Below are 45,111 nucleotides of genomic sequence, written 5' to 3'. Positions count from 1 at the left end.
ACATAATAACAGGTCTTTTTATCAACAGGACCACTTGTACAGAATCTTCTCATTATTTCACCTCCGGTGTTACACGCTTACGGCGGGTTTTGGGATTAAAAATTGGATTTAATTAAAAAAACTTTTGAGCTATTGCTCTCCTACGGGGGGTTATAGGATAAAAATTTAATATTTTAAAATAAAAACTTTTTAATATTTTCAAAGAAAATATTCATACCTCCGGTAGGGTATTGGATTAAAAACTTTAGATTTGAATTAAAACAAAAAAATTCTGAGCTGTCGCTCTCCTTCGGTAAATATTAGGATAAAATCATTTTATTTTAAAAAATAAATTCTTAAAATATTTGCAAAGCAAATATCTTCGCCTACGGCGGGTTTTTGGATTAAAAAATTGGATTTTAATATTAAAAAAACACTTGAATATTTGCTTCGCAAATATTCACGCCTACGGCTGGTATCGGTTTAATTTTTTTTGATTTTTATACACTTGAATTATATCACATTTTAGTAATTTCATTTTAAAATAATCACACAACTATTGCACTCTCTTTTTTGTCCCAGCAATATATGAAAAAGACTATGATATAACAAATTTAAGAAATAATATTTCAGAAGGTGAATTATATAGGAATATACGATTAATTATTCTTTGAATAAATTTAAATATTCTGATATTCAATGTTCTATTAATAAAATAAGCGGGGAAATTCCCCGCTTTATTTATATTAACCTATAAATTCTATTAACCCTAAACTTCCATCTTTCCTTTTATAAACAACATTAACTTCTTCTGAATCTGAGTTTCTAAATACAAAAAATTCATGACCCAATAATTCCAGTTGCAATACAGCTTCTTCCAATGAATACATATTTAAATCAAAACGCTTTTTTTTACTAATTTTTGTCCATATTTCCTCTTCTTCTTCAATAATCTCACTGTTCATTTCTTTAAATGGGTTAGGTGCATCGTGATTCTGCAATTTTGATTTGAACTTTTTTAATTTTCTTTCAAAAGCATCCGAAACTCTATCAATTACTTCATAAAGATCCGTACCCCTCTCCTCAACCTTTAAAATGCTACCTTTAAATTTTAAATGTGATGTAACTTCAACCTTATAGATTTCCCTTTCTTTTTCAACTCTGATATCTGTGCTCATAAGTAAATCGTCATGTTTTTTAAAAACCCTATCAATTTTTTCCATTCTTTTTTCTAGATAATTTTCTAATGCAGCTGTTAACTCGATGTTTTTAGTAAATAGTTTGTAATCCATAAGAACACCTCCTTTGGAAGATCCCTAATATAATCATATCACTTTTTTTTAAAAAAGTCAAATTTTCTTAACATAAACAAAATAAAAATATAGTTATAAAGTATATAAAAAAGATGATTCCATTGGAATCATCTTTTTTATATTAATGACCTAATGCTCTTGGATCCAGAGCGTCTCTTATTGCATCACCAAATAAATTGAATGCTAAAACAGTTATAAATATGAACAAACCAGGTAACAATAGCCATGGATAATTAGTTAAGGCTGTAATATTTTGAGCCTGAGATAACATTAATCCCCAACTTGCTGAAGGTTCCCTGATACCAAGGCCAAGGAAACTCAAACCAGCTTCACCAAGGATATATCCCGGTATTGATAATGTTGCTGAAACAATAACATACGTTGCAGTATTTGGCAATAAATGTTTCCAGATAATTCTTCTTGATGGATATCCAAGTGCAACTGCAGCTTGTATAAATTCTGTTTCTTTTAAACCAAGAGTCATACCTCTTATAACCCTTGTCATTCCAGGCCAACCAATAAATGAAAGAATTACAATAATTAAGATATATTTTATAGCTGGTGATAATTCAGATGGTAAAATTGCACTTAATGAAACAAGCAAATAAAAACTTGGAATTGACATTAATATTTCTGTAAATCTCATTAGAACTTCATCTATCCATCCGCCAAAATATCCTGCTGTACCTCCTAACATCAATCCTATTGTAAATGTTATCATAATACCCAATAACCCGATGGTTAACGATACTCTACTTCCAAATACCAGTCTACTTATCATATCTCTACCAAATTTATCTGCGCCCCATAAATATATTATTCCATCTTTTGAAGCATAATCTTCTGCTAAAAATGGCATTTTACTCTTTTCCACACCAAATAGATGAATATTTCCAGGAATTATTCCAAGCCATTTATATTCCCAACCTTTGGTGAAGAACTTTATATTAAATTTTTTGAAATTTACTCCTTCAAAATTTTCTGGGTAATATTCATAAAAATCATCTTCTGTTTCAACTTCTATTGCTTCAAGTGAAACGTACTTTTTAAATTCTTTAATATCTTCTGGTTTTAAATTATATCTTGAAAGTTTTGATTTAGTTTTGTAATTTTCTACAAAATAAAAAGTTGAAGCTATTCCTCTGTCTTCTACGCTCAATAAAACATCTTCACCGTTTAATAAAGGAATTTGATCAATATTCAAAAAACCATCTTCATTTTTACTTAATGTTTTATTTTTTATACCCAATTCATCAAATGTAATTAATGGTTCTGTTTTTGTTTCAGTTAAAATCTTGTATTTTTTTCCATCCTGGGTAATAGCATATGTATTATAATTTAAAACAAATTGATAATTTGTAATTGTAGATTCAAAATCAGGATTATATTCGCCTATTTTTATTATAGTTTCTTTTTCAGTATCAAAATTTAAATCATCATATACTTTGAAACTATCAAAATATGTAGCTTCTTTGAATATACTTTGAAAGGTTACAGGATCCTTTACTCTCTTATATAAATATACATGAGGCCCAACAAATTCACCAGATACATCCTTCCAGAATACTTTCATAGGAGGTGCATACTTATATTGAATATGTTGTACCCTATAATCCATTGGTGACAGGAAATCTGCAAATAATGCAATCATATATAAAATAAGCAAAATCCACATTGATATAAGACCAAACTTATGTCTTTTTAAAGCTCTCCATACCAATTGTGGCGTAGATAAAAATTGCTTCTCAAAAACATCCTGCTTTTCCTGTTTTATATCTTTATTTTTAGCCATTATATTCCCTCCATTATCCTAATCTTAAACGTACCCTTGGATCTACTGCAGCAAGTAATATGTCGGCAATTAAATTACCTATAACAAGCATCAAAGATACCAACATTAAATTAGCCATTATAACAAATATATCCTGTTGTAATAAAGCTTCAATAATCAATTGTCCCATTCCTGGCCATCCAAAAACATTTTCTGTTAAAACTGCTCCACCTAAAAGCCCTGAAATAGAAAAACCCAGAGCTGTTATTATTGGATTAATTGCATTTCTTAAAGCATGTTTATAAATTACTACATTCTCAGGCATTCCTTTAGCTCTTGCAAACTCAACATAATCTTGCTTTAATTCATCAAGTAATTGTCCTCTCATAATTCTCATTGTTCCTGCCAATCCAGAAGTTCCAAGTGTAATCATAGGTCCTAATACATGCCAGAATATATCAAGAGCCTTTTTCCATACTGGAAATGTATCATAATCCAACGAGATAAAACCTCCAACAGGGAATATTTTTCCACCTGTTCTTGCTGCAAAGAATAAAAATAGTAAAGCAAAGAAAAAGTTTGGTATAGATAAACCTATAAATCCTATAACACCTACGATTTGGTCACCAAGACTATATTGATGTAATGCAGCGTATATACCCAGCGGGATACCTATCCCCCAGGTAAAAATGAATGTTGTTATACTGAGTAATAAGGTTGCTCCAACTCTTCTCCAGATTAAGTCCCAAACAGGTATTTGATAGGTAAATGATTGTCCCCATTCACCCTGCAACATGTTTCTTAACCATAAAAAATACTGAACAACAGGTGATTTGTCCAGACCAAACTGTCTTTCTAAATTTTTAACCTGATCAGCATTTACAGCCGGGTTTAATCTATAGCTATCTAAAAAATCACCTGGTGCAAGAGAGATTATCATAAATGATACAACAGAAACACCAAGTAATACTGGAATAGCCAGTATAATCCTTCTGATGATATACTTAAGCATAAAAAAACCTCCTCACATTAATTTGAAAAAGGAGTGGAGAAAACTCCACATTCCCCCACTCCCAATAAATTAAAAATTAAAATATTATTGATCTTTCCAGATATTCCAAGCTTTCCACAATACTCCTGCTGCTGGGTTTGGCTCTGGATTAAAGATATGAACTGTATTTTTGTAAGCAATTAAGTAATTTTGTGCCACAGTGTATACCAATACCTGATGTTCTGCTACTAACATCTGGAATTCATCGAATAATTTTTGTAATTCATCTCTGTCAACTGCACTTACCTGTAATCTCATGATTTCATCTATTCTCTTTTCATATTCAGGAACTACATAATCTGCTTTTAATGCATCATCAAACATCTTTGGTTTAATTTCTGGTGAATAATTCCAGAAATGTAAACCACCATCTAATCTCCATACATTCCAACCTGATGCAGGATCTACACCGCCTGTTAACCCTATAATAACTGCTTCCCAATCACCTGTTGCTACCAATTTTCCAACTAATGCATTGAATTGCATTGGTGCAAAGTTAACATCGATTCCTAATTTTGATAGGTTTTCTTTAACGATATTACCTATTTCTTCCCTTACATTGTTACCAGCATTTGTTGTTAATTCGAATTTAACCTGATTTCCATCAGCATCATATAATTTTCCACCTTTTAATACAAATCCACCTTTTTTAAGCTCTCTTTTTGCTCTTGACAATGAATATCTGAATCCTAAGTTTTCAACTTCTGGATTATAATATCCTGATGATGGTGAAACAGGACCATATAATGCTGCTCCTAAACCGTTGTATAATACATCAATCAATGTTTGTTTATCTATAGCATAAGCAATTGCTCTTCTGAAATGATCATTTCTGAACCATTTTCTCTTTACAGGATCCTTTGCATTGAAGTTAAATGTAACAAACTGTGAACCTAAGTTTGGACCACCCTGTCTTACTACCCAACCTTTTTCATCAGCCATAGCTCTGATTTCAGGGAATTCTTCAGCTGTTGGTGAGTAAATGTCTGTTTCGCCTGCTTCAAACTTTAATCTTGCTGTATTTAAGTCTTTAACAATAATATAAACTATCTGATCTAAATAAGGTAATTGAACTCCATTTTTATCTTTTCTGTAATAATTTGGGTTCTTTTCTAAAACTACTCTAACGCCTTCTTTATATTGTTTTAAAACAAATGGACCAGATGATACGACTTTATCAATATCTGCTAATGACCATGCTTCTTTGAATTTACCTTCTTCATAATATGGTTCTAAAATATGTTTTGGTAAAATCTCTGTCCATCCTATTGATTCATGACCTCTTCTGAATTTCGAATTATAAACAAATTGAACTGTATAATCATCAACCTTTACTATTTGAGGCAATTCATCATTTGAATCCATGTATCCAGCATTACCATTTGCAGTCATATTTTCATCAAACCATATTTTTTCAAATGACCAGATAACATCATCAATTGTTAATGGCTGCCCATCAGACCATTTTAAACCTTTCCTTAAAACATATGTGTAAATAGTTTTTCCATCTTCTGTAACCTTAGCAGAAAAATCTTTTGCCAATCCTGGTAATTCTGCAAGACCTTTGTTTGAAGAATGTACCAATGTGTCCAATACCCATCCTATAATATCCGTTGAAGATGTTTCCTGTGCCCAGGCAGGATTCATAGTCTTTGGACCTGATGTTGTTGTTAAGAATAATGTTCCCCCGGGTTTTCCTGACACGTCTTCAATTGCCCAATCTACTTCTTCGGCAAACACAGCTAATGCTGCAGTTAAAACGAACAATAAAACTAAAAGTTTCTTCATGCTACTCCCTCCCTTGAAGTTAAGATTTTGATTCAAATTTATAACATCCTACATAATGATTATTTCCCACTTCATAATATGATGGATACTTTTTAGAACATGGTTCAAATGCATATTTACATCTTGGTGAAAAGAAACATCCCTTTGGCCTGTTAATTGGCGATGGAACCTGTCCTTTTATAATAAACTGTTTTCTATCTCTTCTTTTTCTCGGATCCGGAACTGGCGCTGCATTTAATAATGCTTCAGTATATGGATGCTTAAAATTATCAAATATATCTTCTGAATCACCATATTCAACCATTCTTCCGAGATACATTATGCCAACATAATTAGAAATAAATCTAACAACCCCTAAATCATGTGAAATAAACAAATATCCTGCATTCAATTCTGTTTGCAAATCCTTTAATAATTTAATAATTTGTGCCTGAACTGATACATCAAGCGCCGATGTTGGCTCATCTAAAATTATTAAATCCGGTTTTAAAATTGCTGCTCTTGCAACAGCAATCCTTTGCCTTTGTCCTCCAGAGAATTGATGAGGGTATCTATCAACGTGATATTTCTTTAAACCAACATTTACAAGTATTTCTTTAACTATATCAAAAGCTTCATTTTTAGTTTTTGCTATACCATGAAACAATAGTGGTTCAGATAAAATAGTTCCCACAGTCATTCTTGGATTTAATGATGATGTTGGATCCTGGAATACAATTTGAACCTTTCTTCTAAAATGCATTCTTTTTTCCTTTATGTCAGAAAGCATATATTCAATAAATTTGCTTTCTCCATTTTTTATTAAAAATTCGAAATACGGCTTTTTATAATCAGGTAAATCTTTTAAAAATTGTGACTGTGATTTCTTTTTTATTTCACTATGCAATACTTCTATATAATGCTTTTTTAAATAGTCTTTTGCCTCGCTTCTTTTCATAAAGAAATAACTTGTATCTTTATCATCTATAAATATTTCTCCATCTGTTTGATTGTATAATCTTAATATAGTTTTTCCAATTGTTGTTTTTCCACATCCTGATTCACCAACAAGGCCATATGTTTCTCCTTTATCAAGTGAAAAAGTAACGCCATCAACAGCTTTAACATAACCAACCGTTTTTTCAATTATAAACCCATGTTTTATGGGGAAATATTTTTTTAAATCATTTACTCTTAAAAGCATTATTTATCTCCCTCCGTTCTTGTGTCCAATATAGGATTCCAACATCTAACAAAGTGCCCTGGCTCGATTTCTTTGAATTCTGAAAGCTCTTTTTTACATCTATCTATTGCTTTTGGACATCTTGGTAAAAATGGACACAAATTAGGAGGATCAAGCATAATGGGAGGTTGTCCTGGTATTGGTTCCAGATCCTCTTTTTTAGCATCATGCCTTGGAATACAATTAAGAAGCATATTGGTATATGGATGAATTGGTTTTTCAAATATAGTATTTACATCAGCCATTTCCATTTGCATACCACCATACATAACCATAACCTTATCTGCTATTTCTGCTACAACTGATAAATCATGTGTTATATATATCATGGCAGTATTGAACTCTTTTTGTAAATCTTTCATTAATTCTAAAATTTGAGCCTGTATAGTAACATCGAGAGCTGTTGTGGGTTCATCTGCTATTAATAATTCAGGATTACATGAAAGTCCAATAGCAATAACTATTCTCTGCCTTTGACCTCCAGAAAATTGAAAAGGGTAATCGTCAATTCTTTTATCTGCATTGGGAATACCAACTTTTTTTAATAAATCGACTGCTCTTTTTCTGGCTTCTAATTCAGAAACATTCTGATGATACATTATTGTTTCTATCATTTGATCTGCAACAGTATACATAGGATTTAAAGAGGTCATTGGATCCTGAAAAATCATCGCTATGTGTCTTCCTCTAATTCTTGTAAATTGATGTAACGGTAATTTTGTTAAATCTATATACTCTTTTTTTCCATCTTTACTAAATTCATCTGTATGAAATAAAATTTTTCCTTCTGGAATGTATCCTGGTTTTTTTATAAGCCCCATAATAGTTTTCATTGTTACACTTTTTCCAGAACCGGTTTCCCCAACAACTCCAAGAGATTCATTTTTATCCAATGTAAAAGATACACCATTCACTGCTTTTACCGTTCCTTCGGCTATGTCAAAATAAGTTTTTAAGTTTTCTACTATAAGAACTGGCTCAGACAACTCTATCACCTCATAATTTATGATTAATTTATTTTACTGTAACTAAAAATTTTCGCTAAATATATTATAATTGTTTTAAGGTACTATGTCAAGTATTAAGAAAGGTTTTTAATTTACAATTATGAAAAAAATTTCATGGAGGTTTAATATGCGCCTTGATAAATTTTTAAAAACACATAGAATAATAAAAAGAAGAACTATTGCAAACGAATTAGCTAAATCTGGAAAAATACAAAAGAATGGTAAAAATCTAAAACCTTCTTATGAGGTTAAAATTGGTGATACAATAGACATTCTATTATACAATAAAAAAATTATTTTCAAAGTGTTAGAAGACTATAAAATTGAGTTATTACAGGAAATAAATGTGAATAAAAACACCTAATAGTTTTTAAACTCCTCCCATAACTTTTTTAATCTTTGTTTTATTTTGGTTTCAAAACCTATATTTTTTGGATTATAAAACTGGGTATTTCTTATATTTTCTGGTAAATATGTTTCTTTTATAAATCCTCCGAAATCATGAGGATATTTGTAGTTTTTTCCATACCCTTTATTTTTCATAAACTTAGTTACAGGATTTCTCAATTTCATTGGAATATCAAATTTTTTATCAATATACATTTTTGCCTTATTATATGTTTCAAGCGTTGAATTTGATTTTGGAACAGCCGATAAATATATTGTTGCTTCTGTTAGCGGATACAAACATTCAGGGTATCCTATTTCTTTTGTTGCATGAAAAGCCGAAACTGCTATATTTAAAGCCATGGGATCTGCAAGCCCTATATCTTCTGAAGCTAAAATTATCAGTCTTCTTGCTATGTATAAAGGATCTTCTCCATTTTCAAGCATATATGCAAGATAAAACACTGCAGCATCAGGATCACTTCCTCTTATACTTTTTATAAAAGCTGAAATTATGTCATACTTATCTTCTTTTGAATATCCAAAAACAGGCAGTATTTCTTTAAATGATTTCGCATTTATTTCATTTATTCCCATATCTATCAATGCTTCTATTGTATTTATAATCCTTCTAATGTCATAAGAAAAAAAATCTTTTAAAATTTTATTTAATTCTTTTGAAAAATGTATATGCGGATATATTCTTTTTATTTTATCCAGCAATATTTTTATTTCATATTCTGATAACGTTGAAATCTCAAAAATCAATATTCTCGAAAGCAAAGCTGGATTTATGGCAAAAGAAGGATTTTCTGTTGTTGAACCAATTAAAATCAAATCTCCCTTTTCGACATGAAGTAATAAAACATCCTGTTCTTTTTTATTCAATCGATGAATTTCATCTACAAACAGAATTGTTTGTTTATTAAAAAGCGTTGATTGAGAGCTCGATATAATTTTTTTTAATGTTTTCGAGCCTTCTAATGCTCCAGAAATCGTATAAACTTCATAAAAACTTTTATTTAATTCGTTTAAAAAAGCAGATATTAGTGTGGTTTTACCACATCCAGGCGGACCATAAATTACAAACGATTTGATTTTATTATTACTAATCCATGTATTCAACATATTCTTTAATTTTTCATTTCCTAAAACATTTTCTAATTTCTTTGGCCTTAATTTTTCATATAATGGAACATTATTCATGTTTTCTCCTCATTCTACTATTAATGCACCTATCCCAAACATATCTGGACCTGCATGTATTGTTAAAGTGCTCGAAAGTTTCCCTACAAAAACTTCTATTGAATGTTCTAAATGATTTATTTTTTCATAGAATTCACTTTGTAATTTTTCTACTTCTTTTGAAACTCCACTTATATAAACAGCAGCTAAATACTCATTTTCTTTAACAAACTTCAAGAATTCATCATACACTTTATTATATGCTTTTTTTAATCCCCTAACTTTCGATACTGTATAGTATATTCCATCATCACTATTTGAAATGATAGGTTTAATATTTAACATTTTACCTATTTTTGCCGAAACTCTTCCAATTCTACCGCCTTTTGCAAGATATTTCAAACTTGGTATTATAAAAAATATTTTCGATTTTTTAGCATTATTTTTTGCCCAATTAGCAACTTCTTCAAAAGTTTTTCCTTCTTCAAGCATTCGTATAGACTGATAAGCTACTAATCCTGCACCAATTGAAATATTTAAAGTATCGATGTTTTCTATTTGTAATTCTGGATACTTACTTTTTAATGACTCTGAAGTTAATTTAAATAGATTATATGTTCCACTCATACTACCAGAAATATTAAATGTCATTATTTTGTTTATTCCTTTTTCAATGAATTCTTCAACAGCTTTAATTATTGCTTCAGGTTTTGGTAATGATGTTTTCACATCACTATCCTCAAGTCTCTGTAATAAAAATTCTTCACTTATACTTCCCTCTTCATACTCTTTATCATTTATTATTATTCTTAAAGGAACTACCTTTATATTATATTTTTCAATAATATCTTCTGGCAAATCTGTTCCAGAATCCACTATAATACCAACATTTTCCATACAATCAACCTCCTATTCTTAATACTCCAATTCCTATTAAATCTGGACCAGTATGCACAGATAGCGTGCTTGACACCTTACTTTTAAAAATTTTTACAACATCTAATTTTTTCAGTCTTAATATTAAATCTTCTTGCATTCTTTTAACTTTTTCATTGTTTCCACTAATTACAACACCTGCTATAAATTTTTGATTATTTATAAATTTTAATACCTCTTTATATAACGCTTCTAAAGATTTACTCATTCCTCTAATTTTTGATACAGTATAATAAACTCCTTCTTCATTAACAGATATTATAGGTTTAACATTCATAATTTGACCTAACATAGCAGATACCTTTCCTATTCTGCCACCACGAGCCAAATATTTTAATGTTGGAACGATATAAAATACAGTTGCGTTTTTTATATCATTATTTATTAAATCTATAATTTCTTTAAATCCTTTTTGTTCTTTTATATATTCCAATGCTTTAATAACTATTAAAGCGGAACCAATGGAAATATTTAGCGTATCAATATTTTCAATTTCAATATCTTTATTATCCTTTTTTATACCATCTGAAATCATTTTAAATAAATTAAATGTTCCGCTCAACTTTTTTGAAATATTCAACGTTATTATTTTATTATACCCTTTTTCAATCATATTTTCTATAGCTGATTTAATATTTTCTGGTTTAGGTAAAGATGTTGTGATTTTTTCTTCCAGATGATCAAATAGAAAACTTTCCTCAAAAGAACCTTCGTCATATTCTTTACCGTTTATAATTGTTCTTAATGGAACAACACTTATATTATTATATTCATTTAAAATGTTCTCTGGCACATCACAACCGGAATCCACAATAACGCATATTCTCTCCATATTACCACCTCATAATATTTAAATTTCGTGTTATTCCAATTATAGCACAAAATTTATTATTTTTGGTGTATAATATAATTAAAAGAATAAAGGAGGATATTTATGTATGTGAAATTGTGGATGAAAAATAAATTTGAAACTTTACAAAGTACAAATACAGTAGATGATGCTATTAAAAAATTTTTTGAAAAAGATGACGAAATTGTACTTATTCTTCGAAAAAATGGAACCCTTCTTTCATCCATTTATCGTGGTGATATGGCTATTTTACAGGAGTATAACAGCGATGATTTTCTTATTGATATATTTGACCCAATAGAAGACTTCCTGTATGAAGATGATTTAGTTGAAGATGTATTACTAACAATGCTTGAAACGAATTATAAAGTATTGCCTGTTGTAGATTATGATATGAAACCTGTTGGTTTGTTTGGATTTCAAGAACTCATCAGAGCTATGGTAAATATTACAGCCCTTAATGAAATCGGTACAAAAGTCATACTTACCCTAGATGACAAACCAGGTGAATTGCAGAAGATTGTTGAAGTATTCAGCAATAATAATTTAAATATTTTATCCATGACAACATGCAAAATAAATAGTCAAAGACGAATGTTATCCATAAAATTATCCTTAAAAGATGTTAATACAGTATCTACTATACTGGATAAAAACAATATCGAATATGATGGAATTTACGAAGAAGCTTAAGGAGGGAAATAGATGAATTTTAAAATCATTTTAGACGGTGGGTTATTAACAATAACAGGAAGAGTTCATGGCACATTTTCATCTGTATTTTTACTAGAAGACGATAAAAGAAAGGTTTTAATAGATCCAGGTCATATTCATACAATTCAAGATATTGAAAATAACTTAAATATCTCACCAGAAGAAATAACCGATATAGTATTAACTCATGTTCATCTTGACCATGCATACAATTCAATTTTCTTTCCAAAAGCTACAATAAGAATTCATGAAAATTATAAAGGAAAAGATTATAAAAAATTCGGTCCTTTAATCGGTCAGGCATATCAGCAAATGATCGATTCATGGAATGGTAGGGTTGAAACATTTAAAGGAAATGAAACTCTATTTGAAACAATAAAAATAATTTATACCCCATATCACTCAAAAGAACATGTTTCTCTTTTTATAAAAACAGAAAATATGGGAAATTTATTTTTACCGGGTGATATATGTATGACAAAAATAGATTTTTATGATATTATGAGAAATTTGAGAACAGATAAGGTAGCAGAAATTGTAAAAAAATGGGCTGAAGAATCTGATTATATTATCTTCACCCATGACACACCATATAAAATGAAGAAATAATTTTCAAATAGATTTTTTAATAAAGGTGGTGATATGGATGAATGTTTCGCTGGTATCATATGAGGTTGATCCATTTGCAAAGGTTGGTGGATTAGCCGATGTCGTTGGAACATTGCCAAAGTTTTTGAAAAATAAAGTCGATAAAATAAATGTAATCATGCCTTTTCATAAAATAGTTGAAAAGAATATAAAAAAATACAATTTAACCCTCGAAAAGATAGCGGGAGAATTATACCCTATCAGTCATTCTTTTAAGTATCCATTTTCTGTTTATAAATCATATCTTCCAGAAACTGATGTTCCAATATATTTCATAAAAAATAACAATCTTTTTTCCACAGAAGAAATTTATGAATATCCCAATAAAGATCATCAAACTTCATATTTTTCAGATAGTGTTCTTGCTTTTATAAAAAATTATCTACCTGATACTGATATTTTACATATTAATGATTGGCAAACTGCTTTAATTCCTGTATATCTAAAAAACAATTACAGAGATGATAATATACTCTCAAAAATTTCTACTATATTAACAATACACAATCTGGGATATCAGGGAATTTTTTCTCCAGAAATATTGAGTATTGCCGGACTACCTGGTTATCTTTATAATATAGACGTTCTAGAATTTTTTGGACAGATTAATTTTTTAAAAGGTGGAATTCTTTTCAGCGATATAATAAATACTGTGAGCAAAACATATGCTGAAGAGATTCAAACTGAAGAATATGGATACAAATTAGATGGTGTTTTAAAGGTAAGAAATGATGATTTATATGGAATTTTAAATGGCATTGACTATAACCTCTTCAATCCAGAAACAGATCCTTTAATACCTTATAATTATAGTAAAAACAATTTAAAAAATAAAGTGAAAAACAAAACATATCTTCAGAACAAATTAAATCTTCCCATAGATGAGGATATACCTGTAGTAAGTTTTATAGGTCGAGTTGTTGAGCAAAAAGGTATAGATTTAATAACAGAAATTTTAGATTATCTGACGCTGTTTAATATACAGATAATTATTCTTGGAACAGGGGAAAAACGTTATGAGGATTTACTAAACAGTTTTCAAAATAAATATAGTGAAAATTTATCAATTAATTTAAAATTCGATAAAGAATTAGCTCAATTAATATATGCTGGAAGCGATATGTTTATTATGCCTTCCAAATATGAACCCTGCGGATTGGGTCAGATGTATGCAATGAGATATGGGACAATTCCAATAGTAAGATATACTGGTGGATTAGCAGATACAGTAAAAGAATTCTCATGCGAAAGACTTTCAGGTACAGGATTTGGTTTTTATGATTATTCATCATCCGATTTGCTTGTAAAAATATTGAAAGCCATTCATACATATAAAAGAAACAAGGAATGCTGGAATAAACTCATATTCAATACCATGAATGAGAATTTTTCATGGGAAAAATCGGCAGATGAATATTTACGTTTATATAATAGAGCATTAGCTAAAAAAAGATATTAGGAGGCTATTATGCCTGAATATAGAAAAGATCCTATAATAAACAGATGGGTTATCATATCAGAAGAAAGATCCAATCGACCCATAGATAAGTCATTTATAAAAGAAACTCAGTCTAATTTCTGTCCATTTGATAAAGGAAAAGAATCTTTAACTCCACCGGAAATACTGGCATTCAAGCAAAAAAATTCAAAACCAAATGATGAAAATTGGTGGTTGCGCGTTGTGCCTAATAAATTCCCAGCTGTAACACAAGAAAAAATACCTGTTTTAAAAAAAAATGGATTATATTATTCTGTAGAAGGCTATGGATATCATGAAGTTATAATAGAAACACCTATTCACAACACCACTATAGCATATATGGAATATTATGAGGTTGAAGAAATAATATGGGCTTATTTGAAAAGATTTAATTCAATAAAAAAAGATAAGAAGATAAAGTATGTCCAGATATTTAAAAATTATGGAACTACTGCAGGTGCTTCATTACAACATCCTCATTCTCAATTAATCGCAACACCAATAATTCCTATTTTCATAGAAGAAGAAATAAAAGGTGCTAAAAATTATTTTAACATAAAAAACAACTGTATATTTTGTTCAATTATTCAACAGGAAAAAGAAGAAAATATAAGGATTATAGAAGAAAACGATGATTTTATTTCTTTTGAACCTTTTGCACCACGTTTTCCATATGAAACATGGATAATACAAAAAAAACACAACTCAAATTTTGGAAATCTTGTTGTTTCTGAAGTCAAAAATTTTGCTGAAATACTTAAAAATACATTATTAAGATTAAATATTCTATTGGGAAATATACCTTATAATTATATGATACACACATCACCATTTGAAAATATTAATAATTCTTATTATCACTGGCATTTAGAAATTATACCGAGATTAACCAATGCAGCCGGTTTTGAATGGGGTTCCGGTTTCTTTATAAATCCTGTTTCACCAGAAAATGCTGCTCAAAATTTAAAATCCATAGAGGAGGGATTAATATGAAAAAAGTATTTGTATTTACTATTGTGCTGCTATTAGTTATTTCAACTTTCGCTTCATTTTATGTAAGACCTTATTTCAACACTGTAACTGTAAATAATCAGGATTATTTGACTTACTCTATTACAGGCGTTTTTGAAACACAAAATTTCGGCATAGGTCTTGGATTAAATGCATATCAAACAGAAATAGGCGGAAACCTATATTATGGAAAACCCGGAACAGAAGAAAAAACGGATGTATTAAGTGGTTTAACTATTAATCTATTAAAATTAAGAATGGGACCTTTGTATTTTAAATATGGATTTTCATTTCCTAAAACCGTTGGATTGGGAATGCTAATGTACAATTATACAAATAATTATCAAAATTCTCTTGATCTTGGATTAATTACCCAAACTTCAGAAGCTATTATTCATATTCCATATTCACTTGATTCAATTATGCCATTTGAATATAGCCAGAGTGGTTATTTATACTACGGTATATTAAAAACAAAATTAGGTTTTATAAATATAGAAACTTTTGCCGGAAAAACTATGTCAAAAAACAAAGTAGAACCATTAAGAGATGATTTATTAGGTAGTGTTTCGGCATATTTAGGTGGTGGAATCCTAAAATTTGGTGGTGAAGTTGGCTATATAAAATCAACATTTGATTCAACAACGGTTGAAGGATATGGTGCTGGTGCTGGTGGAATATTAAATCTTGGATTTATCACATTAAAAGCCTTGCCAGTTGTATTACAAATGCCATATTATAAACTTGGTTTTGTAAATGAAAACTATGAAAATTATCTTGAAGATAATACAAAATATAATGAATTATTATCCTATTCTGATACGAGATTAGGTGGAATTGGAGAATTACAGCTAAATCTTGGCTCATTATTAAAAGCTTCTGCAAGATTAAATTATGACTTATCTACAAAATTTGAAATATTAAATCCTGAATTAAATGGTTCTTTATATGCCAAAATACCTTCAGAACAATTGCCTTTGATAATTGTTGGAAAATATTATAAACCTATGAAAAACTTAGAAGAATTAAATGATTTATTGGGAGAGAATACAACAGCAGAAATGTCGATAGGTTATCCTATATCAAATGGTTTATTCATGTTATATACAAAATATTATGATAGTACAGAAGATACATTTAAAGATAAAATAGAATTTAGTGTAATTGGTGATTTTTGATAATTAAATATTATTAATATTAATTATTTTGCTTTTTCTTTGATTTAATTTGTTTTTCATTCATATACTTTCCACATGTGGATTTCAATTTTTTTAAAAAAACTGTTATAATTGAAATGAATTTGTTTATTTTAATTAATGAAAACGGTTGCGTAAAGAAAGGGAGGGTGTGAGCATGAAAAAGATTCTGGTATTATCTCTTGTTATTTTAATGACAGTTATTGGTATGAGTGTAAAAATCACCATGGCAGCTGGTGCAGTGGGTAAAGAGTTAGAGGTATTAATGAACCAAATTAAAGCATTTAACAAAATTTACCCGGACATAGAAGTTCAACTATTACCTATGCCAAATAGTTCTACAGCAAGACATGATTTATACGTTACATATCTTGGTGCTATGACATCAGATCCTGATATTTTAATGATTGATGTTATATGGCCAGCAGAATTTGCACCATTTGTTTTAGATTTAACAAAGGATTATGATTACTTTGAATTAGATAAATTTTTACCAGGAACAGTTAAATCAGGTACTGTTCAAGGGAAAATAGTTGCAATCCCATGGTTTACAGATGCAGGATTATTATATTACAGAAAAGATTTATTGAAAAAGTACGGTTATGATGTTCCACAAACATGGGAAGAATTAAAAACAGTTGCTGCTGACATTGCTTCAAAAGAGAACATAAATGGTATGTTATTCCAGTTAAACAGATATGAAGGTTTGGTTTGTGATGTTGCAGAATTTGTACACTCTTATGGCGCTGATTTTTTAGATGCAAATGGAAAGGTAATTATTGGCGATAAAGATAATCATGAAAGATTGGTAAAAGCTTTAACCATGTTAAAGAGCTTTATTGATGACGGCGTTGCTCCAAAAGGAGTTTTAACATATATGGAAGAAGAAACAAGAAGGCCTTTCCAGAATGGCGAATCTGTATTTTTAAGAAACTGGCCATACGTATGGTCATTGGCAAACGATCCTAAACAATCAAAAATCGCTGGTAAAATAGGAGTTGCTCCATTACCAAAAGGAGATATAGAAGGAGGAAGACATTCTGCAACATTAGGTGGATGGATGCTTGCAATTAACGCATATTCATCTCCAGCAGAGCAGGAAGCAGCTAAAAAATTCATTAAATTCTTAACATCTTATGATCAACAATTATATAAAGCAATAAATGCCGGCCAAAATCCTACAAGAAAAGCTGTTTATTCTGATCCAAAATTAAAAGAAGCTGCTCCATTTATGGTTGAATTATACAATGTCTTCATCAATGCAGAACCAAGACCTATTACTCCTGTATACACTGAAGTTTCAGATGCAATCCAGAGACATATACATGATTTCTTACTTGGAAAAAAGAGCGTAGAAAAAGCTTTAAACGATTTAGAATCTGAATTAAAAATGATAATTGGACAATAACTTTTGATTTTTTAACCGGGGGAAAAATCCTCCGGTTAAAATTTTAATGTGGTTTTAATAGGAGGGATATACTTGAGTGCAAAAATTAAAGTACGATATAAAAAGAAAGAACTATGGTTGGGATTCTGGTTAATTACTCCAGCAATGATGGCTATTTTCATTACAGCTTTTTTCCCCTTATTAAAAACTTTCTGGGATAGTTTCTTTTCTTTTGGCTTAAGACCAGGTATTCCAAAAAGATTTATAGGATTTGATAATTATATTAAATTGCTAAATGATACAAGGTTTATGACGAGTTTAATAAATACTTTAATATTTACGGCAATTTCTGTTTCATTGGAGTTTCTTCTTGGATTGATAACAGCTTTAATTTTAAATGCCGATTTTGCTTTAAGAGGATTGGTAAGGGCTGCTATATTAATACCCTGGGCTGTTCCAACCTCAGTATCTTCACAAATGTGGAAATGGATGTATAATGATCAATATGGCATTATATCACAAATATTATATAAATTAGGTTTTTTAGCTCCTGGAACTCCAATTTTAAGCGATAAATGGTCTTCTATGTTTGCTATTTTAGCTGTTGATGTATGGAAGACAGCACCATTTATGGCTTTATTATTGTTAGCTGGCTTACAGACAATTCCATCCGAATTATATGAAGCAGCAAGAATAGATGGTGCTTCAGGATGGAAGCAATTTACCAAAATAACTTTACCAATATTAAAACCTACAATCGCCGTAGCCCTTATTTTCAGAACATTAGATGCTTTAAGAGTTTTTGATATTTTCTATATTATGAACAAAGCCGTTGAAACTCTTGCAGTCTATAACAGACATATTTTAATGGATAGAGCATTTACTGGTGCATGGTTCGGGTATGGTTCATCGATATCTGTTGTAATATTTTTATTAATAAGCATTTTTGCTATAGTTTATATTAAATCATTAAATTTACGCTTTGATTAATCCCTGGATTGATCTAAAGGAGGACTTGTATATGATAAAATCTTATAAGACCAAAAAAAGGATAAGTGCTTTTATTTTATATATTTTAGTAATCATTATGCTTATTTTTTATATTTTCCCATTTTATTATGCTATTTCATCATCCATTACACCAAATTCCGAATTATTCTCCAGAAGCATTAAATTATTCCCAAAGAATCCTACTTTTAAAAATTATATATTGGTATTTACTGAAAGACCTTTTTACCAGAATATATTAAACTCTGTAATAGTTGCAGGAGCTACAACAATTCTTTCTTTAATATTTGGTGCATTTGCCGGATATGCTGTAGCAAGATTAAAAATACCTGGAAAAGTAGTTATAATGTCTATGATACTTGCTGTAAGTATGTTTCCTCAAGTTTCAATATTGGGAGCATTATTCCAAATATTAAGAAGCATGAAATTAATAAATACATATCCTGGACTGATTTTACCATATATTGCCTTAAACCTGCCATTAACAACATGGATATTACATAATTTCTTTAAAGAAATTCCTATTTCAATTGAAGAGTCTGCTGCAATTGATGGGTGCTCAAAATTTATGACTTTGTGGAGAATCATAATTCCACTATCTGCACCAGGTCTTGTTACAACAGGACTTTTAACATTCATAGCTGCATGGAATGAATTTTTATTTGCATTAACTTTTATGCAATTGCCAGAAAAATATACTGTTCCAGTTGCAATTGCTATGTTTTCAGGAAAAACATTTTATGAACTTCCATGGGGTCAATTAATGGCCGCTGCAGTTATTGTTACCTTACCACTGGTAATATTGGTATTGATTTTCCAGAAGAAAATCGTTGCCGGTTTAACTGCTGGTGCAGTAAAAGGATAAAAATAAAATCCCCCAATGGGGGATTTTATTATAATTCTGAAATTCCACCTATGGTTCTAATGGATGATTGCCTTCTGAAAATTATTCTATATATCGCCGATTGTAATCTTTCTGGTAATTCGAAAAATTTCGCCTCATATTCATTATAATATAACATCTTTTTCTTTGATATTAAAGTTGCAGGTATGAATAACTTTTCTCCGAATTCTTCAATATATATCATTATAACATCACCTTGTTTAAAAATATCGTCTTCCTGATTTATTGTAAAAATTATTCCTTCTGCAGCGAAAACCTTACATCTTGCAGATTTCATTTTTGATTTCAAAACATTCCACATAACAGGCGTTAATTTTTCCCGTAAAATTGGCGTAACTTCATTTTTATGTCCTAATAGTAAGTTGAAAGTCCAGAATACCTTTAATTTTGATTTTTTAGTTTCCCTTTTTTCTATTATTTTAATTACATATCCATACGGATTTTTTAATATAACCTGAGCTTTTGCTATTAATGGAAAATCCTTTGTTGTTATTTTTACTTTTAAAACTGAACCTATATTAATATTTTCTATTGTTCTTGTATTTACATAAAGAGTATCTCCTATAACTTTTTCTATTATTCCTGTCAATTCAATTAATTCTTCACCTAATCCTTCATATCTCAGATTAATTGTTTTTGATTGAAGTGTAAGATTAAAAAAACTATCGCTGCCAAATTCTGTATAATATATTTTAAGAGCTTCTATTCCTGCGTTTACAACATTAATATCATATAATTTACCTGCGGATTTTTCCAACACCTTTATAATATTACCTATTTCTTGATTTCCAGATAACACTATTTTTTCATCTATATAATTGGCTACTATTAGTATATTATCCTCCACGTCTAAATTTTTCTTTTTAAAATATCCTGTTCCTAACATATTTTCATGATGATTCAACGCTAATTTAACATATGGGTTCATCAATACATTCCCAAAAAACATTTCTTCAAGCCTTTGTAAATGAATACTAATTAATGGGTCTTTCTCCCTTTCATCTACATATTCTAACATTTCAGCAAGAGCTTTTTCAGAAAACCACATATATCCCAGGTCATGAATAAAGGAAGCTATTTGCAATTTATATAGACTTTCCTCATCCATTCCCAATAAAGTTCCTATAATCCCTGTTAAATCTGCAACTCTTAAAGAATGTTCATACAAAACTTCAGAATGATTTTGCAATAAATTCAAATAATTTTTTACAAAAGCCTTTATTGAATATTTATAATATTTATTAAAATATATTGCATCTATATTTTTTTCAAATATTGATAAAAAACGCGAAAAAACTTCCTTATTTTTTTTAAATAACAGCAACTCTTCTGAAATTAAGTAAAAAAAACCATAATTCTTTTCCTTTTCTGGTAATAGGATTGTTTTTATAACAAAATTATCAAATTTATTATTGATTAAAAAAGATATTTCATTGGAATATGAAATTTTAAAATTAGATTCTCTCTTTTCTTCAAAAACGTCATACATTTTTTCTGGTATTTTAAATGCAACATCCTCAGAATATTTTAAATATTCTTTATTTAAATTATCAAAAGTAAATACATTTAAAAAATTGTTTTTTTCGAGCTTTATAGCCAATCCCACAAATATATTTTTATTTTGAAACAATGTTCTTGAATATATATTTATGGCTCTTTTGATAACTTCTAAATTAAATATTTCAATCCCCCCGTTTTTATTCGGATTTGGCTGGTATTTCTATTATAAATATAATTTTTTTATTATTCTCACAATAATATTTTAAATTAATATGATAATTACTAAGCATATTTTTTGAAATATTTATGTTTTTCTCAAATTCAGAGGAAATTTTACATGTAATTGTATTACAACTGATCTTTAGTATATATAATATATCATTTTTAGTTAAATCTACATAAAATATTATATTTCTATCCAACTCAACATATTTTAAAATAGAGATCTGTATATTTAATATTGCATTTAATAAGATATTTTTTGAACCATATATATGCGCATCATCAGTATATGAACGTATATTAAACTTTATATTTGGATTTAAAAACATCAATTTTTTCCCAATTTCTACTAATACATTTTTCAAATTTACTATTTCTATATTTTCTTCAGTATAAAACCTATTTTTATACTGTATTATAGCATCTCGTATTCTATTAATAGACTTTTTTATTTCTGCTACCATATCTGGATAATTTTTTTCAAAAAAGAAAGTTATCAAATTTAAAGAGGTTAATGCACTATTAATTTCTTGAATCAAATCCCATGAAACAAAATTCATTAATAGCGTTTCTTTTGCAAGATCTGAATAATTTTCAAGTATTTTATTTAATTCTTCAGCATGTTTTATTAATAATACTTTTTCAAAAAAATTTTTTATTTTTTCTATTATATCGCTATCATATTCATAATCGTGTTTAATTTCAAAAAATTTATCTCCTATTCTTATCAAACCCTTTTTTATTGGTTCATTATATTCAATAAATTTTAAAGTTACTCTAAACTTTTCTTTCATCTTTTTTATAATTGTATCCATAAAGTCTTCAATTGTTTTTGTTTCAGAATAAGATTCAACTATTAATTCCATTACATTTACATATTTATTGAACCTTTCTTTTTCTTCATGAATTTCTTCTAATAATATTATATTATATATTGAAGGTAAAAGATATTTTCGTTCCTTTAAAAGATATTTTAAATCTTTTTTTTCGAAATTATTTTTTTCCCTATTTAAATTTATTATTCCTATTAATCTTTCCTTAAAAAAAAGTGGAAAAACAATTGCTGAAACTATATGCTTCTTCTTTCCTGTTATATTTAATTTTGATAAATTTTCATCATTTATAATCATAGGTTCTTTTTTCTTTAATACTAATTTATCTATATTTCCTATAGATATTTTATCAATATTTACTTTCAAATTTTTTTCTATCTTAAATATAACTCTTTCCTCTCCATTAAGGATAATAAGCGATCCAGAATCAACATTTATTTTGTTGATTATTCTGTCAAATATATCCTTTATATACTCATCAAACTCTTTGTAGGTTAAATTGGAAATAAAACCCATTTTTTTCACCTCATAGTAGTCCTAATGAGGTCTTCCACCTTTTCACCCTTTCAACATTCTCTTTTACTAAATTAATCATATGGTCTGGTTCAAACGGTTTTTCAATAAAATCAGTAGCTCCAAGGGTTAAAGCGTGAAGAACATAATCAGGACTTGAATATGCTGTCATCATTATAACAGTTGTTAATGGAGAAATTTTTTTAGCTTTTCTTAAAACTTCTATTCCATCCATATCTTCCATTATAATATCCAATAATACAACATCATATTCTGTATTTTTAATTAACTCTATCGCTTTTTTTCCACCATCAGCTAGATCAACTTCATATTTAGCACTTTCTAACACCTTTTTTAATACGTCTCTTATAACCTTATCATCATCAACTACAAGTATTCTCCCCATTTTATTACCTCCTTCAATCATTATTAAAAAATTTGTTTATTTTTAAAAATTTAATAAACTCTCCTGCTAAAAATGGATCAAACTGTAATCCTCGATTTTTTTTCAATTCCTTTATCGCTTCATTAACTGTTAAAGCTTTTCTATATGGCCTCTTAGTAGTCATAGCATCAAATGCATCAACTATAGTTATAATCCTCGATTCCATTGGAATTTTCTCTCCTATTAACCCATCTGGATAACCTGTACCATCATATCTTTCATGATGGTGTCTGATTATTTTTCCAATTTTTTCAAATCCTTCAAATGAACTTACTAATTCTTCCCCTTTTACCGGATGCTCTTTTATTTTATTTAATTCCTCTTCTGTTAAGCGATCATTTTTTAATAAAATTACTTGTGGTATTGATAATTTTCCAATATCATGCAAAACACTTGCTAAAAAAATATCATTTAATAAATCTTCTCTACCAATAACTTTTACAAGCGATGTTGCATAATATGATACCCTTTCAGAATGACCTTTAGTATATGGATCATAATAATCCACTGCTTTTAAAAACGCAAAAGCCGTATTTTTAAGAAAGTTTTTTTGTTTGTTATACAACTCCCGTGACATTAAAAATGTTGTGGCTATATTGCTTATTACTCTTATTAATTCAAATTCATATGGCTTTAATTCTTTTTTTAATAAATCTAAAATAATATATCCATGTAAGGCAAATGTTTTCATAGGAATAATGAGGCTATCTTTTACATCTATTATTTTATCTTTAACAATATCAAAATTTTTTAAATGTTTCCTATAGAAATTATCGACTATTTTTATTTCATCAAATTCTTCATTTAAAATTACAATATTATAATAAAGCTTTTTACTGTGTCCAAGAACGGAGATAAATCTAAAAATTTCATTTTCACTTTTTAAAACACATCCGAATTTTATATCTGGCAATAATTCTACAAAGATTGATAACATTTTATCAAAATATTTCTCTATAGAAATCTCTAAAGAAATATTAGAAATCAAATCTACTACTTTAATAAATCTATTATTTATTTCTTCTAATTCTTTATATGAATATTCGAGTTTTTTATATGCATCTTCAAGACTTTTTTTAAGTTTTTTTACTGTATATTTCTTATCTGTTTCCATTTTGCAGGCCAACCTTTTTTATTATTTCTTCTGCAATATTATATGAAGGCAAAATTTTATTTACTCCCTTGCGTTTGATTGCTTCAGCAGGCATTCCAAAAACTACAGCAGTTTCTTTTGATTCTGCAATAGTATACCCACCAGCTTCTTTTATTTTAACCATAGCATTTGCACCATCATCTCCCATTCCAGTCATTAAAATGCCAATTGTTTTTTTACCGTATATCTCTAAAACAGAATTCATCATAACATCTACCGATGGTATAAACAAATGTTTAGGTGTTTTTGATAAAAAAATATTTATACTTTCTAATCCATTTCTTAATTTTAGATGATACCCTCCACGCCCTACATAAACATATCCCGGTTTAATCTCCATATTTTCTTCTGCCTCTACTACTTTTAGTTCACAATTTGCATTTAACCGTTCTGTATATGTTTTGGTAAATTGAGAAGGTATATGTTGAACCAAAAATATTGCTGCATTTAAATTAGCTGGTAATTTAGGCAACACATCGTAAATAGTTCTTGGACCCCCTGTTGATATTCCAATTGCTACTGCAAAATAATCAGTATTAGAAATAGATGTTTTTACTTTATTTTCTTCTGATTTATAACTTTTTTTAGATTTTTCTTCAAAAAATTTTTTTTTAGCATTCTCTGAAATCGAAAATAAATATGCCGCATATAATCTCTTTAATAATTTATCCTTTAAATAATACAAATCACTAATTTTTGGTATATAATCAAAAGCTCCTAATTCTAAAGCTTCATAAGCTATAACAGAATGTTTTTCTCCTAATGAAGATATTACTATAACAGGTATATTTTTTTCTAAAATATATTGTAAAGCCGTTAATCCATCCATTGATGGCATTTTTATATCCATTAATATTACATCTGGATTTAATTCATTTGTTTTTTTAATAGCTTCAATTCCATCACGAGCCATTCCAATTACTTTAAATCTATTATCAGACTCTATTAATGTTTTTAAAATTTTTCTTGTTAAAGGTGAATCATCTGCAACCAATATTTTTATATGAATAAAAATCACCTCGATTCTTTTTAATTAAATTTTTTCTTGCTAAGGGGGTCATTTTCTCTTGTTCTTTTATTTATAGTTGCTGTTAAAATAGATTCTTTACTTTTGTTTAGTAATACCAGATCATTTTTCTGAATAATTTTTTTTAAATCCAGTACAAGTATTGTATCTCCATCATAATCCCCAGTTCCCATAACAAATTGATTATCAGACTTAATTTTTATAAAATTCATATGAACTATTTCATTAGCAGAATCTGCAAGAAAAGCTAATTTTTTACCTTCAACTGAAACTACCATTACTCTTGAAAATTCGGTAATATTTACGTGTTTTGTTGATTTAAATCTTTTTTTTAGATCTATAATTGGTATAGCCTCACCGCGCAAATTTATTAATCCTTTTACATAATCAGGTGATTTAGGAATTTTGGTTGTATTGTTTATTTTATTAATTTCTATTATAGACTTTATTTTTATGGCATATTTTTCATTGTCCAATCTGAATAAAATATACTTTTCTTTTTTTATATCATCATTTATATTTTTTTTCTCGCTTTTTTTATTCAATGCTTTTATACTTTCATTTATAATAAAACCAGGTTCTAAAACCATAATTGATTCATTTTTATATTTTAAAAAACCTTTAAAGTTTTTCTTATTTTTTATTATATGCGGAAGTTTTTTTATTTCTGATACATCAACAAAGAAATATGTGTTATCTACTATTAGTCCGGCTTTTATACCTTTAACATTTATAATAATTAATTTTGTATTTTCGTTAATCAAAGTTATCTTATTATACAAACGGTAATTTAAATCCACAATAGGAATCACTTCATCACGCACTGTAATTATCCCTTTAATATATTCAGGAATTTTAGAAATTTTATCCGGAGCTTTATACCTTACAATCTCTTGAATATTGTCAATCATCAGTCCATATTTTTCATGATTTAATTCAAATACCATTATTTTTTTTAATTGTATTTTTTTTCTCTTCATCTTTGAAGTTTTAGTTAATTTTAATTTATTTAATTTTGTTCTTTTTATTTCTATTAAATGTTTCGTATTCAATAATATATAATCTTTATTTTCCTTTTTTAATATTGATTCCACATATTTAGACTTTGATTCTATTTCGCTTTCAACACTGTTCAATATACCTTTTGTTCTATCAACTATTATTCCAAATGGTTTATTTTCCTTTATAATTATAATTTTAGAAAATCTATTTAGATCTTCTTTATATCCTAAACGAACTTTTAAATTTACTACGGGAATAATTTCTCCACGCAAATTTATTAATCCTTGGATATATTCAGGAAAAAGTGGAATTCTTGTTATCTTTTTAATTCTTATAATCTCTATAATTTTTAACATTGGAATGCAATAATTTTGTTTGTTCAACTCAAAAATCAAATAATTCATAAAAACACCCCATTAAAATTGCAAATCGTCCGATTGATCCATAATTTCTTTAACAACTTTAAGCATTTCATTTATTCCTTTTTCGTGTTCTATTGATGCTTTTGAAGCTTCTTCAATTGAAGCAAAGGACTCTTCAACAGCACTTTGTGCCTGTTCAACAGCTCTCCTCGATTGTTCAATTGCAATAACAATTTCAGATATTGAATGTGAAATAATATTATATTTTTCCAACAATTCATTTAAAGATCTTTCCATTTCCTTTAAAGTAAATACTGTAGAAGTCGCTTCTAAAGATTCGGAATATGCTCTTTTTTGATTTTCATACGTATTTTCTTCTGATTTGTTTAAATGTTCATTTATTTCATCCAATACATCTTTAATTGTTTCAAGATTTTCTTCTGAATTAATTGATAAATTTCTTATATCATTTGATACTACATTAAAACCTTTACCATACTCACCTGCTCTTGCTGCTTCAATAAAACCATTAACTGCCAACATATTAATTTGAAGGGACATTTTCTCCATTTTTAAAATTGTTTTATCTATTTGTCTGAAATTCGAAGATATTCTTTTTATGTTTTTATAAACTTTAGAAAACTTTGTATTTGTTATATTTATATTTTCAACTAATGTATTCACTTTTTTTTGATTTTTAACCACTTTTTCAACCGTTTCTTTTAAAAATTCCTCATCTTTTTTATTCATAGATTGTAATTTATGAGAAAACTCAACAAAATTATTTACAAGATTGTTCATATTATCCATTTCTTCAGAAAATACTGAAGAAATTTTTTCCAGCTGCGAAAGATGTTGTTTAATATTTTCTGAACCATTATATGTTTCTTCAATAATTTCAAATAATTCATCAACAGACGTTGATAATAATTCTAAAGATTTTTTATCTTCTGTTGAATTTAATATTCTTTCTGAAATATCAACTAAGTTTTGCGCTGCATGAGAAATATCCATAAAAATCCTCTCTTCCTCCTGCAAAGATATGGATATTTCTTCAGATTCTTTCGATATTTGCTCTGAAAGACTTACCACATTTTCTGCTGAAATCAAATACTTTTCTGATAAATCTGTAAAGGAATTTATTATTTTTATTTCATCCTGTATATTGTTTTTTATTTCTTCAAACTTTGATTTTAATGTATTAAAATATTCACTTATTTCTTTTCCAAGATTACCCTGAATTTCAAAAAAATGATTTAAATCTTCAACACTTTTCATTATAAAATCCATATTTTTCTTTAATTCGATTACATAAGTACTTATATTCTTTGCATGAACTTCGGATACTTCTGCAAGGTTTCTAACTTCTTCTGCAACAACAGCAAATCCGACCCCATATTCTTCTGCTCTTGCTGCTTCAATTGCTGCATTTAAAGATAAAAGATTTGTCTGGTCTGCTATTAACACAACAGAATTTATTATTTCAATTATTTTTTCCGACTTTTCTTTTAATCCGATTATATTATTATTAGTTTCTTTATTAAATTCTATTGTTCTTTTAATAGAACTTATAAGACCTTCAACGCTATTAATTGTTTGTAAAATTTGAACTTGTGATTTATCCGATTCATATAATATTTCATTTGCTGATTTTCTAATTCCCTCAGAATTTTTATTTATTTGATATATTGCGGCCCTTATTTCATGTATTGAATTCGATATTTGTTCTGTTCCTGACGTAATTTGCATCATTGATTTAGAAAGTTCTTCAACACTTGAACTTAATTCCTCAACTGCTGCCAATAATTCTTCTGAAGATGAAGTTAAACTTTCCACTATAACTTGCCTCTTTAATTTTTTTTGTTTCCTTACTCTTTCAATCGCTTTTTTTCTTGCCTCTTCTCGCTTTTTCTTTAATTCTTCATCATTTATTTTTTTTATTTCAGGTATTTTATGAGAATCAGGAATAATTAATTTTTTCTCTTCCATAAAATTTCCCCCTTATATTATCTTACTAATTAGTAATGAAATCTTTTCATTCAATTCAAAGGCTAATGTTGTTTTACCGATACCACCTTTTCTATTAGCAAACACAATAATTTCATTCATTATAGTACCAATTCAGTTGGTTTAAGTATTAAAACAACATCGCCATTTCCTAAAATTGTAGAGCCAAATATATAATCGTGTCTTAAATATTCTGGTAAAGGCTTCATCAAAAATTCGTTTTCTTCAATTATTTTATCTACTAATATAGCTATTTCTTCATTGTTATAGTTTAGAATAATCATAGGCATTAAATCATATTCATATTCTCTTTGAAGAATGTCTTCATATTCATATTTTTTATTTTCTAAAATCCCCCTTAAATCATAAACAGGAATTAACTCATCGTTATAGTCCATAAAAATAATATTTGAAAAATTATGTAATTTATCTTTACTTACTTTTATTATCTGTTCTAAATCATCAAAAGGGAATATATATTTTTCCTCTCCGCTATAAAACATAATACCTTTAACAATATAAAAAGAACTTGGTATTTTTAGAATAAATTTTGTTCCTTCATTAATTTTTGTTTCAACTGTAATAGTCCCGTTTAATTCCTCAATACTTGATTTAACTATATCCATCCCAATCCCACGACCAGATATTTCGTCTACATATTCAGAGGTGCTAAAACCCGGTTCAAATATATAATATATTATCTCTTCATCTGGTAAATTTACATTTAATCCTATTTTTTTCGCTTTTTCTTTAATTAATGCTGGATTTATACCTCTTCCATCATCGCTTATTTCAATAAAAACATAACCGCTTTCATAATATGATTTAATTTTGATTAATCCTTCTTTCCTTTTTCCAATATTTACCCTTTCTTCTGGCAGCTCTATTCCATGATCTATAGCATTTCTAATCAAATGCGTTAATGGATCAATTAATCGCTCTAATATTTGTCTATCAACCTCAACATCTCCACCTATTAATTCAAGATTTATTTCTTTATTCCTGTTTTTGGATAGCTCTCTTATCAACCTTTTATATTTATAAAACAATTCTTTTATTGGCACCATTTTTATCATTTTTATTTGATCCTGTAGCTCCATAGTTATCTTTTCGAGATTTAAGACAATACTTTTGTATTCTTTATATAAGTTTGAAGAAATATTTAATAATTCTTTTAATAGAAAATAAGAAGAATTCTTTAAAGTAATCAATTCACCTACTAAATTCATAATTTTATTTAATTTTTTTATATCAATTCTAATTGTTTCTGAAAATTCTGGTTTATAGTCTATTTCATATATATTATTTGATTTTGACTTAACAAATAATATATTATTAAAATCAATAATACACTTTCTCACCAGTTTTTTGTCATGATTTAATGCATTATCTATTATTTTCTGAAAACTCTGTATTAAATTTTCATTTTTAAGGCGTTTTAAAGCATTAAAAGCCGGATATGCCATTCTTTTCAATTGTGATTCATCATATTTTTCTGCATTTTCTAAATATTCGAAAAATTGTGAAGATATATTCAAAAAAACCTTTAATTTAGCATCTGTTTTATTTTTTTCTAATTCTTCAATATTATTTTTTATTCTATTTAAGAATGGAGTTATATCTATTGATTTATCCATATCTTCAAAAGATTTTGTCAAACTTTTCAATATATCTATACCTTCATATACTTTATCAATATTTCTTATATTTTCTGGATTTCTTTCAAATTCCAATACATAGTCTTCAAGAAAATGCGAAACTTTTTCTATTTTTTTTGCATTTTCAATATATTCTTTAGGAATATCCATAGACAAAAGCAATCTCGAAACACCCTTAATACTATGAAATGCTCTCATTAACGAATTTATAGATTTTGAATTTTGGTTATATTCAAAATCTATCATCACATTTTCAGCAAGATTTATATTTTCATTTAATTCTTCTTTAAAATCATTCAATATACTTTCAATAAAACTCTTATCAAAATGCATTTTCACTTTAGCCATCTCCCAATGCTAATTTCACACTTTCTACCAATGATTCTGGGTCAGATGGCTTTACAATATAAAAATTTGCACCAACCTCAAAACCTTTCATTTTATCTGTTGATTTATCTAATGTTGTTATTATTATTATAGGTATATCTTTATAATTATCATCCTCTCTTATCTTTTTAATTAAAGAGAATCCATCAAGATTAGGCATGTTCAAATCAGTTAAAATTATATCTATTTTTTCTTCTCTATATAAAATATCTAAAGCTTTAGCTCCATCTTCAGCTTCATATATTTCATATCCTGCAGATTTTAAAATATTAGCGTGATAACTTCTCGTCATTTTAGAATCATCTATTATTAATATTTTGCGCATTAATTGTCCCCTCCCTAACAGGTTTTCTATATAAAATAAAATTATTAGCTTTAACAATTTGGAAAGCGTTTGTTATCCTGTTTATAGATTCAGAATGCCCAAGAAATATGTATCCACCATCATTCAACATTAAATAAAATCTTTCAATTATTCTCCTTCGAATATCATCTGTGAAATAAATAAATACATTTCTACAAAAAATAAAATCATAATTATTATCAAGTTTTTTATAAGTTTCATCTTTAATTAAATTTAAATTATAAATATTTACATTTTTTTTGATTTTTTCTTTTATTTTGTATAATCCTTTATTTAGTTTTTCAAAATACTTTTTCAAATATACCTGTGGAACATCCCTAATTGCATATTGACCATATATACCAGCCACTGCTTTTTTTACCATATTACCATCAATATCAAGAGCATCAATTTTAAATGAATAATTTGAATCAAGCATTTCGTTTAAAATTATAGACAATGTATAAGGTTCTTCTCCTGAAGCACATCCTGCTGAAAGAACTTTTATTGTTTTATTCTTTTTATGTTCTAAAACTTCCTTCAATGCATATTCTGCAAAAGTTTGCAATTGAAGAAATTCTCTAAAAAAATATGTTTCATTTACTGTAATTTCGTTAATGAGTTTCGCCATTTCAATATCTGCATATTCGCTGTTTTTTAAAAAATTAAAATATATTTCAGGATCATCTAACATCAATTTTCTCATTCTTCTGAGAACTCGATTCTTAAAATAATATATTCTTTTATCTTCGACATATATTCCTGTTTTTTCATATATATAATCCCTCAACTGATTAAAGTTTAACACATCTATCATTCTTCTATCTCCAAATCTTTAAATATTTCTTCCGCCATAAATTTCATTTGTTCAGGAAGTTCGTTTATCTTATTTAACATTTCTTTTTTCAGTGAAATTATTTTTCTTTCATTTACAATTTCTACCGCAGCTATTAATCCCTCATTTTTTAAATGCACTATATTATTCTTTAATATCTCAACAATTTCATCTTCTAAAAGATTATTTAAAATTATCAATATATCATATTTATATTCATCTGGAATATTTTCTTTTAAGAGTTCCGATAAAATATCTAATATTTCTTTTTTTAATTTAGAGTAAATGTAGATTTTTTTTGCATGTTTTGAAAGAAAATCCAAAAATTCTTTTAATATTAACTCCTTTTTTTCTGATCTTTTGAAAAACTCCACACACTCATACATATCTTTTCTTTTAAATATATATTTTGCATATGGAATATACAAATATGTACTATTAATGGTTTTAAGCTTTTCGCTTACTATCCTATCTGTATTTTCATTACCAATAATAGATAGCGTTTCTAAGATTGTAGAAATCAAAAATAAATTTTTTGTATTCGACAATTTTAATGCTATTTTTTCTGCATATTCCCTCGCTCCAAGCAATCCCAGATATTCTACAGCTGCTATTTGATTATTTATATCAGAATCATCGAGGCATTTTGCAATTAATGGAATAGCTTCTTTTGCATCTGTTCTATATAAACCATCTAATGCATATTTTCTAAAATCCTTATCTTCCGATTCTAACAATTTACTTAAAACCTTCATTTTTTTTGAAAAACTTAAAAGAGAGAGCATAAGCTCTTTAAGTAATAAATTTTCCTCTTTCAATAATTCCAGAAAGATATCATCCGATATACTGTCTAAATTTAAATGCTTTAAAGTATAAATAATGGATTCTTGTATGATGATATCGTTTTCATTTTTTAATATAACTAAAAGTTCCTTTGCAAAGACATCTCTTTTTTCATTTTCTATAATTTTAAGAGCTTTTAAAACTTCATTTTTGTCCTTTGAATAAAGCATAGTATGAAGTTCCATAAAAGTCACCTCTATTATTATAAATACCAAACTTATGATTATACCGGATATAAATTTTACTTTTTATTTGAAAAATAGTATAATATAATATATATTATTAATCTTTATTTAAATTATATCACAAAAATTAGAACATAGAAACTCCAAATTATATACTATATTTTTCAAAATAAAGGTGATTTTTATGAATTTAAAAAATAATAATAATTCGGAGATTCTTCAGTCATTACTCGATTTTTCACTAAAAATTTCTTCACTTTATATTTCTTTAAATACACTCAACAAGAGTGAAATAATTGATAATTTTATCAGCTTATTAGTTGATTATAAACTTATTTCCAGTTATTCGATATATAAAAAATCAAAATATCAATTTAATATATTTGGACACAAATATTACTATAATATAGATAATAATATTCCAACAAATATAAAGGAATATATTATAAAAATGATAAATACATACTCGTCAATGCTTGAATACACCTTTAAACATATACATCATCAAAAAGATTTTGATTATCTAAATATAGCAAATAACCTTATTATTGGAATGTTTCATGAAATAAATAATCCTTTATCTGTAATTTTAATGAAAACAGAAATGCTTTCAAAAAATATTGATAAAAAATATGAAAAGGATATTAAATTAATTTCTGATAATCTATACAAAATAATTGAAATAACAAATCTTTTCAGAAGTCTTGTAAAAAGAACTGAAATTAAATCCAGACTTAATTTAATAGATATACTAAAAAGCGTTGTGAAATTCATGAGATACAAAGCCGGTTCAAAAATTGAAATAAATCTTAACTACGAAAATAATTCATATTATATATACGGAAATAAACAGGAGTTAATGATAGTTTTTTCAAATCTCATAGAGAATTCAATTGAAGCTATACAAGAAACAAATAAAAATGGAATTATCAATATTCAACTTGAAAAGTTACCTACATTTTATATTGTTACAATAAAAGATAATGGCATTGGAATTTCAGATAAAAATATAAACAGAATTTTTGAACCATTTTTCACTACAAAATCCAAAAGAGGTATGGGATATGGATTATTTTTTGTTTATAACATTTGTATGAAGCATAATATAGAAATCAATGTTGAAAGTAATTTTAAAAAAGGAACAAAATTCATTTTAAAAATTCCAAAAGTAAAGGAGGAATAATTATGTCATGGAAAATTTTAATTGTTGATGATGAATCTGGAATAAGAGAAGTTTTAAAAGACTATATTGAAATGAATTTTGAACACACAAAAATAGAAACTGCAGAAAATGCTGATATTGCTCTAAAAAAAATAAATGAAGATCAATTTCACGTTGTTTTATTGGATATTGTAATGCCAGGATTAGATGCTTTTGAATTTTTAAAAAAAGTAAAAAATTTAAACTCTTTAATTCATATAATAATGATTACAGGAAATTCTACAATGGAAAGAGTTGTTGAAGCCATAGAAGCTGGTGCAGATGATTATATATTAAAACCTTTTTCAACAAAAGAAATAGAAGAAATTTTAAAATGTTCATTTGCAAAAATAGAAAGATGGAGAAATGCTTTTAGAAACTCATTTTAATTTTTTATTATAAGAGTGCCCAAAAAGTCAAATTCACTCAGACAGCGATTATCCTTAAAATTATTCATTCTCAGCCGTCGCTCAAACAATACATCGTGTATTGTTTCGCAGCATTACATCCATGTAATTTTGACGACTTCCATTCACGCTTAGATTTTTTAGGTATAAAAAATCTAAGGGAAAAGGAGAGCAATAGCTCAAAGGTTTTTTTATTAAAATCCAATTTTTTAATCCAATAACCCACCGTAGGTGTGTTAAGGGCAATCTTCGAATCTTCGTTTCATTTTAGACTTTTTAGACAATATATTTTATTATTATAATACTTCAAATTAAATATTACATCTATAAATATTTAATTATTTTTATAAAAATCCATATGAATATTTTTTATTTCTCTATATTTTGCAGCTTTTAAAAACATTTTCACCTTTTTTACCATATCTAAATTCTCATCAGATAAATCCTTATTGTTCTCTATTTTTAACAAAATCCTATCCAGATCTTTATAAGTAATACCCATGGCGTATTCGTCAGTAATTCCGGGAATCAAATCTGGCGATGGCGATTTGCTTATTATTTTTTCTGGAATATTTAATTCTTTTGCCAGATCAAATACCTGTGTTTTATATAAATGCATTATTGGTTCTATATCCACAGAATCATCTCCATATTTAACATAAAAACCTACTTTTAATTCCGTTTTATTTGTTGTACCAATTACAGCATAATTAATTTGCTCTGCATAAAAATACAATAATACCATTCTTATTCTATGTTTTATTCTATAATAAGCCAATCCTTTCAAAAAATCCTTATCACCTTTATTCATTAAATCATCTGTATAGTTTCTTTTTTTAAATTCCTTTCTCACATATTTTTCCTGAATTTTTCTTGGAATAAAAAATGTGGAAGGTTCTAAATTATAAACTCCAATTTTCTTTAATATTGGAGAAATATTTATGACTTTATATTTTATACCAAGAAATTCACATACCATTTTTGCATCATTAACAGTTTCAGGTGATGAATCCCTTTCTGGCAAAATTAAGCCCATCACATTGCTATTTCCAATGGCCTCTACACAGAGTTTTCCAACAACTGCTGAATCTATACCTCCACTAATGCCTATAACAACTCCATTATAATTGTATTTTTTTAAATTTTCTACAATAAACTTTTTAATCATGTCAATCATAATTTCCCCCCAATACTGATCTCAATAATATTATAACTTATATTATGAAAAATAACAAATTTTGTTGTATAATATAAATATAAGATTAATAAATTGAATGAAAGGTGGTGAAGAGATGCCACAATATATAACGATAATATTAAACAAAGAAAAATATGCGTTAAATATGGAAAATGTACAGGAGGTCATAAAAAAGTATAATATTGTAAAAATTCCAGGAGCAGATGATTATATTATTGGGATAATAAATCTTCGAGATAAAACAATCCCTATAATGAATCTAAAAAATAAATTAAATTTAAAAGGCGTTATAACAGATGATTATAAAATTGTAATTTTAACAAAAAAAGGAAATAAACTTGGAGTTATAGTAGACGATACTACAGAAATAATAAATGTAGAAAAACAGAATATAGAAAAACTTAAAAATTCCGAATTTTATTCAAATGTTATTAGAGCAAATAATAATGTATATAAGGTTATAGATATTGATAAAATATTTGATATTAATTTAAAAAATCTTGTAGAAAAAGATGAAAAGGATAAAGAAAAAATTCATGAAAATTTAATTCAGATACTAAAATTCAAATTAGGAAATGAGATAATGGCAATACCTGTGGAGAATGTACAGGAAATAGTTAAAAAACCAGAAATATATACAGTACCAGATATGCCAGAATTTATAAAAGGAGTTACATCATTAAGAGGTGAAATTATACAGATAATAGATTTAAATTCCATATTTAAAAAAAGGGATATTAATTTAAAAGAGTTAATAATAACGAAAATAAATGGGATAAAATTTGGACTGCACGTTGAAGAGATTAAAAATATCGTAAGTATAAAAGAGGAAGATATAAACAAATTACCCATAACTTCAAAAAATTCTAAAATAATTGGTGTAATACATTTACGTGATGAAATAATTGCTCTATTAAATTTAGAAAAAATATTTGATGAACTTGGACTAACAATAAAAGAAGATTTATTAAAAGAAGAAAAAATTATCGAAAAGAGTGAAGAATCAAAATTATATTTAATTTTCAAACTTTTAAAAGAGCATTATGCCATAGAAATAGAAAAAGTAAGGGAAGTTACGGTAGTCGAAAAAACAACAGATGTTGTAAATATAAGAGGTGAAGTAATTCCCCTGATAGATTTAAACCAGATATTTTATAAAAAAAACAATAATTCTAAAAACGTAGTGATAATAAAAGGGCAGAATAAAGATTATGGTTTAATTGTGGATGAAGTTGATGAAATAAAAAGGGCAGAAATTCATGAGATAGAATCTGTTCCAGAAGAAATTCAATCATCTACATCAAGCGGCAAGTATTTAAAAAATATTATTAATAAAAAAGATTTATTGATTTTTGTTCTTGATCCTGAGAAAATAACTCAATAAATTCATAGGATATATAAATAAGACCAGGTATTTCCTGGTCTTATTTATTTTTTGATACAGTAAAATTTGAAACTCCATTTTTGAGAGTTTCTTATATTGTCGAAGATAGTCGAAACTTGTCGAAGTTGTCGACTATGTCGAAGATAATATGGTATAATATATGTAAATAATAAATTATAATATTATACAAAGAGGTGTAATAATGGAATTAGGAAAAATAATAGAAAGACTTATAGATAAACCTTTAGATGAAAAAAATAAAAATTTACTTGTTAATAGAGATAAAGAATTTGAGTTGATTAATTTGATTATAAATTATCAACCATATGGTATATATGGAATATGTGGAGAGACTGGTATTGGCAAAACCACAGTTATAAATAACATACATACAGATTTTTATACTATAAAAATTTCTTTATCTCAAAGAGAAAGTCAGGATACAATATTATACGATATTTTATATAATATATCTGCAAAAACAGAAAAAGATATAGAAATATCCAGTGAAATAAAAGAATGGATTTTAGAGGAAATATCTTATATAAAAGGATTTGCAATAGGAGTTAAATTTTTTGGTAATGGTGATATATCTAATCAAAAACAGAAAACTCCAAGGTTTAATTATTTTAAGGCTAAAGAATATTTGAATAAATTAACTGATGAGTTGATAAAAAAATATAAAAAGGTTGTTTTAATAATTGATGAACTCGATAAAGAAAGCAAAAAAGAAGTTTTATTAGTTTTAGATAATTTAAAATTGGAATTACAAAAGGAAGGTTTTGTTGTTATGGTTTCATTACCATATTCTATTTATAGAGAATATAAATTTGATAGAATGCATAGAAATGAGAGCGGAAATTTAGAAAATGTGATAAAAGATATTATATACTTAAGAGAATTTACTAATAGCGAAATAAAGGAAATTCTTATAAAAAGAATAAAAGAATTTATTTATTATTTTAATGAAAGTGTAATAGACCTAATTGTAGATTATTCTGATGGTAATCCAAGAGATGCTTTTTGGATAACTCAAAAGTTAGTTTTTGAAGCATTATCCAAAAAATTAAGTAAAATTGACAAAATATTTGCTGAAGAAACAATAAAGAATATTGTAAATGAATATTTAAATGAAATTTCTTTGACAGAAAAACAAAAATTAATGATAGACGAAGATTTGTTTCCAGGTAAGAAAGAAGAAATATTAAAAAAAGCAATAGAAAATAAAAAATTTCCACGATCTACAGCATATTCTATTTTTGATAAATTATTAAAAACTGGGATAATAATTGAACAAAATGGAATTTACAGACTTTCAGGAAAAAGTAAATATTTGTATATAAATTAAAGTTGTCGAAGATAGTCGAAACTTGTCGAAGTTGTCGACTATGCCGAAAAGTTCTGAGGGATATCCTCAGAACTTTTATATTATTACATATTACACATATATATTTAAAATTTTAATACTATATTATTATAATTGCAGTGATTAAAACCTATTATTCAAAGTTAAAACCAGATGTTCTATTTTTTATTTGTATAAGATACAAATTCTACAGTTCCTCTTTGTCTAATTGGTTGTGAATATAAATCCATTAGTGCATATACTTCTTCAGGCATATCTGTTGAAATATTTAATCCAAGTTCTTTAGCTTCTTCAACTGTTATTGGATAATCATGTGTCCATCTTCCTTCAGTTAATGTTCGAGATAATTCTTTAGCTTTTTCTTCATCCATATTATTCTTTAAAACATTAAAAATAAATCTTTGAACTTGAGATATAGACTTTTTTGCCACATCTGCTAATATTAATGTTTGATCATCAACCTTATCCACACCTTTTTGCTCTACAACTTTAACAATACTTGGTGCAGGGTTTTGACCTAATTGTGGATCAACAGGACCTAACACAGCATGTTTATCCATAATAATTTGGTCTGCAGCTAAAGAAATTAATGTTCCACCACTCATAGCATAATGTGGAACAATAACTCTTGTTTCGGCTGGATGATCATGTAAAGCTTTAGCTATTTGTGTAGCTGCTAAAACAAGTCCGCCTGGAGTATGTATAATTAAATCAATAGGTTTATCCTTTGGTGCTTTTCTAATAGCTCTTAAAATTTCTTCGCTATCCTCAACATTTATATATTTATAAAAAGGAAAACCTAAAAAACCCATACTTTCCTGTCTGTGAATTAAAGTAATAACAGTAGAGTTTCTTTTTTTTGATAAAGAGGATAATAATGCTTTTCTTCCGGCGATTAATTGTGCAAACTTCATTTGTGGTCCCATTAATATGTAGAAAATAAAAATCCACCATAATAAGGTACCTAAAAATCCTGTAGTCATAAAACTCCTCCTTTTAAATAATTCTATTATTGTAATTATAACATTATTTCATTTAAAAAACTAATATTCAATTAAAATATATAACCATGAAAAAAATTTCATAATTAAAAATTTTTAATTAATATTAAGGATTATTTGTCTATATTTGAAATATATTAGTATATGAATATCAAAGATTTTTTGGTATACTACAATAAAAGTATACAATGGAGATGATAAAATGAATAAATTTGTTATAAATGTTAATTATAGTAGTATAATAGGATTTGTGAAAAACAATAGAATTTTTAAAATAGAATTTTCTGCAGCAGCTAAAGAGTATTATGATGCATACACGAAAGATTTTTATTATAAAATTAAAGAGTATTTGTCCGGAAAAGATGTCTTAAATGAAATTCCATATGAAATACATTATAAAAGTGATTTTGAAAAAGATGTTCTTACCGCTTTAAAAAAAGTGAAGTTTGGAAATGTTGTTTCATACAAAGAGTTAGCAATAATGTCAGGCCATCCATACGCATCGAGGGCAGTTGGTAGTATTATGGCTAAAAACGTTTTACCTTTAATATTTCCATGTCATCGTGTAATAAAAAATAAAGGTATTCTTGGAAATTATGGCGGAAAATCTGAATTAAAAAAATATTTTTTAAGACTTGAAGGTTTAATAATAGAAAATGACAGAATAATTTCATATAACAAACTTTAACGAATATAAAACATTTAAGAATAAATTTAAATATATAATTAATTTGAGGTGATTAAATTGTCAAAAAGACTACATCCAAAAGTTTTTAAAGTCCCTATTGATAGAATAAGAATGGGGTATTATTCCGATAAATATTTTACGAGATATGTTGAGGTTTTGAAAAAAGACAAAAAGCACGTTAACGTGCTTTACCAATATTTTCCAAGAAAAGACTGTGTTGTGGTTGGGATTGATGAAGCATTAGCAATTTTACGTTTTGGAACAGGATATTATAAGAATGAAGAAAAAGCAAATGATTTATTTAACCAAATTTTAAATCTGGAAAAAGCACTTCAAAATGCAGCACATAATATGGATAAAGATGAACTTTTGAAGATAACATCAAAAAAATGGGATTTAAGAATGATGCTAAATGATTTATGGGTAGATAAATGGAATGAAATAGAAGTAAAAGCCTTATATGATGGCGATATTGCAAATAATATGGAACCAATTCTTACTATAGAAGGAGATCCAGCTTATTTTGGATATTTAGAAACAATATTACTCGGAGTACTTGCAAGGGCTACATCAACCGCAACAGCTGTAAAAAAAGTCGTAGATGTTGCGAATGGGAAGCCTATACTATTTTTCAGTGCAAGATTCGACCATTTCTGGGTACAAGCTACTGATGGTTACGCCGCTTTAAAAGCTGGTGCATTTGGTGTGTCAACAGATGCTAATGCAGATTATTGGGGTGTTGAATCAATGGGGACAATTCCTCATGCATTAATTGCATCATATGACGGCGATACAACAGAAGCAGCTATAGCTTTTGATAAACATATCGATGAAAAGGTAAATCGAATAGTACTTGTAGATTGGGATAATGATGTTATTGGAACAACATTAAAGTTAGTATCGAAATTTTATGAATATATTACTGGAAAAACATTTAAGCCAGGTATTACAGATCCATCTATAATAATAGGTGAAGGGAAAAATAAAATATGGGGAGTTAGATTTGATACATCTGGAAGTCTCCGGGATAAAAGCGTAATACCAAAAGATAGATCATCATTAGGAGTAAATCCGGAATTAGTATGGAGAGCAAGACAGATTTTTGATAGCAATGGGTTAAAAAATCTAAAAATACTTGTTTCTGGAGGATTTGATGCTGAAAAAATTAAATTATTTGAAACGTTAGATGTTCCCGTAGATAGTTATGGTGTTGGTTCAAAATTATTAAAAGAAAAAATAGATTTTACAGCAGATATCGTTGAGGTTAACGGAAAACATTGTGCAAAGGTTGGAAGAAAAAAAGGTGATTTATCCCGATTAACTACAATTTCAAAAAAATATTGGGAAGAAAAGGGAGGCATATAAAATGGAAAAAGGTACATGGGTGGTAAAAAAAGGGTTTGCAGAAATGTTTAAAAATGGTGTTATTATGGACGTAACAACAGCAGAACAAGCAAAAATTGCTGAAGAAGCTGGTGCAGTTGCCGTTATGGCACTTGAAAGAGTTCCTGCAGATATTAGAAAAGCTGGTGGAGTTGCAAGAATGGCAAGCATTTCTAAAATAAAAGAAATAATGGAAGCAGTTTCAATTCCAGTTATGGCAAAGGTTAGAATTGGCCATATTGCTGAAGCAAGAATTTTAGAAGCTTTAGGTGTGGATTTTATAGATGAATCAGAAGTTTTAACTCCTGCTGATAATAAATATCATTTAAACAAACATGATTATAAAGTACCATTTGTTTGTGGAGCAAGAAATTTAGGTGAAGCTTTAAGAAGAATAGCAGAAGGTGCTGCAATGATTAGAACAAAAGGTGAAGCTGGAACAGGAAATGTTGTAGAAGCGGTTAAACATATGAGACAGGTCATGGATGAAGTAAGATTAGTTCAAAATATGCCAGAGGAAGAATTGGTAACTTATGCAAAACAAATTGGAGCTCCTGTTGATTTAGTTGCAGAGGTTAAGAAATTAGGAAGACTACCTGTAGTTAATTTTGCAGCAGGTGGTGTAGCAACACCGGCAGATGCTGCATTAATGATGTTATTAGGTGCAGATGGGGTTTTCGTTGGTTCAGGTATTTTTAAATCAAAAGAACCTAAAAAAATGGCAAAAGCTATAGTTGAAGCCGTGTTACATTATGATGATCCAGAGAAATTGGCAAAAATAAGCGAAGATGTTGGTGAAGCTATGGAGGGATTGGAAATAGACCAATTGGATGTTCATTTACAGGAAAGAGGTTGGTAAGGTGAAAATTGGTGTATTGGGTGTTCAGGGAGATATTCGTGAACATGCAAATATGATTGAAAAAATAGGACATACACCCGTTAGAGTTAAATCTATAGAAACCTTAAATGATGTTGCTGGTTTAATAATACCTGGTGGTGAAAGTACTACTATATCAAAACTGATGAAAAAAGTTGGTTTATGGGAAGAATTAAAGAAAAAAGCCATGAATGGATTTCCAGTTTTTGGAACATGTGCAGGAATGATAGTTGTTTCTAAGGGGATAGCTAATTATCCCCAACAAGAAACAATGGGATTAATAGATATATATGTTGAAAGAAATGCATATGGAAGACAGGTATTTTCTTTTGAGGAGATTTTAAGTTTTCAAGGAAAAGATATAAAAGTTACATTTATAAGAGCTCCAAAAATAGTAAAATATGGAGAAAATATTGAAAGATTAATAGAATTCAAGGATGCACCAGTTCTTGTTAGACAGGATAATATTTTAGTTGCCTCATTTCATCCAGAAATAGAAGATGACCCTTCAGTTCATCAATATTTTATAGAACAAATGGTGGCAAAAAAGCAGGTGAAATAATGATACCTTTACATGGATTTTTATCTCATTTTGTTGCAGATCATGCATTTTCTAATGTATATTCTGAAAAATTAAAATCAAAGAATAATTTAACAACACATATAGCGTGGAGTATTATATCTATTTTAGCATTTACATTTGACTCATTAAAAAATCCTTTTGGGATAATAGCTTTTTTAGTTTTAATCACATATCATATATTTATTGATATATATAGAATAAAAGGAACAAATTTAAAAAGAGAAATTTTATATCTTATAGGTGCTTTGATTATTAATCTAATATTTTATAAAGTTTATATGAACTCATATATTTCAAATGAATTTATATATTATTTAATTGGAATGATGGTTGCCACAAGTTTTGGTTCATTTATTGAAAGAACATATAATATCATTGATAAACAGATAAAAGATACAGCAGGTGCTTCTGAAAGACTGGCAATATATATATTTCTCAGTAAATTTAAAATAGAATGGGTATTAATCTCAATATTTGCTGGTTTATTATATAGATTTTTTATCGTAAAACAAAAATCTAAAGAATGGATTTTTTCACCTGTTTATGGTGTTATAATATCATCTATCTGGCTGTTGATTATGAAAGGTATTTTCTAAGATGATATGGATAATATCAGATATACATGGAATGTATGAAAATTTGCTTGGTATATTAAATGAAATATCGGAAAATGATAGGATAATTTTCCTGGGTGATTATATTGATCGAGGACCTGATTCAAAAAAGGTCCTCGACTTGTTGATGAAATTAAAAAATAGAGCCATTTTTTTAAAAGGTAATCATGAAGATATGATGATTGATTATATAGAAAAAAAAGGAAAATATGCAGAAGGTGTATGGTTTAGAAATGGGGCATCAGCCACCTTAAAAAGTTTTAATAATAATATAGAAGAAAAATATATTAAATTTATAAAATCTTTAAAATTATATCATATGGAACAAATAAATAAACAAAAATATTTATTTGTTCATGGTGGAGTTAGATATGGAATAAAATTAGCAGATCAAAATGAAAAAGATTTACTCTGGATAAGAGATGAATTTTATATGAAAAATAAAAGATATGAATATTATATTATAATTCATGGACACACACCAACCTTCAATATAACAGGAAAATATGAAATATATTTTCATAAAAATGAAAAAAATAAAATTATAAGTATAGATATAGATACAGGATGTGTGTATGGTGGAAAACTATCAGCACTTGGTATTGATGAAAAAAACTATTATAAAATAATTTCAGTGTAAATTTTAACTTTTTATTAAAAATTAATAAAACATATAAAACTTTTGAAAATGTGAGAAAAAACTCTATATTTAGTAATATTTTATAATAATCTCCATTAATCAACTATTATCAATTTGCACAGAATTTTGGATAGTTCCGTTCGGTTATTACTTTTATTTTGCTTCTTTTCCAACAAAGACAATTATATACTTTTTCATCGTTTCATTTTTTGTATTTAATTTATATGATTTCTTGTATTTTTCTATTTGTTCTTTTGCCTGTTTTATTTTCATTTTTAATTTTTCTTCTGTGTATTCTTTTTGCTTTATGTATTTTACTTCTATTATCGCTTCATATGGCACTTCTTCATATCTTTTGAACATTGCTATGTCTATATACCCATTTTCTACTGGATATTCCATTTTTACCATTGCATATGGCGTTAATACTAAATAACTATACATTATTGCTTTTATGTATTTTTCATCTAATCCCATGAATATTCTGTTGTCCATTTTGTTCAGTAGGCTTTCTATTTCTTTTGCAAATGGTTCTATTTCTCCGTCTGATAGTATCGTTATTACTGCTCTTTCTATTGGCTCTGGGTCTTTGTCTTCTGTTAGTTTTTCTTCTATGT

42 protein-coding genes are annotated in these 45,111 nt (G+C 27.5%); 19 read left to right on the top strand and 23 right to left on the bottom strand.

Going from position 1 to position 45,111, the window contains the following annotated elements:
• Positions 1–725: 725 nt before the first annotated feature.
• From hpf to X274_RS06490, 6 genes are all read right to left on the bottom strand, one after another.
• On the bottom strand, positions 726–1,271 hold the full coding sequence (gene hpf / locus X274_RS06515; protein ID WP_047266013.1) for a ribosome hibernation-promoting factor, HPF/YfiA family: 546 nt from the start codon (positions 1,269–1,271) through the stop codon (positions 726–728).
• A 142-nt stretch (positions 1,272–1,413) separates the two neighbouring features.
• On the bottom strand, positions 1,414–3,084 hold the full coding sequence (locus tag X274_RS06510; RefSeq protein ID WP_047266012.1) for an ABC transporter permease: 1,671 nt from the start codon (positions 3,082–3,084) through the stop codon (positions 1,414–1,416).
• 13 nt (positions 3,085–3,097) lie between these two features.
• Positions 3,098–4,075: an ABC transporter permease gene (locus tag X274_RS06505; protein ID WP_047266011.1), complete on the bottom strand. Its 978-nt coding sequence runs from the start codon at positions 4,073–4,075 to the stop codon at positions 3,098–3,100.
• A gap of 84 nt (positions 4,076–4,159) precedes the next feature.
• Positions 4,160–5,902 carry an ABC transporter substrate-binding protein gene (locus tag X274_RS06500; RefSeq protein ID WP_047266010.1) on the bottom strand — a complete coding sequence of 581 codons (1,743 nt, stop codon included), beginning with the start codon at positions 5,900–5,902 and terminating at the stop codon, positions 4,160–4,162.
• Between the two features lie 19 nt (positions 5,903–5,921).
• On the bottom strand, positions 5,922–7,085 hold the full coding sequence (locus tag X274_RS06495; RefSeq protein ID WP_047266009.1) for an ABC transporter ATP-binding protein: 1,164 nt from the start codon (positions 7,083–7,085) through the stop codon (positions 5,922–5,924).
• The gene (locus X274_RS06490) at positions 7,085–8,110 is read right to left on the bottom strand and encodes an ABC transporter ATP-binding protein (RefSeq protein ID WP_047266008.1); all 1,026 of its coding nucleotides are present in this window, start codon (positions 8,108–8,110) and stop codon (positions 7,085–7,087) included. The genes X274_RS06495 and X274_RS06490 overlap by 1 nt, the downstream gene beginning before the upstream one ends.
• A gap of 148 nt (positions 8,111–8,258) precedes the next feature.
• Here X274_RS06490 and X274_RS06485 point away from each other — a divergent pair, with 148 nt between their 5' ends.
• Positions 8,259–8,495 (top strand): S4 domain-containing protein, encoded by a 237-nt coding sequence (locus X274_RS06485; protein ID WP_047266007.1) that lies wholly within the window; start codon positions 8,259–8,261, stop codon positions 8,493–8,495.
• Here the strand turns inward: X274_RS06485 and X274_RS06480 are convergent.
• The 3 genes from X274_RS06480 to X274_RS06470 are packed head-to-tail and all read right to left on the bottom strand — an operon-like array spanning position 8,492 to position 11,471.
• Positions 8,492–9,724, bottom strand: coding sequence for a replication-associated recombination protein A (locus X274_RS06480; RefSeq protein WP_047266006.1), 1,233 nt, complete (start codon positions 9,722–9,724; stop codon positions 8,492–8,494). The genes X274_RS06485 and X274_RS06480 overlap by 4 nt on opposite strands.
• Positions 9,725–9,733: 9 nt before the next feature.
• Positions 9,734–10,600, bottom strand: coding sequence for a DegV family protein (locus X274_RS06475; protein WP_047266005.1), 867 nt, complete (start codon positions 10,598–10,600; stop codon positions 9,734–9,736).
• A 4-nt stretch (positions 10,601–10,604) separates the two neighbouring features.
• The gene (locus X274_RS06470; RefSeq protein WP_047266004.1) at positions 10,605–11,471 is read right to left on the bottom strand and encodes a DegV family protein; all 867 of its coding nucleotides are present in this window, start codon (positions 11,469–11,471) and stop codon (positions 10,605–10,607) included.
• Between the two features lie 102 nt (positions 11,472–11,573).
• Here X274_RS06470 and X274_RS06465 point away from each other — a divergent pair, with 102 nt between their 5' ends.
• From X274_RS06465 to X274_RS06430, 8 genes are all read left to right on the top strand, one after another.
• On the top strand, positions 11,574–12,182 hold the full coding sequence (locus X274_RS06465; RefSeq protein ID WP_047266003.1) for a CBS domain-containing protein: 609 nt from the start codon (positions 11,574–11,576) through the stop codon (positions 12,180–12,182).
• A 12-nt stretch (positions 12,183–12,194) separates the two neighbouring features.
• Complete coding sequence (locus X274_RS06460; RefSeq protein ID WP_047266002.1) at positions 12,195–12,812, top strand: MBL fold metallo-hydrolase; 618 nt, start codon at positions 12,195–12,197, stop codon at positions 12,810–12,812.
• A gap of 37 nt (positions 12,813–12,849) precedes the next feature.
• Positions 12,850–14,310, top strand: a complete 1,461-nt coding sequence (locus X274_RS06455; protein ID WP_047266001.1) for a glycogen synthase — start codon at positions 12,850–12,852, stop codon at positions 14,308–14,310.
• A 9-nt stretch (positions 14,311–14,319) separates the two neighbouring features.
• Complete coding sequence (galT, locus tag X274_RS06450) at positions 14,320–15,324, top strand: galactose-1-phosphate uridylyltransferase (protein WP_047266000.1); 1,005 nt, start codon at positions 14,320–14,322, stop codon at positions 15,322–15,324.
• Entirely contained in the window at positions 15,321–16,520 is a 1,200-nt protein-coding gene (locus X274_RS06445; protein WP_047265999.1) for a hypothetical protein, read from the top strand. Before galT ends, X274_RS06445 begins: the two co-directional genes overlap by 4 nt.
• Positions 16,521–16,695: 175 nt before the next feature.
• Entirely contained in the window at positions 16,696–17,946 is a 1,251-nt protein-coding gene (locus tag X274_RS06440) for an ABC transporter substrate-binding protein (RefSeq protein ID WP_047265998.1), read from the top strand.
• A 144-nt stretch (positions 17,947–18,090) separates the two neighbouring features.
• Positions 18,091–18,915, top strand: coding sequence for a carbohydrate ABC transporter permease (locus tag X274_RS06435; RefSeq protein ID WP_047266019.1), 825 nt, complete (start codon positions 18,091–18,093; stop codon positions 18,913–18,915).
• 31 nt (positions 18,916–18,946) lie between these two features.
• Entirely contained in the window at positions 18,947–19,798 is an 852-nt protein-coding gene (locus X274_RS06430) for a carbohydrate ABC transporter permease (RefSeq protein WP_047265997.1), read from the top strand.
• Between the two features lie 28 nt (positions 19,799–19,826).
• On the opposite strand, the gene X274_RS06425 is transcribed toward X274_RS06430, so the two are convergent.
• The 11 genes from X274_RS06425 to X274_RS06375 form a co-directional block, all read right to left on the bottom strand.
• The gene (locus X274_RS06425; RefSeq protein ID WP_197073332.1) at positions 19,827–21,443 is read right to left on the bottom strand and encodes an HD-GYP domain-containing protein; all 1,617 of its coding nucleotides are present in this window, start codon (positions 21,441–21,443) and stop codon (positions 19,827–19,829) included.
• A gap of 91 nt (positions 21,444–21,534) precedes the next feature.
• A complete protein-coding gene (locus tag X274_RS06420) occupies positions 21,535–22,908 on the bottom strand; it encodes a GAF domain-containing protein (protein WP_047265995.1) in 1,374 nt (457 codons plus the stop codon).
• A gap of 10 nt (positions 22,909–22,918) precedes the next feature.
• Complete coding sequence (locus X274_RS06415) at positions 22,919–23,311, bottom strand: response regulator (protein WP_052913214.1); 393 nt, start codon at positions 23,309–23,311, stop codon at positions 22,919–22,921.
• Between the two features lie 13 nt (positions 23,312–23,324).
• Positions 23,325–24,464 carry an HD-GYP domain-containing protein gene (locus tag X274_RS06410; protein WP_052913213.1) on the bottom strand — a complete coding sequence of 380 codons (1,140 nt, stop codon included), beginning with the start codon at positions 24,462–24,464 and terminating at the stop codon, positions 23,325–23,327.
• On the bottom strand, positions 24,451–25,521 hold the full coding sequence (cheB, locus tag X274_RS06405) for a chemotaxis-specific protein-glutamate methyltransferase CheB (protein WP_197073331.1): 1,071 nt from the start codon (positions 25,519–25,521) through the stop codon (positions 24,451–24,453). Before cheB ends, X274_RS06410 begins: the two co-directional genes overlap by 14 nt.
• A gap of 11 nt (positions 25,522–25,532) precedes the next feature.
• Positions 25,533–26,936 (bottom strand): chemotaxis protein CheW, encoded by a 1,404-nt coding sequence (locus tag X274_RS06400; protein WP_047265993.1) that lies wholly within the window; start codon positions 26,934–26,936, stop codon positions 25,533–25,535.
• Positions 26,937–26,948: 12 nt separating this feature from the next.
• Positions 26,949–28,883, bottom strand: coding sequence for a methyl-accepting chemotaxis protein (locus X274_RS06395; protein ID WP_047265992.1), 1,935 nt, complete (start codon positions 28,881–28,883; stop codon positions 26,949–26,951).
• 119 nt (positions 28,884–29,002) lie between these two features.
• A complete protein-coding gene (locus X274_RS06390; RefSeq protein ID WP_231580388.1) occupies positions 29,003–30,892 on the bottom strand; it encodes a chemotaxis protein CheA in 1,890 nt (629 codons plus the stop codon).
• 7 nt (positions 30,893–30,899) lie between these two features.
• A complete protein-coding gene (locus tag X274_RS06385) occupies positions 30,900–31,271 on the bottom strand; it encodes a response regulator (protein WP_047265990.1) in 372 nt (123 codons plus the stop codon).
• A complete protein-coding gene (locus X274_RS06380) occupies positions 31,246–32,106 on the bottom strand; it encodes a CheR family methyltransferase (protein ID WP_047265989.1) in 861 nt (286 codons plus the stop codon). The genes X274_RS06385 and X274_RS06380 overlap by 26 nt, the downstream gene beginning before the upstream one ends.
• On the bottom strand, positions 32,103–33,152 hold the full coding sequence (locus X274_RS06375; protein ID WP_047265988.1) for a HEAT repeat domain-containing protein: 1,050 nt from the start codon (positions 33,150–33,152) through the stop codon (positions 32,103–32,105). The genes X274_RS06380 and X274_RS06375 overlap by 4 nt, the downstream gene beginning before the upstream one ends.
• A 184-nt stretch (positions 33,153–33,336) precedes the next feature.
• Here X274_RS06375 and X274_RS06370 point away from each other — a divergent pair, with 184 nt between their 5' ends.
• Both X274_RS06370 and X274_RS06365 read left to right on the top strand, forming a co-directional pair.
• Positions 33,337–34,335, top strand: a complete 999-nt coding sequence (locus X274_RS06370; RefSeq protein ID WP_047265987.1) for a sensor histidine kinase — start codon at positions 33,337–33,339, stop codon at positions 34,333–34,335.
• 2 nt (positions 34,336–34,337) lie between these two features.
• Positions 34,338–34,742, top strand: a complete 405-nt coding sequence (locus X274_RS06365; RefSeq protein ID WP_047265986.1) for a response regulator transcription factor — start codon at positions 34,338–34,340, stop codon at positions 34,740–34,742.
• Between the two features lie 352 nt (positions 34,743–35,094).
• Here the strand turns inward: X274_RS06365 and nadE are convergent, their stop codons facing one another.
• Positions 35,095–35,937: an NAD(+) synthase gene (gene nadE / locus X274_RS06360; RefSeq protein ID WP_047265985.1), complete on the bottom strand. Its 843-nt coding sequence runs from the start codon at positions 35,935–35,937 to the stop codon at positions 35,095–35,097.
• 115 nt (positions 35,938–36,052) lie between these two features.
• Here nadE and X274_RS06355 point away from each other — a divergent pair, with 115 nt between their 5' ends.
• Both X274_RS06355 and X274_RS06350 read left to right on the top strand, forming a co-directional pair.
• The gene (locus X274_RS06355; protein WP_047265984.1) at positions 36,053–37,342 is read left to right on the top strand and encodes a chemotaxis protein CheW; all 1,290 of its coding nucleotides are present in this window, start codon (positions 36,053–36,055) and stop codon (positions 37,340–37,342) included.
• Positions 37,343–37,544: 202 nt separating this feature from the next.
• Entirely contained in the window at positions 37,545–38,690 is a 1,146-nt protein-coding gene (locus X274_RS06350) for an AAA family ATPase (RefSeq protein ID WP_047265983.1), read from the top strand.
• A gap of 176 nt (positions 38,691–38,866) precedes the next feature.
• Here the strand turns inward: X274_RS06350 and X274_RS06345 are convergent, their stop codons facing one another.
• The gene (locus X274_RS06345) at positions 38,867–39,691 is read right to left on the bottom strand and encodes an SDH family Clp fold serine proteinase (RefSeq protein WP_047265982.1); all 825 of its coding nucleotides are present in this window, start codon (positions 39,689–39,691) and stop codon (positions 38,867–38,869) included.
• A gap of 220 nt (positions 39,692–39,911) precedes the next feature.
• Here X274_RS06345 and X274_RS06340 point away from each other — a divergent pair, with 220 nt between their 5' ends.
• The 6 genes from X274_RS06340 to X274_RS06315 all read left to right on the top strand — a co-directional run bounded on the left by X274_RS06340 (position 39,912) and on the right by X274_RS06315 (position 44,494).
• A complete protein-coding gene (locus X274_RS06340; protein WP_052913212.1) occupies positions 39,912–40,397 on the top strand; it encodes a methylated-DNA--[protein]-cysteine S-methyltransferase in 486 nt (161 codons plus the stop codon).
• 111 nt (positions 40,398–40,508) lie between these two features.
• Positions 40,509–41,762 (top strand): nicotinate phosphoribosyltransferase, encoded by a 1,254-nt coding sequence (locus X274_RS06335; RefSeq protein ID WP_047266015.1) that lies wholly within the window; start codon positions 40,509–40,511, stop codon positions 41,760–41,762.
• Position 41,763: 1 nt separating this feature from the next.
• Positions 41,764–42,639, top strand: coding sequence for a pyridoxal 5'-phosphate synthase lyase subunit PdxS (gene pdxS, locus X274_RS06330; RefSeq protein ID WP_047265981.1), 876 nt, complete (start codon positions 41,764–41,766; stop codon positions 42,637–42,639).
• A 1-nt stretch (position 42,640) separates the two neighbouring features.
• Complete coding sequence (gene pdxT / locus X274_RS06325; protein WP_047266014.1) at positions 42,641–43,219, top strand: pyridoxal 5'-phosphate synthase glutaminase subunit PdxT; 579 nt, start codon at positions 42,641–42,643, stop codon at positions 43,217–43,219.
• Complete coding sequence (locus tag X274_RS06320) at positions 43,219–43,836, top strand: hypothetical protein (protein ID WP_047265980.1); 618 nt, start codon at positions 43,219–43,221, stop codon at positions 43,834–43,836. Before pdxT ends, X274_RS06320 begins: the two co-directional genes overlap by 1 nt.
• 1 nt (position 43,837) lies before the next feature.
• Positions 43,838–44,494, top strand: coding sequence for a metallophosphoesterase family protein (locus X274_RS06315; RefSeq protein ID WP_047265979.1), 657 nt, complete (start codon positions 43,838–43,840; stop codon positions 44,492–44,494).
• Between the two features lie 153 nt (positions 44,495–44,647).
• Here X274_RS06315 and X274_RS06310 read toward each other — a convergent pair.
• Positions 44,648–45,111, bottom strand: a 464-nt coding sequence (locus X274_RS06310) for a PD-(D/E)XK nuclease domain-containing protein (protein WP_047265978.1), incomplete at its 5' end; no start/stop codon positions are given.

The sequence above is a fragment of the Marinitoga sp. 1155 genome, assembly GCF_001021175.1.
Classification (GTDB): Bacteria; Thermotogota; Thermotogae; order Petrotogales; family Petrotogaceae; genus Marinitoga.
The sequence above is the reverse complement of the archived record's forward strand: the minus strand, read 5'-3'. Positions and strand labels throughout refer to the sequence as shown.

Bases quoted from the DNA above. Each gene is read 5' to 3' on its own strand.
- hpf (WP_047266013.1), bottom strand. From the start codon at position 1,271: ATGGATTACAAACTATTTACTAAAAACATCGAGTTAACAGCTGCATTA.
- X274_RS06510 (WP_047266012.1), bottom strand. From the start codon at position 3,084: ATGGCTAAAAATAAAGATATAAAACAGGAAAAGCAGGATGTTTTTGAG.
- X274_RS06505 (WP_047266011.1), bottom strand. From the start codon at position 4,075: ATGCTTAAGTATATCATCAGAAGGATTATACTGGCTATTCCAGTATTA.
- X274_RS06500 (WP_047266010.1), bottom strand. From the start codon at position 5,902: ATGAAGAAACTTTTAGTTTTATTGTTCGTTTTAACTGCAGCATTAGCT.
- X274_RS06495 (WP_047266009.1), bottom strand. From the start codon at position 7,085: ATGCTTTTAAGAGTAAATGATTTAAAAAAATATTTCCCCATAAAACAT.
- X274_RS06485 (WP_047266007.1), top strand. From the start codon at position 8,259: ATGCGCCTTGATAAATTTTTAAAAACACATAGAATAATAAAAAGAAGA.
- X274_RS06480 (WP_047266006.1), bottom strand. From the start codon at position 9,724: ATGAATAATGTTCCATTATATGAAAAATTAAGGCCAAAGAAATTAGAA.
- X274_RS06475 (WP_047266005.1), bottom strand. From the start codon at position 10,600: ATGGAAAATGTTGGTATTATAGTGGATTCTGGAACAGATTTGCCAGAA.
- X274_RS06470 (WP_047266004.1), bottom strand. From the start codon at position 11,471: ATGGAGAGAATATGCGTTATTGTGGATTCCGGTTGTGATGTGCCAGAG.
- X274_RS06465 (WP_047266003.1), top strand. From the start codon at position 11,574: ATGTATGTGAAATTGTGGATGAAAAATAAATTTGAAACTTTACAAAGT.
- X274_RS06460 (WP_047266002.1), top strand. From the start codon at position 12,195: ATGAATTTTAAAATCATTTTAGACGGTGGGTTATTAACAATAACAGGA.
- X274_RS06455 (WP_047266001.1), top strand. From the start codon at position 12,850: ATGAATGTTTCGCTGGTATCATATGAGGTTGATCCATTTGCAAAGGTT.
- galT (WP_047266000.1), top strand. From the start codon at position 14,320: ATGCCTGAATATAGAAAAGATCCTATAATAAACAGATGGGTTATCATA.
- X274_RS06445 (WP_047265999.1), top strand. From the start codon at position 15,321: ATGAAAAAAGTATTTGTATTTACTATTGTGCTGCTATTAGTTATTTCA.
- X274_RS06440 (WP_047265998.1), top strand. From the start codon at position 16,696: ATGAAAAAGATTCTGGTATTATCTCTTGTTATTTTAATGACAGTTATT.
- X274_RS06435 (WP_047266019.1), top strand. From the start codon at position 18,091: ATGATGGCTATTTTCATTACAGCTTTTTTCCCCTTATTAAAAACTTTC.
- X274_RS06430 (WP_047265997.1), top strand. From the start codon at position 18,947: ATGATAAAATCTTATAAGACCAAAAAAAGGATAAGTGCTTTTATTTTA.
- X274_RS06420 (WP_047265995.1), bottom strand. From the start codon at position 22,908: ATGGGTTTTATTTCCAATTTAACCTACAAAGAGTTTGATGAGTATATA.
- X274_RS06415 (WP_052913214.1), bottom strand. From the start codon at position 23,311: ATGGGGAGAATACTTGTAGTTGATGATGATAAGGTTATAAGAGACGTA.
- X274_RS06410 (WP_052913213.1), bottom strand. From the start codon at position 24,464: ATGGAAACAGATAAGAAATATACAGTAAAAAAACTTAAAAAAAGTCTT.
- X274_RS06400 (WP_047265993.1), bottom strand. From the start codon at position 26,936: ATGAATTATTTGATTTTTGAGTTGAACAAACAAAATTATTGCATTCCA.
- X274_RS06395 (WP_047265992.1), bottom strand. From the start codon at position 28,883: ATGGAAGAGAAAAAATTAATTATTCCTGATTCTCATAAAATACCTGAA.
- X274_RS06390 (WP_231580388.1), bottom strand. From the start codon at position 30,892: ATGCATTTTGATAAGAGTTTTATTGAAAGTATATTGAATGATTTTAAA.
- X274_RS06385 (WP_047265990.1), bottom strand. From the start codon at position 31,271: ATGCGCAAAATATTAATAATAGATGATTCTAAAATGACGAGAAGTTAT.
- X274_RS06380 (WP_047265989.1), bottom strand. From the start codon at position 32,106: ATGATAGATGTGTTAAACTTTAATCAGTTGAGGGATTATATATATGAA.
- X274_RS06375 (WP_047265988.1), bottom strand. From the start codon at position 33,152: ATGGAACTTCATACTATGCTTTATTCAAAGGACAAAAATGAAGTTTTA.
- X274_RS06370 (WP_047265987.1), top strand. From the start codon at position 33,337: ATGAATTTAAAAAATAATAATAATTCGGAGATTCTTCAGTCATTACTC.
- X274_RS06365 (WP_047265986.1), top strand. From the start codon at position 34,338: ATGTCATGGAAAATTTTAATTGTTGATGATGAATCTGGAATAAGAGAA.
- nadE (WP_047265985.1), bottom strand. From the start codon at position 35,937: ATGATTGACATGATTAAAAAGTTTATTGTAGAAAATTTAAAAAAATAC.
- X274_RS06355 (WP_047265984.1), top strand. From the start codon at position 36,053: ATGCCACAATATATAACGATAATATTAAACAAAGAAAAATATGCGTTA.
- X274_RS06350 (WP_047265983.1), top strand. From the start codon at position 37,545: ATGGAATTAGGAAAAATAATAGAAAGACTTATAGATAAACCTTTAGAT.
- X274_RS06345 (WP_047265982.1), bottom strand. From the start codon at position 39,691: ATGACTACAGGATTTTTAGGTACCTTATTATGGTGGATTTTTATTTTC.
- X274_RS06340 (WP_052913212.1), top strand. From the start codon at position 39,912: ATGAATAAATTTGTTATAAATGTTAATTATAGTAGTATAATAGGATTT.
- X274_RS06335 (WP_047266015.1), top strand. From the start codon at position 40,509: ATGGGGTATTATTCCGATAAATATTTTACGAGATATGTTGAGGTTTTG.
- pdxS (WP_047265981.1), top strand. From the start codon at position 41,764: ATGGAAAAAGGTACATGGGTGGTAAAAAAAGGGTTTGCAGAAATGTTT.
- X274_RS06320 (WP_047265980.1), top strand. From the start codon at position 43,219: ATGATACCTTTACATGGATTTTTATCTCATTTTGTTGCAGATCATGCA.
- X274_RS06315 (WP_047265979.1), top strand. From the start codon at position 43,838: ATGATATGGATAATATCAGATATACATGGAATGTATGAAAATTTGCTT.